Origin of the sequence: Oerskovia sp. NPDC060287, assembly GCF_042726775.1 — a bacterium.
GTDB classification, from domain to species: Bacteria; Actinomycetota; Actinomycetes; order Actinomycetales; family Cellulomonadaceae; genus Oerskovia; species Oerskovia merdavium.
Genome location: NZ_JBHXBO010000006.1, coordinates 1 through 45,715, shown reverse-complemented (window position 1 = coordinate 45,715; position 45,715 = coordinate 1). Strand labels below are relative to the sequence as shown.

42 protein-coding genes and 1 tRNA gene are annotated in these 45,715 nt (G+C 73.4%); 29 read left to right on the top strand and 14 right to left on the bottom strand.

Annotated features, from left to right (window positions below; translation table 11 throughout):
- Positions 1-211: 211 nt before the first annotated feature.
- Entirely contained in the window at positions 212-847 is a 636-nt protein-coding gene (locus ACFWFR_RS01270) for an alpha/beta hydrolase (protein WP_377620674.1), read from the bottom strand.
- A 217-nt stretch (positions 848-1,064) separates the two neighbouring features.
- On the opposite strand from ACFWFR_RS01270, the gene ACFWFR_RS01265 reads away from it, so the two are divergent.
- The 18 genes from ACFWFR_RS01265 (at position 1,065) to ACFWFR_RS01180 (ending at position 22,392) form a co-directional block, all read left to right on the top strand.
- Positions 1,065-2,282, top strand: a complete 1,218-nt coding sequence (locus ACFWFR_RS01265; RefSeq protein ID WP_056648538.1) for a toxic anion resistance protein — start codon at positions 1,065-1,067, stop codon at positions 2,280-2,282.
- A gap of 10 nt (positions 2,283-2,292) precedes the next feature.
- Complete coding sequence (locus ACFWFR_RS01260) at positions 2,293-2,850, top strand: hypothetical protein (RefSeq protein WP_377615848.1); 558 nt, start codon at positions 2,293-2,295, stop codon at positions 2,848-2,850.
- Positions 2,847-4,592: an AAA family ATPase gene (locus tag ACFWFR_RS01255; protein ID WP_377620672.1), complete on the top strand. Its 1,746-nt coding sequence runs from the start codon at positions 2,847-2,849 to the stop codon at positions 4,590-4,592. Before ACFWFR_RS01260 ends, ACFWFR_RS01255 begins: the two co-directional genes overlap by 4 nt.
- Positions 4,589-5,956 carry a hypothetical protein gene (locus tag ACFWFR_RS01250; protein ID WP_377620670.1) on the top strand — a complete coding sequence of 456 codons (1,368 nt, stop codon included), beginning with the start codon at positions 4,589-4,591 and terminating at the stop codon, positions 5,954-5,956. Before ACFWFR_RS01255 ends, ACFWFR_RS01250 begins: the two co-directional genes overlap by 4 nt.
- Positions 5,953-6,951: a glutamate ABC transporter substrate-binding protein gene (locus tag ACFWFR_RS01245; protein ID WP_377620669.1), complete on the top strand. Its 999-nt coding sequence runs from the start codon at positions 5,953-5,955 to the stop codon at positions 6,949-6,951. The genes ACFWFR_RS01250 and ACFWFR_RS01245 overlap by 4 nt, the downstream gene beginning before the upstream one ends.
- A complete protein-coding gene (locus ACFWFR_RS01240; RefSeq protein ID WP_377620667.1) occupies positions 6,948-8,141 on the top strand; it encodes a hypothetical protein in 1,194 nt (397 codons plus the stop codon). Before ACFWFR_RS01245 ends, ACFWFR_RS01240 begins: the two co-directional genes overlap by 4 nt.
- Positions 8,141-10,498, top strand: a complete 2,358-nt coding sequence (locus ACFWFR_RS01235) for a tetratricopeptide repeat protein (RefSeq protein WP_377620665.1) — start codon at positions 8,141-8,143, stop codon at positions 10,496-10,498. The genes ACFWFR_RS01240 and ACFWFR_RS01235 overlap by 1 nt, the downstream gene beginning before the upstream one ends.
- Complete coding sequence (locus ACFWFR_RS01230; protein ID WP_191803030.1) at positions 10,495-11,730, top strand: PP2C family serine/threonine-protein phosphatase; 1,236 nt, start codon at positions 10,495-10,497, stop codon at positions 11,728-11,730. The genes ACFWFR_RS01235 and ACFWFR_RS01230 overlap by 4 nt, the downstream gene beginning before the upstream one ends.
- A gap of 22 nt (positions 11,731-11,752) precedes the next feature.
- Entirely contained in the window at positions 11,753-13,036 is a 1,284-nt protein-coding gene (locus ACFWFR_RS01225) for a VWA domain-containing protein (protein WP_377620663.1), read from the top strand.
- Complete coding sequence (locus tag ACFWFR_RS01220) at positions 13,033-14,031, top strand: FHA domain-containing protein (protein WP_377620662.1); 999 nt, start codon at positions 13,033-13,035, stop codon at positions 14,029-14,031. The genes ACFWFR_RS01225 and ACFWFR_RS01220 overlap by 4 nt, the downstream gene beginning before the upstream one ends.
- A gap of 143 nt (positions 14,032-14,174) precedes the next feature.
- The gene (locus ACFWFR_RS01215; RefSeq protein WP_377620660.1) at positions 14,175-14,888 is read left to right on the top strand and encodes a TetR/AcrR family transcriptional regulator; all 714 of its coding nucleotides are present in this window, start codon (positions 14,175-14,177) and stop codon (positions 14,886-14,888) included.
- An 80-nt stretch (positions 14,889-14,968) separates the two neighbouring features.
- Positions 14,969-16,738: an oleate hydratase gene (locus tag ACFWFR_RS01210; RefSeq protein ID WP_377615858.1), complete on the top strand. Its 1,770-nt coding sequence runs from the start codon at positions 14,969-14,971 to the stop codon at positions 16,736-16,738.
- Between the two features lie 189 nt (positions 16,739-16,927).
- Positions 16,928-17,449, top strand: a complete 522-nt coding sequence (locus ACFWFR_RS01205; RefSeq protein WP_377620658.1) for a hypothetical protein — start codon at positions 16,928-16,930, stop codon at positions 17,447-17,449.
- A 194-nt stretch (positions 17,450-17,643) separates the two neighbouring features.
- A complete protein-coding gene (locus ACFWFR_RS01200) occupies positions 17,644-18,387 on the top strand; it encodes a biotin transporter BioY (RefSeq protein ID WP_377620657.1) in 744 nt (247 codons plus the stop codon).
- Positions 18,388-18,405: 18 nt separating this feature from the next.
- The gene (locus ACFWFR_RS01195; protein WP_377620655.1) at positions 18,406-19,839 is read left to right on the top strand and encodes a class I adenylate-forming enzyme family protein; all 1,434 of its coding nucleotides are present in this window, start codon (positions 18,406-18,408) and stop codon (positions 19,837-19,839) included.
- Positions 19,836-21,023, top strand: a complete 1,188-nt coding sequence (locus tag ACFWFR_RS01190) for a thiolase family protein (RefSeq protein WP_377620653.1) — start codon at positions 19,836-19,838, stop codon at positions 21,021-21,023. The genes ACFWFR_RS01195 and ACFWFR_RS01190 overlap by 4 nt, the downstream gene beginning before the upstream one ends.
- A 65-nt stretch (positions 21,024-21,088) precedes the next feature.
- Positions 21,089-21,781 carry an energy-coupling factor ABC transporter ATP-binding protein gene (locus ACFWFR_RS01185; RefSeq protein ID WP_377620677.1) on the top strand — a complete coding sequence of 231 codons (693 nt, stop codon included), beginning with the start codon at positions 21,089-21,091 and terminating at the stop codon, positions 21,779-21,781.
- Entirely contained in the window at positions 21,778-22,392 is a 615-nt protein-coding gene (locus tag ACFWFR_RS01180; protein WP_377615864.1) for an energy-coupling factor transporter transmembrane component T family protein, read from the top strand. Before ACFWFR_RS01185 ends, ACFWFR_RS01180 begins: the two co-directional genes overlap by 4 nt.
- Before the next feature lie 17 nt (positions 22,393-22,409).
- Here ACFWFR_RS01180 and ACFWFR_RS01175 read toward each other — a convergent pair whose 3' ends face one another.
- The gene (locus ACFWFR_RS01175; protein ID WP_377620651.1) at positions 22,410-23,345 is read right to left on the bottom strand and encodes a phosphotransferase; all 936 of its coding nucleotides are present in this window, start codon (positions 23,343-23,345) and stop codon (positions 22,410-22,412) included.
- Between the two features lie 70 nt (positions 23,346-23,415).
- Positions 23,416-23,961, bottom strand: coding sequence for a hypothetical protein (locus tag ACFWFR_RS01170; protein ID WP_377620650.1), 546 nt, complete (start codon positions 23,959-23,961; stop codon positions 23,416-23,418).
- A gap of 304 nt (positions 23,962-24,265) precedes the next feature.
- On the opposite strand from ACFWFR_RS01170, the gene ACFWFR_RS01165 reads away from it, so the two are divergent.
- Positions 24,266-26,560 carry a choice-of-anchor I family protein gene (locus tag ACFWFR_RS01165; RefSeq protein WP_377620649.1) on the top strand — a complete coding sequence of 765 codons (2,295 nt, stop codon included), beginning with the start codon at positions 24,266-24,268 and terminating at the stop codon, positions 26,558-26,560.
- A gap of 5 nt (positions 26,561-26,565) precedes the next feature.
- A complete protein-coding gene (locus ACFWFR_RS01160; protein ID WP_377620647.1) occupies positions 26,566-27,675 on the top strand; it encodes a WxL protein peptidoglycan domain-containing protein in 1,110 nt (369 codons plus the stop codon).
- A 48-nt stretch (positions 27,676-27,723) separates the two neighbouring features.
- On the opposite strand, the gene ACFWFR_RS01155 is transcribed toward ACFWFR_RS01160, so the two are convergent.
- From ACFWFR_RS01155 to ACFWFR_RS01135, 5 genes are all read right to left on the bottom strand, one after another.
- Positions 27,724-28,980 carry an MFS transporter gene (locus ACFWFR_RS01155; protein WP_377620645.1) on the bottom strand — a complete coding sequence of 419 codons (1,257 nt, stop codon included), beginning with the start codon at positions 28,978-28,980 and terminating at the stop codon, positions 27,724-27,726.
- Positions 28,977-29,711: an ArsR/SmtB family transcription factor gene (locus ACFWFR_RS01150; protein WP_377620644.1), complete on the bottom strand. Its 735-nt coding sequence runs from the start codon at positions 29,709-29,711 to the stop codon at positions 28,977-28,979. Before ACFWFR_RS01150 ends, ACFWFR_RS01155 begins: the two co-directional genes overlap by 4 nt.
- Positions 29,712-29,816: 105 nt before the next feature.
- A complete protein-coding gene (locus tag ACFWFR_RS01145) occupies positions 29,817-30,290 on the bottom strand; it encodes a MarR family winged helix-turn-helix transcriptional regulator (RefSeq protein WP_377620642.1) in 474 nt (157 codons plus the stop codon).
- 132 nt (positions 30,291-30,422) lie between these two features.
- A complete protein-coding gene (locus ACFWFR_RS01140; RefSeq protein ID WP_377620641.1) occupies positions 30,423-31,556 on the bottom strand; it encodes an FAD-dependent monooxygenase in 1,134 nt (377 codons plus the stop codon).
- A gap of 133 nt (positions 31,557-31,689) precedes the next feature.
- Positions 31,690-32,442, bottom strand: a complete 753-nt coding sequence (locus tag ACFWFR_RS01135) for a phosphatase PAP2 family protein (protein ID WP_377620639.1) — start codon at positions 32,440-32,442, stop codon at positions 31,690-31,692.
- Positions 32,443-32,593: 151 nt separating this feature from the next.
- Here ACFWFR_RS01135 and ACFWFR_RS01130 point away from each other — a divergent pair, with 151 nt between their 5' ends.
- The 5 genes from ACFWFR_RS01130 (at position 32,594) to ACFWFR_RS01110 (ending at position 36,558) form a co-directional block, all read left to right on the top strand.
- Complete coding sequence (locus ACFWFR_RS01130; RefSeq protein WP_157257454.1) at positions 32,594-32,743, top strand: hypothetical protein; 150 nt, start codon at positions 32,594-32,596, stop codon at positions 32,741-32,743.
- 224 nt (positions 32,744-32,967) lie between these two features.
- Entirely contained in the window at positions 32,968-33,606 is a 639-nt protein-coding gene (gene orn / locus ACFWFR_RS01125; RefSeq protein ID WP_377620675.1) for an oligoribonuclease, read from the top strand.
- 69 nt (positions 33,607-33,675) lie between these two features.
- Positions 33,676-33,751 (top strand) — tRNA-His (locus ACFWFR_RS01120).
- Positions 33,752-33,880: 129 nt separating this feature from the next.
- Positions 33,881-35,287, top strand: a complete 1,407-nt coding sequence (locus ACFWFR_RS01115) for an FAD-binding oxidoreductase (RefSeq protein ID WP_377620637.1) — start codon at positions 33,881-33,883, stop codon at positions 35,285-35,287.
- A complete protein-coding gene (locus tag ACFWFR_RS01110; RefSeq protein WP_377620636.1) occupies positions 35,284-36,558 on the top strand; it encodes a class I SAM-dependent methyltransferase in 1,275 nt (424 codons plus the stop codon). Before ACFWFR_RS01115 ends, ACFWFR_RS01110 begins: the two co-directional genes overlap by 4 nt.
- A gap of 47 nt (positions 36,559-36,605) precedes the next feature.
- On the opposite strand, the gene ACFWFR_RS01105 is transcribed toward ACFWFR_RS01110, so the two are convergent.
- Complete coding sequence (locus ACFWFR_RS01105; protein WP_377620634.1) at positions 36,606-36,995, bottom strand: nuclear transport factor 2 family protein; 390 nt, start codon at positions 36,993-36,995, stop codon at positions 36,606-36,608.
- A 309-nt stretch (positions 36,996-37,304) separates the two neighbouring features.
- On the opposite strand from ACFWFR_RS01105, the gene ACFWFR_RS01100 reads away from it, so the two are divergent.
- A complete protein-coding gene (locus ACFWFR_RS01100; RefSeq protein ID WP_191803075.1) occupies positions 37,305-37,784 on the top strand; it encodes an aromatic ring-opening dioxygenase LigA in 480 nt (159 codons plus the stop codon).
- Between the two features lie 178 nt (positions 37,785-37,962).
- Here ACFWFR_RS01100 and ACFWFR_RS01095 read toward each other — a convergent pair whose 3' ends face one another.
- Together ACFWFR_RS01095 and ACFWFR_RS01090 are read right to left on the bottom strand one after the other, a co-directional pair.
- Entirely contained in the window at positions 37,963-38,883 is a 921-nt protein-coding gene (locus tag ACFWFR_RS01095; RefSeq protein ID WP_318244483.1) for a hypothetical protein, read from the bottom strand.
- Positions 38,884-38,949: 66 nt separating this feature from the next.
- The gene (locus ACFWFR_RS01090) at positions 38,950-39,996 is read right to left on the bottom strand and encodes an ABC transporter ATP-binding protein (RefSeq protein WP_191803079.1); all 1,047 of its coding nucleotides are present in this window, start codon (positions 39,994-39,996) and stop codon (positions 38,950-38,952) included.
- 68 nt (positions 39,997-40,064) lie between these two features.
- On the opposite strand from ACFWFR_RS01090, the gene ACFWFR_RS01085 reads away from it, so the two are divergent.
- From ACFWFR_RS01085 to ACFWFR_RS01075, 3 genes are all read left to right on the top strand, one after another.
- Positions 40,065-40,820, top strand: coding sequence for an ABC transporter permease (locus ACFWFR_RS01085; protein WP_377620632.1), 756 nt, complete (start codon positions 40,065-40,067; stop codon positions 40,818-40,820).
- A complete protein-coding gene (locus ACFWFR_RS01080; protein WP_191803083.1) occupies positions 40,817-41,497 on the top strand; it encodes an ABC transporter permease in 681 nt (226 codons plus the stop codon). The genes ACFWFR_RS01085 and ACFWFR_RS01080 overlap by 4 nt, the downstream gene beginning before the upstream one ends.
- 84 nt (positions 41,498-41,581) lie before the next feature.
- A complete protein-coding gene (locus ACFWFR_RS01075) occupies positions 41,582-42,598 on the top strand; it encodes a glycine betaine ABC transporter substrate-binding protein (RefSeq protein WP_191803085.1) in 1,017 nt (338 codons plus the stop codon).
- A gap of 28 nt (positions 42,599-42,626) precedes the next feature.
- Here the strand turns inward: ACFWFR_RS01075 and ACFWFR_RS01070 are convergent, their stop codons facing one another.
- The 3 genes from ACFWFR_RS01070 to trmB form a co-directional block, all read right to left on the bottom strand.
- Positions 42,627-44,150 (bottom strand): dihydrolipoyl dehydrogenase family protein, encoded by a 1,524-nt coding sequence (locus tag ACFWFR_RS01070; protein ID WP_377620630.1) that lies wholly within the window; start codon positions 44,148-44,150, stop codon positions 42,627-42,629.
- A gap of 92 nt (positions 44,151-44,242) precedes the next feature.
- Positions 44,243-44,809, bottom strand: a complete 567-nt coding sequence (locus ACFWFR_RS01065; protein ID WP_377620628.1) for an AAA family ATPase — start codon at positions 44,807-44,809, stop codon at positions 44,243-44,245.
- A 102-nt stretch (positions 44,810-44,911) separates the two neighbouring features.
- Positions 44,912-45,649: a tRNA (guanosine(46)-N7)-methyltransferase TrmB gene (trmB, locus tag ACFWFR_RS01060; protein WP_377620626.1), complete on the bottom strand. Its 738-nt coding sequence runs from the start codon at positions 45,647-45,649 to the stop codon at positions 44,912-44,914.
- Positions 45,650-45,715: the final 66 nt, after the last annotated feature.

Here is a 45,715-nt window from a genome sequence, read left to right as displayed (position 1 = left end):
CACCACCATTGTGGTGGCTACACGAAAACACCACCCGCCCCCCTGGCGGCCCAGCCCGGGCATCCGGCCGAGACACCCGGGACGCCCGCTCCGCCGGCGGGCCGGCGGGCCGGCGGGCCGGCGGGCCGGCGGGCCGGCGGGCCGGCGGGCCAAGCGAACAGAACCGGCGAGCTGTTTCCTCGAACGCGACCAGGCCTCGAGCCGCCCGAACCTACCGAGCCTGAGCGGCCGGCAGCACCTTCTCCAGGAACGCCGACACGTCGGCGAGCTCCTCGGCGCTGATCGAGTGCGGCAACCCCGGGTAGACGACCTCGGTCACGTCGGTGAACCGCGGCAGCCAGGTCGACGTCCGCGCGGTCGCGTCGGGCGCGATGACCTGGTCCGCGTCGCCGTGACCGAAGAACGCCGGCGGACGGCGCGCCGCGAGCGCCGAATCGCCGGGCAGCTCCGCGTCGAGCACGAACCCCGAGAGCACGACGCCCGCCGCGAACCGCTCGGGCGCGGCCCGCAGGAGCTGGGTCACCATGAGCCCGCCCTGCGAGAACCCCACGGGCACGACGGCGGTCCCCGGCTCGACGTTCACGTCGAGCCAGGCGAGCACCGCGGCGGTCGCGGCAGCCACAGGCTGCGGGTCGGGCCGCCCCGGCACCCCGAGAGGGAACCACGAGAACCCTCCGTTGCCCGCGGCCAGGGGCGCTCGCAGCGAGGCCCAGTCCCACACCGAGGGCAGGTGCCCGGCGATCGCGGGCAGGTCGTGCTCGTGCGAACCGAACCCGTGGAGCAGCAGCAGGAGCGGTCGCCCCGCCTGGTTGCTGCCGCGGACGTGGACCGTGATGTCAGCGCTCATGCCGAGAATCCTTCCATGGGGAGTTCTCACCCCCCTCAGGGCGTGAAAGAGTAAAGAACCGGCCACCCGTCGCGGATATACTCCCGGGACCGGTCGGTGGACCGGCTTGCCCGGTTCGCCGGGTTTCAGGGGTGGGTCTCGCGCTGACCCCTGCTCCAGGATCGGCGTCCGGTCAGCGCCCCGGCAGCCGACCGGCAGAATCGAGCGAAGGATCACGATGACCGAGGCAGCACCGCTCCAGCCCCCCGCCGCGACCGAGCACCTGGTGCTCTCGGCACCCGAGCCCGTGAAGCCCGTCGCGACCACGCAGGCTCCCGCGATGGCCCCGCGTGTCGACGAGGCAGCGATCCCCGGCCTGGACCAGAAGGTCACGTCCTACCTGGACGCGCTCATGGCCTCCGACGCCCGCTCCCCCGAGTTCGCCGCCAAGGCCAACGACGTGCGCACCATGGGCGACCAGGACATCCGCACCGCTGCCGACTCCTCGAACCGCCTGCTGGCCACTCCCGTGCGCGCCCTCAAGGAGGGCGGGCTGTCCGAGGGCTCCAAGGTGGGCAGCACGCTCCTCGAGCTGCGCCGCACGGTCGAGAACCTCGACCCGTCCGAGGCGAGCATGGGCCGCAAGATCCTCGGCTTCATCCCGTTCGGCGACAAGCTGACGGACTACTTCCGCCGCTACGAGTCGGCCCAGGGCCACCTCAACGCGATCATCCGTGCGCTCTACGACGGCCAGGACGAGCTCCGCAAGGACAACGCGGCCCTCAACCTCGAGAAGCAGCACCTGTGGGACACCATGGCGCGGCTCAACCAGTACATCTACGTGGCCGAGCGCCTCGACGCGCAGCTGTCCGCCAAGACCGCCGAGCTCGACGCGACGGACCCGGAGAAGGCCAAGGCCCTGCGCGAGGACGTCCTGTTCTACGTCCGCCAGAAGCACCAGGACCTCCTGACGCAGCTCGCGGTGTCCATCCAGGGCTACCTCGCGATCGACATCGTCATCAAGAACAACGTCGAGCTCATCAAGGGCGTCGACCGCGCGACCACCACGACCGTCTCCGCGCTGCGCACGGCCGTCATCGTGGCCCAGGCCCTCGCCAACCAGAAGCTCGTCCTGGACCAGATCACGGCGCTCAACACGACCACGTCGAACATGATCGCCTCGACGTCCAAGATGCTCGCGGACCAGTCGGCGTCCATCCAGTCGCAGGCTGCGAGCGCGACCGTCGGGCTCCCCCAGCTCCAGGCCGCGTTCCAGAACATCTACGCGACCATGGACTCGATCTCGACGTTCAAGGTCCAGGCGCTCGACTCGATGGCGCAGACCATCGGCGTCCTGGAGACCGAGACCACCAAGGCCCGCGAGTACCTGGACCGCGTGGCCCAGGGCGACCAGACCGGCGCCGCCACGGGCGCGCTCGACCTCGGAAAGGTCTGATCCGGACGCCATGGGTTGGTTCCAGAACCTGTTCGGCGGCGGGCGCAAGCGTCCGCCGGAGACCCCTGCGCTGCCTCCGGCGCCCACGAGCGCGGACATCCTCGCCTCGGTCGACGCCGTCCAGGCGCAGATCGAGGGCAGGGTCCCGCCCGCGGTGACCGCGCGCGTGAACCGCATCGCCAAGACCGTGGACGACATGGCGCCGCGCCTCGACCGCCTGGGCGGCGGCACGGCCCAGGCGCACACGGTCGTGGCGACCGCGACGAGCTACCTGCCGGAGGCCGTGGGCGGCTACCTGCGCCTGCCGCGCGACTTCGCGGACACGCGCGTCATCAACCGCGGCAAGACGTCGCTCATGATCCTGTGCGACCAGCTCGACCTGCTGGGCGTGACGCTCGACAAGATCTCGGACGCGGTCTCGCGCGCCGACGCCGTGGCGCTCGTCGCGCACGGGCAGTTCCTCGCGGAGAAGTTCCAGACGTCCTCGATCGCCCTGGCCCCCGAGGCCGGGCTCGGCTCGGCCCAGCCGCAGGCGCCGGGTACCCCGGGCGGGCTGGAACGACCATGAGCGCCGCGCGCCAGGGGGCGCTCGCCCACAGCATCGCGGCGCTGACCACGGTGGGTCGCCAGGCGGGCCTCGTGCCCGACGACGTCACGCGCGAGGGCGAGCGTCTCGCCGCCGCGGTGGCCGAGTCGTCCACGGGCGCCGCGCCCGCGTGGCTCGAGGCCGTGGGCCGCGCCCCCGACGACTTCACCGCGTTCTTCGAGGCCGCCCAGCGCGGTCGCCGGTGGCGCTCGGCCCCGACCGACCAGCTCACGACCCTCGTGCTGGCCGGCTCGGAGCACGCCGGCGCCTACGCCGAGGCGCTCGCGAGCGTGATCGACGCGGCCGGCGCCCTGGGCTCCCCCGGGCTCGCGGCGTCGGCCAACGCCGCGTCCACGACGGCCGTGCAGCGGGCCGCGGCCCAGCCCCGCACCACGCCGCAGCCGGCAGGGCCGTCAGTGCCGCAAGCGCCGGCGGGCCCTCCGGCAGCCGGGCCTCACCCGCACGGCACTCCCACCCGCTTCCCCGCGCCCTCGTTCGACCCGACCCTCCCGAGCGGCACGAACCCGTTCGACCTGGGGTCCCTCGTCGGCGCGGGCGGCCTGCGGCCCCCTGCTCAGGACGTCGTCCCCACGGTCGACGCGATCCTCGACGCCCTGGGTGCGCGCACCCCGGGCGACGCGGCCCCCCCGACGCACGCGACGCCGTCGGGCACACCGGCCGTCGGCGGCCCGCAGAGCGCGACCACGGGCGACGCCCCCGCCGAGGAGGATACCGAGGCCGAGCCGCCCCGGTCGCTCGAGGAGCTCCTGGCCGAGCTCGACGCCCTGATCGGGCTCGACCGGGTCAAGCACGAGATCCGTCAGCAGACCGAGCTCCTGCGCATCGAGCAGCTCCGCACGGCCGCAGGCCTGACCCGGCCCACGCTCACGCGCCACCTCGTGTTCCTCGGCAACCCCGGGACGGGCAAGACGACCGTCGCCCGCCTGGTCGCCGGGATCTACCGCGCGCTCGGGCTGCTGAGCACGGGGCACCTGGTCGAGGTCGACCGTTCCGAGCTCGTCGCGGGCTACCTGGGCCAGACGGCCGTCAAGACCTCGGAGGTCGTGGCGACCGCGATCGGCGGCGTCCTGTTCATCGACGAGGCCTACGGCCTCGCGGAGGACCAGTACGGCGCCGAGGCGATCAACACGCTCGTCAAGGACATGGAGGACCACCGCGACGACCTCGTGGTGATCGTCGCCGGGTACCCCGGCCCCATGGCCTCCTTCATCGCGACCAACCCCGGCCTCGAGTCGCGCTTCTCGACGACCATCACGTTCGACGACTACTCGGACGCCGAGCTGCGCGGGATCTTCGAGCGCATGGCCACCTCGGCCGACTTCGAGCCGCTGCCCACGACCCTCGACCGGTTCGAGGAGATGGTCTCGCTCGTCCCGCGCACCGAGGGGTTCGGCAACGGACGCCACGCGCGCAACGTCCTGGACGGGGCCATCGCCCGTCACGCGTGGCGCCTCAAGGACACGCCCGAACCCACGCTCGACGAGCTGCGCCGCCTCCTGCCCGAGGACCTGCTCCCCGCGGGCGAGGCGCCCGAGAGCATCCTGCAGGCGACACCCACCGAGGACACCGCACCCGCGGACGTGCTCGACGAGCCCAGCTCGGCGGACGACGACCTCGACCTCGCCGAACCCGTCGAGGACCACCAGCCCGACGACGACCAGCCCACCGACGCGACCGTCTCCCCTCAGGAGGAGCCTGCATGAGCCAGACCCTGACGCCGCCGCCCGGGTCCGCCCCCGCGCCCGGTCGGGCCGTCCAGCCCGCCCGTCCCGGCCAGCCAGGCGGGCAGGCCGGAACGGCGCCCACGACGCAGGCCCAGGAGCGTGCGGAACGCCGGGCCGGGGTCCGCAGCGCGCTGCGCCGCACCCCGGGCAAGCTGCGGATCGCGCTCGCGGTGTGCGTGCTCGCCTCGATCGTCTTCGGTGCGCTCGGCTTCCAGGCCGCGCGCGTCCAGGGGATCGCGCTCGAGGACGCGCGCTCGGACACGAGCCAGCTCGTGGGCATCCAGGACGTGCGCAACAACCTTGTCGTGGCCGACGCGGCCGCGACCAACGCGTTCCTGGTCGGAGGCCTCGAGCCCGCGGACCAGCGCGAGCGCTACGACGACGCGATCGCGAACGCCTCGATCCGTCTCGCCGAGCTCGCGGGCGCCAACAGCGCCGACGCGACCGAGCTGGGTGTGGTCGCCTCGCAGGTCACGGTCTACACGGGGCTGATCGAGCAGGCGCGAGCGAACAACCGGCAGGGCTTCCCGGTGGGCTCGGCCTACCTCGACCAGGCCTCGACGCTGCTGCGCGACGAGATCCTGCCGACGCTCACGACGCTCGTCGACGACAACGCCGAGCGCGTCGCGTCCGACCTGTCGATGGTGCGCAACGCGATGTGGATCCTCGCGGCGGGCCTGCTGTGCCTCGCGCTGCTGATCGTCACGCAGGTCTGGCTCGCCAAGCGCACGCACCGCGTCCTCAACGTGGGCCTGCTGGTCGCGAGCATCGTGATCCTGGTCGTGGGCGTGGGCGGGGCGGTCCTGCTGAGCCAGACCAACAGCGCCGCCGCCGCGGTCCGCGACGGCCCCTACGCCGCGACGCTCGCGGCCTCGACCGCGTACTCCGAGGCCAACGACGCCAAGGCCATGGAGAGCTTCACGCTCATCAAGCGCGGCTCGGGCCAGACGTACGAGGAGTCGTTCGTCGAGCTGACGGCCGACGCGACGCAGCGACTCGACCAGGCGGGGGCCGACGGGAACCTCGACGGCACGTCCGCCGGGTACCTGGGCGAGTGGATCACCCAGCACCAGGCCATCCGCGCGCTCGACGACGCGGGAGACTGGGACGGGGCGGTCGCGCTCGCGACGAGCTCGGACGAGGGCGGTCCGAACGCCGCGTTCGCCGCGTTCTCGCAGACGGTCACGTCCGACATCGCCGAGAACATCAAGGCCACGCAGGCCGACCTCGCCTCGGCCGGCAACCGCTCGGCCCTCGCGGGCTGGCTCCTGCTGGCAGCGGGTCTCGCCGCGGCGGTCCTCGCCTGGCGCGGCCTGAACGTCCGACTGGAGGAGTACCGGTGATCACCTCGACCTTCCGCAAGAGCGGGCGCCTGGGCGCCCTGGTGGCGCTGGGGCTCTCGGGTGCCCTGGTCCTGGCCGGCTGCGCCACGCCCGACGCCACCCCCTCCTCGGGAGCGCCCGTCGCCTCGGTCGTGGAGACGTCGGGCGGCGCGGCCGGGTCCTCGGTCGCCGCTGCGGCGACGTGCGAGAACCCCGTCGCGTCCTACGCCCCCGACGGGCCGCTGCCAGGACCGGGAGCTCTGCCCGCGGGCAGCACCATGGCCGCGATCCGCGACCGCGGCTCGCTGATCGTCGGCGTCTCGGCCGACACGCTCCAGCTCGGGGCCCGCAACCCGCTCAGCGGGCAGATCGAGGGCTTCGACATCGACGTGCTGCACCAGGTGTCGAACGCGATCTTCGGCGACCCGGACCGGCTGCAGTTCCGCGTCATCACCTCGGGCCAGCGCCTCGAGGTGCTCGAGAACGGCGAGGTCGACGTGGTCGCCCGTGCTTTCACGATCAACTGCGAGCGCTGGGAGACCATCGCGTTCTCCTCGGAGTACTACCACGCGGGCCAGAAGGTCCTCGTGACGCGCGACTCCGAGGCGCAGGGCATCGCAGACCTCGCGGGCCAGCGCGTGTGCGCACCGGACGGCACCACGACGCTCGAGCGCCTCCAGGAGTACCCCGACATCACCGCGGTCCCCGCGACCACGCACACGGGCTGCCTCGCGCTGTTCCAGCAGGGCAAGGTCGACGCGATCACGGGCGACGACACGATCCTCGCGGGCTTCGCGGCCCAGGACCCGTACGCCAAGGTCGTGGGTCAGGCGATCTCGGACGAGCCCTACGGCCTGGGCATCCCGGCCCAGAACGTCGACATGGTCAAGTTCGTCAACGGCGTCCTGGAGCAGATGCGCACCGACGGTACGTGGACGTCGCTGTACGACGAGTGGCTCGGCGTGCTCGGCCCGGCCCCCGCGCCGCCCGTCGCCGTCTACGGCCGCACGCCGTGACCTCTGCCTCGTCCGCCTCGCCTGCTGCCGGTCCGCCCGTCGCCCCCCGGACCCAGCAGGCTCCGAGCGCGCCCGGACGTCTCGGCGAGGCGATCCCCGCGGCCGAGCTCTACGAGTACCTCTCCCGGCTCGAGGAGTGGCTGCGCGCCCGGCGGACCGAGCTCGACCGCCTCGACGCTGCCGCCCAGTCCGCGGCGTCCCCCGAGACGTACACGGCCGACATGCTGCTGGCCATGACCCTCTGGCAGGCGGCCCGCACGCGCGCCGACGAGATGGGCGTCGTGTGGGACTCGGGGCGCGCCGACGCGGTGGGCCGCGAGAAGATCTCCCAGCTCGTCTGGGGCCGGCTCAGCTCGCCCGACGGCTCGTCGCTCGTCTCGCTCGTCGAGGCGACGCGGCTGTGCGACGCGATCGTCTCCGCGCTGCGCACCCGTCTGTCGTTCGACCCGAACGCGGCCGACGAGGTCGCGCGCTTCCGCGGGCTGCGCGCCGAGCTGGCGCGCTGCGACGAGCTCGCGGGGTCCGACACCACGGCTCGCGGACGCGTCGAGAAGCTGCGCGAACGGTGGACGAGGCTGCGCGACAAGGCGTCGAACGGCGCCGACGTCACGGGCCCCCTCACCGAGCTCGAGGCCGAGGTCGCGCGCACCGAGCGGGACCTCATCGTGGGCGCCTCCGAGCGCCGCGAGCTCGCCCGCGACCGCAAGCAGGCGGTCGAGCGCTATGCGGCCCTCGAGGCGCGCGAGCCCTCGCTGCGCGAGCTCGCGGCCCGGTGCCGACGCGAGATCGCTGCTCCCCCGCGCCTCGCGGTGCCCGACGTCTCACGGCTGGGCGAGGTCCCCGCGGACCGCGCCGGGCTCGACGGCTTCCTCACGCGCCTCGCGACCGTCGCGCGCGCGTTCGACACGGTCGAGGCCTCCTACTCCGCGCCGCTGCGCGAGCGCGCCGAGCTCCGCTACCGGCTCGACGCGTACCGCGTGCGGGCCGACTCGAACGGGCGCAGCGCGTCCCCCACGGTCTTGTCGGGACTCGCCGAGGCCCGCGCAGCGGGCGAGGCCGTACCGTGCGACGTCGTCCTCCTGCGCTTCCTCGTCGAGCAGTTCCAGTTCCTGACCCGCGACCTGCCTGCTCACCTCTCGTCTCCCGCCCCTGGATCGTCGCCCGTCCCGGGCCAGGAAGGATCGTCCTGATGACCACATCGACCACGCAGGAGCCGTGCGCCCAGCCGGGCTGCGACGGCTTCATCGAGGACGGCTACTGCAACGTCTGCGGCTCGCCGGGCGGATCGTCCGCGTCGCCCGCGCCCTCCACGGGGGGTGCCACGGGCACGACGGCGTCGCCCGGCGCGGCAGCGTCGCCGTCGGCCATGCTCGGCACGGGGATCGCCCAGGCCGCACCGAACTACGCCGCCGGTCCCGGACCCGAGGGCGAGGCAGTGTCCACGCGCACGGGCCGGACCAGCTCGACCCAGCTCGCGAGCGCCGCGCTGGGATCGGCCCGCTCGGCCGTCACGGGCACCAAGTCCACGCGCCGTGTCGGCACGTCCTCGACGCGTCTGCGCGGGCACCGCCTGGGCGCGGGCCTCACCACCGTCCCCAGCGCCCCCGTCCGCGACCCGCTCCAGGCCATCATGGCCGTGCCCGAGCTCGCCGAGTCCAAGCGCTTCTGCCCCACGTGCGGCGCCAAGGTGGGCCGCTCGCGCGACGGCGTCCCGGGCCGCACCTCGGGATTCTGCCCCCAGTGCCGTACCGCGTTCTCGTTCGACCCGCAGCTCTCGCCCGGCGACGTGGTCGGCGGACAGTACGAGGTCGTGGGCTGCCTCGCGCACGGCGGGCTCGGCTGGATCTACCTGGCGCGCGACCAGAACGTCTCGGGCCGCTGGGTCGTCCTCAAGGGCCTGCTCAACTCGGGAGACCCCGACGCGTTCGCGGCCGCGATCTCCGAGCGCCAGTTCCTGGCCGAGGTCGAGCACCCGCTCATCGTCGAGATCTACAACTTCGTCATGCACGACGGCGCGGGCTACACCGTCATGGAGTACGTGGGCGGCAAGTCGCTCAAGGAGATCCTCAAGGACCGCCGCGACGAGAACGGCGGCGTGGTCGCCCCGCTGCCCGTGGACCAGGCGCTCGCGTTCGTGCTCGAGATCCTGCCGGCGTTCGCCTACCTGCACGACCTGGGCCTGATCTTCTGCGACTTCAAGCCCGACAACATGATCCAGCAGGGCGACGGCGTCAAGCTCATCGACCTGGGCGGCGTGCGGCGCCTCGACGACATGACGTCGGCGATCTTCGGGACCGTGGGCTACCAGGCCCCCGAGGTCGCCGAGGTCGGCACCTCGGTCGCGTCCGACATCTACACGATCGGGCGCACCCTCGCCACGCTCGTGCTCGACTTCCGCGGCAACCAGACGACGTACGTCTCCTCCCTGCCGCCGGTCGCCGAGACGCCCGTCTTCCAGAAGTACGACTCGTTCTACCGGCTGCTCGCCAAGGCGTGCGCGCTCGACCCGTCCGACCGCTTCGCGACGATCGACGAGATGCGCGCCCAGCTCATCGGCGTCCTGCGCGAGGTCGTCGCGACCGACCGGGGCCCGGGCAGCGGGGCGCTGCACTCGGCCGCGTCGATGCTCTTCGAGGCCCCGGTGTCCGACGACGCCGACGCGCCGCTGACCTGGGACGCGCTGCCCGCGCTCAAGGTCGACGAGTCCGACCCCATGGCCAGCTGGCTCGCGGGCGTCAACATCGCCGACCCCGCGGCCCGCATGGCCGCGCTGGCCGCGGCCCCCGAGGGCACGGTCGAGGTCCGCCTCGCCTACGCCCGGGCCGCGATCGAGCACCGTCGCTTCACCGAGGTCGAGAAGACCATCGCCTCGATCCTCGCCGACGACCCGTGGGAGTGGCGGGCCGCGTGGATGGGCGGGCTCGCCGAGCTCGCACGCGGCGAGGCCGCCGCGGCGCGCGCCTCGTTCAACGCGGTCTACGGCCAGGTGCCCGGCGAGCTCGCGCCCAAGCTCGCGCTCGCCGTCTCGTGCGAGGTCAGCGGCGAGCCGGACATCGCCGAGTCCCTCTACGTGATCTGTGCCCGCTCGGACGCCAACTACACGGCCCCCGCGGCGTTCGGGCTCGCCCGGATCCGCCAGGCCCGCGGTGACCTCGACGGCGCGCTGCACGCCCTGGACCTGGTCACCCCGACCCGGAGCTCGTACACCGACGCGCGCATGCGCCGTGCGCGCCTGCTCGCAGGGTCCGGCCGTGGCCTCCCGGCCCTGGCCGAGGCGCTCGCGAGCGTCGAGTCGGTCGCGATCCCCCAGCGGGAGCGGGTCTCGCTCTCGATCGACGTGCTGAGCTCGGCGCTCGCGGAGGTCACGACCGCGTCGACGAAGCAGGTCGGCACCGTGCGCATCGGCGGTGTCGAGCCCAAGGAGCCGCCGCTCCGCGACGCCCTCGAGGGGGCCTACCGCGAGATGGCGACGCTGACCGACGACAAGATCGCGCGCATCGACCTCGTGGACCAGGCCAACGCCGTGCGTCGCTGGACCACGACGTGAGCGCGGAGGACACCGGCGTGCTCGCGCCCTGCGCCACGTGCGGCGAGGTCCCCGCTCCCGGGGCGAGGTTCTGCGAGAACTGCGGCTCCGACGTCGGGCCGGCGGCGGGCGCCGCGGGCGGGCCGCCCGTCCTGGCGCGCCCTCCCGTGCCCGCGCTGCCCGAGCCGCCGGCCGACCTCAAGCCGACCGATCCTCCGGTCGACCCGGCGTCCGACCCCGTGCCCCCGCCCCCTCCCGTCGCCACGCACCGCCCCTGCACGAGCTGCGGCGGGACCGTCGCGGACGACGGCTACTGCGAGCAGTGCGGCGAGAAGGCCCAGGTCGAGCGCGACCACTGGGCCGAGCGACCCGCGCCCTGGGTCGCGGGCGTGTGCGACCGCGGCATCCGCCACGCGCGCAACGAGGACGCCATGGCGCTCGCCGCGTCGGGCGACCCCGCCACGGCCGGGCGCTTCGCGGCGCTCGTGGTGTGCGACGGGGTCTCGGCCGCGCCGGACTCGGACGTCGCGAGCCTCGCGGCCGCGCGTGCGGCCCGGGACGTGCTCGCGTCCGGCGGGCCCGACGGCGCCACCCCCGTCACGGGGGACGTCACCGAGCGCATCCAGGCCTGGCAGGCCCTCATGGTCGCGGCCTCCACGACCGCGAACGACGCCGTGCTGGTCGCGGTGGGCGACAAGGCCGAGCGGGCCGAGCCGCCGTCGTGCACGTTCGTCGCGGCCGTCGTGGACGGCCCGCTGATCGTCGCGGGGTGGGTCGGCGACTCGCGCGCCTACTGGATCCCCGACACCGGCACGGCCCGCCAGCTCAGCGTCGACGACTCGTGGGCCCACGAGCTCATGGCCATGGGCACCCCGCGCCACGTGGCCGAGAACTCTCCCCAGGCGCACGCGATCACGCGCTGGCTCGGCCCCGACTCGACCGACCCGGCCGCGCGGTGCGCCCCGACGGTCCCGGACTCGTCGGGCTGGCTGCTGGTCTGCTCGGACGGCCTGTGGAACTACTGCTCGGCGGCCGACGACCTCGCGGACCTCGTGCGCTCGACCGAGGCCTCGACGGGGCGCGAGCCCCGGGCGCTGGCCACCGAGCTCGTGCGCTGGGCCAACGCCCAGGGCGGCCGCGACAACATCACGGCGACCCTCGCCCGGTTCGAGGCGCTCCCCGCCTCGACCACCTCCGATAACCTGCACACAGACGCTGTCACGGGCGACGAGCCCGCGACGCGCGCCCTCTGATCCACGAAGGAGCCCAGAACCCATGGCCGAGTTCTCCGCCGAGGTCTTCCAGAACGAGTTCCTGTCCGAGGGCGCCACGGATGTGCACGCCATCGTGACGGTGACCGCCCGAGGGGCAGGTCAGGCCGGTGCCGCGGCCTCCGGGGGCGGCGTCGCCGAGATCATCATGGTCGACACGTCCGGCTCGATGTCGGGGCGCAACATGGAGTCCGCCAAGTACGCGGCGCAGGTCGCGGTCGACCAGATCCTCGACGGGACCTGGTTCGCGATCGTCGGCGGCAGCCACGTCGCGCAGCGCGCGTTCCCCTACCCGAACGCGCGCGTCGCGATGGTCCAGATGGAGCCTGCGGCGCGTGAGGAGGCCAAGCGGGCCATCGCGATGATGAGCCCGTCGGGCGGCACCGCGATGAGCACGTGGCTCCAGCTCGCCGCCCAGCTCTTCGACACCGTCCCCCAGGCCGCCCAGCGCCACGCGATCCTGCTGACGGACGGCAAGAACGAGTCCGAGCCGCGCGAGAACCTGTCGCAGGTCGTGCGCAACGTGACCGGGAAGTTCCAGTGCGACGCGCGCGGCGTCGGGTCCCGCTGGCAGGTCGACGAGCTGCGCGAGATCTCGACGGCCCTGCTCGGGACGGTCGACCTGATCGCCGACCCGAGCGAGATCGCGGCCGACTTCTCCTCGCTCATCCAGAAGTCCATGTCGCGTGGCGTGGCCTCCGCGGACCTGCGCGTGTGGGCCCCGCAGGGCGCCCAGGTGCTGTTCGTCCGCCAGGTCGCCCCGACGGTCGAGGACCTCACGACGCGCCGCGCCGTGGTCAACCCGCTCACGGGCTCCTACCCCACGGGGTCGTGGGGCGACGAGTCGCGCGACTACCACGTGGCCGTGCGCGTGGCCTCGAAGCCCGTGGGCTCCGAGCAGCTCGCCGCGCGGGTGCAGCTCGCCGTGAACGGCGAGGTGGTCTCGTCGGGTCTGGTCAAGGCCAAGTGGTCCGACGACGGCGCGCTCACCACGCGCATCAACCCCGAGGTCGCGCACTACACGGGTCAGGCCGAGCTCGCGTCCGCGATCCAGGAGGGCCTCGCGGCCAAGGCGGCGGGCGACGAGGCGACGGCCACGGTCAAGCTCGGCCGCGCGGTCCAGCTCGCGGCCGAGACGGGCAACGACGAGGCGACCTCGCGCCTGCGCAAGGTCGTGGAGATCGAGAGCGAGGAGCAGGGCACGGTGCGCCTCAAGCGCAACACCGACAAGCTCGACGAGATGGCCCTCGACACGGCCTCGACCAAGACCACGCGGGTCAAGCGATGAGCGCGATCTGCCCCAACGGGCACGCGTCCGAGTCGACCGACTACTGCGACGTGTGCGGCGAGCCCATGGGGGCCGCGTCGAGCAGCGCGTCGGGGGCGGTGTCCTCCGGCTCCGCGGGGGCCGGCGCGCCCGCCGCCGGCGAGGGTGCCGGTGGTGGCGAGCCGATCACGTGCCCGCACTGCTCGTTCCCGGCCGCGGCCGGTGCGCTGTTCTGCGAGAACTGCGGCTACGACTTCACGACGGGCTCGCTGCCCGAGCCCGCCGGGGCGCCGTCGGCCGCGACCCCCGCGCCGCTCGCTCCCCCGGCGTCCTCGCTCGACCTGGACCCGATCGCTCCCCCTGCGGGGTCGCCCGCGGCCGCGCCGTCGCCTGACCCCCTGTCGGCTCCGGCGGCCCTCACGCCGCCCGGGGTCGATCCCGGGGCGGGTGGCCCGTCGACTGCCGCGGTCGCCGCCGGTGCCCCGGGGACGGGTCCGCTCGTCGCTCCCGGTGCTCCTGCCGACCCGGCCGAGGGCGAGACGACGTCCGCGCGGACGGGCGCGACGCCGTCGGGCTCCGGGACGCACCTGCCCACCCCGCCCGTGCCGGGCGAGGACCAGTGGGTCGTCGAGGTGTGGATCGATCCCGACTGGTACCAGGCGCAGAAGGCCGAGGACCCGTTGCCCTCGGCCGGGCTGCCGGGGCTCGTGGTGCTGCGCGAGCGCAGCGTGCTCGTGGGACGTCCGTCGGCGTCGCGCAACATCCACCCGCAGATCGACTGCGGCGCCGACTCGGGCGTCTCGCGTCGGCACTGCCAGCTCAACACCGACGGGCAGCGCTGGTGGGTCGAGGACCTCCAGTCGTCCAACGGGACGTACCTGAGCCCAGCGGGCGGCGAGCTGCCGATCGACCCGATCCCCGCCGGCCAGCGCCGCGAGGTCGCCGACGGCGACCGCATCTACCTCGGTGGGTGGACGCGGCTCGTGATCCGCAAGGCCATGCCGGGCGAGGTCTGACCCTCGTGGTGTGACGGGTGGCGCGGTCACCGGCTGAGGCCGGGGCCGCGCCACCGGTCGTTCCGGCCTCGCCGCTCCCCGGTTGCACGCCCCTCCTCGCGGAGTACGCTCAAAAATGAGCACACTCACCAGGAGGTGGTGTCGTGATCGCCACGGCAGCAGCGAACGAGCTCCGCACGACTCCCCCGACCGGGCGCCGCCAGCGTGCGATGCGCGAGAAGGAGAAGCGCATCTTCGAGGCGGCCTCGACGCTGTTCGACCAGCGCGACTTCCAGCACGTCGTGACCCAGGAGATCTCCGAGCGTGCCGACGTCGCGGTCGGGACCCTGTTCCGGTACGCGGCATCCAAGGGCGAGCTGCTGCTCATGGTCTACAACGAGCACCTCCGCGAGGCTGTCGCGGCCGGCGAGAGAGCGTCGGCCGGGATCGACGATCCGGCCGACGCCGTGGTCGCGCTCGTCGCACCGATCCTCGTCGAGAGCTCGAAGCACGCGCAGAACGCGGCGGCCTACCAGCGCGAGCTGTTGTTCGGCTCCCCCGAGGAGAAGTACCGGATCGAGGGACTGGCCCTCGTCGAAGGCCTCGAGGCGCGGATCGCCGAGCGGCTGGTCGCGGCAGCGAGCCCCGCCCCCGGTGCGCCGGGCACCGGTCCCGGCCCAGCGGTGGAGGTGCCCGACGCCGTCGGGCAGGACGCCTCCCGGGCGGCCCGCAGCGTCTTCGCGGTGCTCCACCTGCTGCTCGCCCAGGCCTCGACCGGCGCGCACGCGAGCCGAGACGCCTCGGTCGAGCTCGACGCGCAGGTGCGCCAGATCGTCCGCGGGTTCCTCGCGACCGTCGCCCCCGCCCCCACCCCCTGACGTCCGGGCCGAGGGCGGAGATCCCACCGCGGCCCGTGCTGCACCCACTTCAGAAGATCCGTCGATGAAGGGAATGGCACATGTTCTACAGCAGCGGCAACTACGAGGCGTTCGCGCGACCGCGCAAGCCCGAGGGAGCGGAGAGGAAGTCGGCCTGGTTCGTCGGCGCCGGCCTCGCGTCCCTGTCCGGGGCAGCCTTCATGATCCGTGACGGGCAGGTCCCCGGGAGCCGGATCACGATCCTCGAACGCCTCAAGCTGCCGGGCGGCGCCCTCGACGGCATCCGGGAGCCCAAGAAGGGATTCGTCGTGCGCGGCGGACGCGAGATGGAGGACCACATGGAATGTCTGTGGGACCTCTTCCGGTCGGTGCCGTCGATCGAGATCGACGGGGCGTCGGTCCTCGACGAGTTCTACTGGCTCAACAAGGACGACCCGAACTTCTCCCTGCAGCGCGTGACCGAGAAGCAGGGGCAGGACGCGCACACCGACGGCCTCTTCACCCTCAACGACAAGGCCCAGAAGGATCTCGTCAAGCTCTTCCTCGCGACCCGCGAGGAGATGGAGGGCAAGCGGATCAACGAGGTCCTGGGCAAGGACTTCCTCGCGAGCAACTTCTGGCTCTACTGGCGCACCATGTTCGCGTTCGAGGAGTGGCACAGCGCCCTGGAGATGAAGCTGTACCTGCACCGGTTCGTGCACCACGTCGGCGGCCTGCCCGACTTCAGCGCCCTGAAGTTCACCAAGTACAACCAGTACGAGTCGCTCGTGCTGCCGCTCACCCGCTGGCTCATCGACCAGGGCGTGACGTTCCACTTCCAGACCGAGGTCACGGACATCGACTTCGACATCACGCCCGAGCGCAAGCTCGCGACGCGGATCCACTGGATCAAGGACGGCGAGGAGGGCGGCGTCGACCTGGGCGAGGACGACCTGGTGCTCACCACGATCGGCTCGCTCACCGAGAACTCCGACGACGGTGACCACCACACCGCCGCGAAGCTCGACGAGGGCCCGGCCCCGGCCTGGGACCTGTGGAAGAACATCGCCCGGCGCGACCCGTCGTTCGGGCGCCCCGAGGTGTTCTGCACCAACATCCCCGAGAGCAAGTGGGAGTCGGCCACCGTCACCACGCTCGACGCCCGCATCCCGGAGTACATCCAGAAGATCGCCAAGCGCGACCCGTTCAGCGGCGGCGTCGTGACGGGTGGGATCGTGACCGTGCGCGACTCGGCCTGGCTCATGAGCTGGACGGTCAACCGGCAGCCGCACTTCAAGCAGCAGCCCGAGGACCAGATCGTGGCCTGGGTCTACTCGCTGTTCGTCGACACCCCCGGGGACTTCGTCAAGAAGCCCATGCAGGAGTGCACGGGCGAGGAGATCACGCAGGAGTGGCTCTACCACCTGGGCGTTCCCGTCGAGGAGATCCCCGAGCTCGCGGCGACGGGTGCCATGACGGTGCCCGTCATGATGCCGTACGTGACCTCGTTCTTCCTGCCCCGCCGGGCAGGCGACCGCCCCGACGTCGTCCCCGAGGGGGCCGTGAACTTCGCGTTCATCGGCCAGTTCGCCGAGACCACGCGCGACACGATCTTCACGACCGAGTACTCGGTGCGCACCGGCATGGAGGCGGCCTACCAGCTCCTCGGGATCGAGCGGGGCGTGCCCGAGGTCTTCAACTCGACCTACGACGTGCGCAAGCTGCTCGCCGCGACCACGCGCCTGCGCGACGGCGAGGAGCTGCACATCCCCGGCCCCGGCATCCTGCGCAACCGCCTGCTGCGCAGGATCGACGCGACCGAGATCGGAGAGCTGCTCAGCGAGTTCGGGCTGCTGCACGAGAAGAAGTAGGGCGGGTCGTCGCACCGCGTCCGGCTCCCCGGGGGTGGGGTGCGTGTTCGCGTAGTCGCAACAATCGTGGTGGCTGTGCGAACGACACACCCCACCCCCGGGGCCGTCCCTACCGGGAACGGGGTGCGTCCGGACGACCACGCACATCGACGAGCGCATCCTGCCCCGTCGAGGGGGCAGGATGCCGGTTTGAGCACAGCATCAGCCGGCCCTCTGTCCGGCTACGTTCTCGAGGTGGTGCGCAACGACAGGTCCACGACCCTGTGGTGGGGTGAGGGTGCCGACGGCGGCGACGTCGTCGCGACGCGCAGCGGCAGGGTGCTCACGTGGACGAGTCCCGAGGCCTGCTTCGCCGCGGCGGCCGTCGAGGGCTGGGACGTGGCTCACGACGAGGCGACGCGGACGGACCTGACTCCGGTCCTCGAGTGGCTGGCTCGCCGACGAGCCCTCGATGCGGCGGCGGCTCTGAACGCGTGGAACCTGGCAGGCGACATGGCGCGCAGCACCAGGACACCCTGGGGAGACCGTGGGCGCGTCGCGGATGCCTGTCACGACAAGCTCACCGTGGCGTGCATCCCGTGGCTCGTCGGGCAGGACGACAGCTCGCCCCGTAGGACCGCGACCGAGGAGCGCTACCTGCGCAAGCGGGTCGGTGCGGCGGTCGCACTGTTCGACCAGCAGGTCGCGGGGCGTCGCCACCTCCGCCCCTAGACCCACGCCGGGACGATTCCTCAAGCCGGGACCCCCACGAAGGGATCTGGTTGGAGGTTTCCTCCAACCGGTTGTCGACTTCCGCCAACGCATGCTGCTCTCCCTGATTCGTGGCGCCGACGCACCGGCCCCCTGTCCCCGACAAGAGTGGACACGTGCCACCCGGCACCTCACGCCCTTCCCGAGGAGACCCCGTGGCCCGCGCAGTGCGCACCGACCTGCCCGCAGAACTGCCCGCTGACGTCCCCGCGAGCGAGCACCCCGACGCACCGGTGTCGCACGAGCCGGCACCCCGCAGTGCGGGCTCCGAGACCTCCGCGACCTCCCGCTGGCGCATCACCGCCGCCGACGCAGCCCGCATCGCGACCTTTGCCGCACTGACCGCGGTCCTCGGCATGCCCGGCTCGCTGGCCCTGTTCGGCAACGCGGTCCCGATCACGCTCCAGACCCTGGGCGTCATGCTCGCCGGCGCCCTCCTCGGCGCGTGGCGCGGTGCGCTCGCGATGCTCACCTTCCTCGCCCTGGTCGCGGCGGGCCTCCCGCTCCTGTCGGGCGGCCGCGGCGGCCCCGCGGTCTTCGTGGGCCCGTCGGTCGGCTACCTGATCGGGTTCGTGGCGGGCGCTGCGGTCGTCGGCCTGATCGTCGAGCGCTTCCGCACCCTGACGTTCTGGCGCGTCCTGGTCGCGAGCGTCGTGGGCGGCATGCTCGTCATGTACGCCCTGGGCATCCCGCTCCAGGCGCTCGTCACGGGCTTCCCGCTCCAGACCGTCGCGACCGGGTCGCTCATCTACCTCCCGGGCGACCTCCTCAAGGCCGTGATCGCGGCCTCGGTCACGGTCGGCGTGGTCCGCGCCTACCCTGCGGCCTCGCCGCTGCGCCGCCCCCAGAGCCCCGGACGCTCCACCGAGCAGCGGTCCGCCGCGAGCCCCGCGGCCTGATCGACCTACGATCCCCTCATGCCCGTCGCCCGCACCGTCATCGCGCACGCCCGCAGCTCCGCAGGGGGTCGCTGCGCGCTGCGCTCACCGGAACGCTCCCGCACCTACCGAGCCCTCGCCGCGGACGTCGTGGCGGGCGCGGAGTTCCTGCGGGCGACCGGGACGGTCGTGGGCGATGTCGTCGCGATCTCGCTGCCCGACCCGGTCGACCTCCTCACGGCCCTCCTCGCGGTCGACCTCGCGGGAGCCACTCCCCTGGTCTGCGACCACTCGTGGTCGCGGGCCCAGCGCGCCGAGGTCCTGCGGACCATCGCCCCGGCGGGCTTCGTCGAGGTCCCGCTCCCGCGCGGCAGCGCCACGGACGTGCTCGCCCCGCTCAGCGGCCCGGTCACGAGCAGCCTGCCCGACGACGTCGCTCCCCTCGAGCCCTCGGCTGCGGATCTCGCGTGGGCCGGCTTCTCGTCGGGCAGCACGGGTCGCCCGCGCGCCGTGGTCCGCACGCGCGGCTCGTGGGTCGGGTCGTTCGAGGCGGCGGCCCGCCTCACGGGCACCAAGCCCGAGGACACCGTGCTGGTGCCCGGCCCGCTCGCGTCCTCGCTCTACTGCTTCGCGGCCGTGCACGCGCTCGCGACCGGGGCGTGCGTCCAGCTCGCCAAGGGGGACGCTGCGATCACGACGGCCCTGGCGACCTCCGAGGTCGTGCACCTCGTCCCTTCGGCGCTCGAACCGATCCTCGACGCGATCGAGGCGGGGGCCCCGAGCCGTCTGCGGACCGCCGTGGTCGGCGGTGCCTCGCTGCCCACGGACGTGCGCGAGCGCGCGGCGCGCGCCGGGGTCGCCGTCGTGACCTACTACGGGGCCGTCGAGCTGTCGTTCGTGGCGATCGACACCGACGGCACGGGTCTGCACCCGTTCCCGGGCGTCGAGGTCGAGGTGCGCGAGCTGCCCGGTGCGACGCTGGGCGAGGTCTGGGTGCGGTCACCCTGGGTCGCGCAGGGGTACCTCGCCCGCGCGACCGGCCCGTTCCGCCGCGAGGGCGAGTGGTCGACCGTGGGCGACCTCGCGGAGCTGCCCGCCCCCGGGGACGCGGACGCTGCCCTGGTCCTGCGCGGGCGCGGCGACGGCGCGATCCTCACGGGCGGCGCGACCGTGGTCCCCGAGGACGTCGAGGTCGTCCTGCGCGCGATCCCGGGCGTCGAGGACGTCGTGGTCGTCGGCACCCCGCACCGGCGCCTGGGCGCGGTCGTGACGGCCGTGGTGCAGTGCGCCGACCGCCCAGGCCTGCGCGCCCACCTCGAACGGGTCGCCCGCGCCTCGCTCTCGGTCGCCCAGCGCCCGCGCCGCTGGTACGGCGTGCGCGAGCTGCCGCGGACGCCGTCGGGCAAGGCGGCGCGCGGCGCGATCAGCGAGGCTCTCCTGTCCGGCGGCCCCGCGTACGAGGCCCTGCGGTGAGCGCCTCCCCCGACTCCCCCGTGATCGTCGCCGCGCGGCGTACCTGGATCGGCACGGCGGGGCACGGGCACGCAGACCTGTCGGCGACCGACCTCGCCGCCCCCGTCCTCGGAGCGGTGCTCGCCGACCTCCCGGCAGGCCACGGCCTGGGCGTCGAGGACGTCGTGCTCGGGAACTGCACGGGACCGGGCGGGAACCTCGCGCGCGTCGCGGTCCTCGCCGCCGCCCTGCGCGACCCGGCAGGACCGCTGTCCGAGCGCGTCCCCGGCCTCACGATCGACCGGCAGTGCGGCAGCGGGCTGGCCGCGGTCCTGCTCGCGGCCCAGGGTGTCCGCGCCGGCGACGGCGACCTGGTGCTGGCCGGTGGTGCGGAGAGCGCCTCGACCGCCCCGCTGCGCGCCCACCGCCCGCCCCGCGGGTCGGGTGCCCAGCCGGTCCCCTACGACCGCGCCCCCTTCACACCCTCCGCGCTCGGCGACCCCGGCATGGGCGCCGCGGCAGACGCCCTCGCTCGCGAGCACGGCATCGACCGCGAGCGCCAGGACGCCTACGCCGCCCGTTCGCACGCCCGCGCCCTCGCGGCGCACGCGGCGGGCCGCTTCGGCGCGGAGGTCGTCCCGGTGGATGGCCTCGCCCGTGACGAGCGCGCCCGCAGGCTCGACCCCGCGCTGCTCGCGCGCCTCCCGTCCGCCTTCACGCCGGGCGGCGACGGGACCGCGGGCAACGCGAGCCCGGTCAGCGACGGGGCCGCTGTGGTCGCGGTCGTCCCCGAGCGGGTCCGGGCAGGGCTGGGCCTGCCGGGCCTGCGGCTCGTGGGCGGCCTGACGCGCGGCTGTGACCCGCGCCTGCCCGGGTGGGGCCCGGTCCCGGCGGTGCGCGAGCTGCTGGACCGCACGGGCCGCACCACGGGCGACCTCGCGGCGCTCGAGCTCGTCGAGGCCTTCGCGGCGCAGGTCCTGGCGTTCACGGGAGCGTTCTCCCTGCCCGACGACGACGCACGCCTCTGCGCGGACGGCGGCGCCCTGGCCCTGGGGCACCCGTGGGGCGCGAGCGGAGCGGTGTCGGTCGTGCGGCTGTTCAGCCGCCTCGTGCGCTCGGGCGCTCCGGCGGGTTCGCTCGGGCTCGCGGCCGCAGCGGTGGGCGGGGGCCTGGGCGTGGCCGGGCTGTTCGAGGTGGTCCGGTGAGAGGGACGAACGTGCGGAGAGCGGCTGCGACAGAAGCACCGCGCCATGCGACCGAGCCGCCCGAGGTGGGCTGCGTCGTCGGGCTCGAGGACGTGCACGTGCGCCTGGGCGAGCGCGACGTCCTGCGCGGGATCACCGCGGAGCTGCACGAGCGGCGCATCGGGATCGTGGGGGCCAACGGCTCGGGCAAGAGCACCCTGGCCCGGCTGCTCGACGGGCTCGTCCTGCCCACGCGCGGGACCGTCCGCGTCGACGGCCTGGACACCCGCCGCTCAGGTGCCCAGGTCCGCCGGCGCGTGGGCTTCGTGTTCTCCGACCCCGACGCCCAGATCGTCATGCCGACCGTTGCCGAGGACGTCGCCTACTCGCTGCGCCGCAGCGAGCACGACCGTGCCGCGCGCGACCGGCTCGTCGCCGACTGGCTCGCGCGCCACGGCCTCGACGGGCACGCCGACCACCCCGCGCACCTGCTCTCGGGCGGCCAGAAGCAGCTCCTCGCGCTCACGTCGGTGCTCGTGACCGCCCCGCGACTCGTCGTCGCCGACGAACCCACGACCCTGCTCGACCTGCGCAACACGCGCCGCGTCGCGGCGCTGCTGGCCGAGCTCCCGCAGCAGGTCGTGCTCGTCTCGCACGACCTCGACCTCATGGCGGGCTACGACCGCGTCCTCGTGGTCGACGAGGGCCAGGTCGTGGCCGACGACGAACCCGCCCCGGCGATCGCGTACTACCGCCGGCTCCTGGACGAGCGGCCGTGAGCGGGACGAGCGCAGCGGCCGGGGCCTACGTCTTCGGGCGCTCGCTGCTGCACCGCGCGCCCGCCGGACCCAAGCTCGCCGCGCTCATGCTCTGCTCGCTCGCCCTGCTGCTGGTCCGCTCCCCCCTGGGCGTCGCGCTCGCGGCACTCGTGGTCGCAGGCCTCTACGCTCTCGCAGGCGTCGGCGGTCGCGCCGCATGGGGGCAGGTGCGCCCCCTGCGCGTGTTCGTGCCCGTGCTCTTCGCGCTCCAGTGGTGGCTCATGGACCTCACCTCCGCAGCCGTGCTCAGCACGCGGCTCGTGGTCCTCGTGGCGCTCGCGGGACTCGTCACGTGCACCACGCGGGTCGCCGACCTGCTCGGGGCGATCGAGCGCGGGCTCGCACCCCTGGGGCGCGTGGGCGTGGACGTCGAGCGCATCGCGCTCGTGCTCGCCCTCGCGCTGCGCAGCGTGCCCGTGATCGCGGACCTCGCGGGACGGGTCCGCGACGCGCAGCGGGCGCGCGGGCACGAGCGCGACGTCAGGGCGTTCGCCGTGCCGCTCGTCGTGGGCGCGATGCGCCAGGCCGACGCCCTGGGTGAGGCCCTGAGGGCGCGCGGGTTCGACGACTGAGGTCGTCGTCCCCCGCCTCAGGCCCGGCGCCGTGCCAACCAGTCGATCGCGACGAACCCCTGACGTCGCTGGAACGCGCGCAGGGTCGGCATGTTCTGCGGTGCGGGGTGCCGGGCGGCGTCGAAGAAGTAGCCCGCGAGCCCCGCGAGGAAGGCGTCGACGTGCTCGCGCGTGGCCCCGCGGAAGAGCGGGTGCGACGACGCGATCGCGTCGACGTCGACCGTGCTGTCGTTGACGCGCGCGTCGAGCAGCAGGGTCAGGGCGTCGATCCAGCGCGCACCCGTGGCGGCCCACGGCCAGTCGACGACCCACACGCGCGAGGACTGGTCGACCAGCACGTTGTCGAAGCGGAGGTCGAGGTGGACGAGGCGGTCGCCGTGCGCGGCCTGCGCGGCCGTCGCCGCGAGCGCCTCGAGCTCGTCGAGGTGCTCGACCGCCCAGGCAGGAAGACCCACCAGGTGACCGTCGGCGCGCAGCCGGGACCAGCCCTCGAACGTGGGGGCGAGCTCGGTCCGCGCGTCGGCGAACGGTGAGACGCCGGACGCGTCCCGGACCACGGGGAGCTCGAGGAGTGCGCCGAGCACCGCGATGAGCTCGCGGCGCTCGGGCGGCAGGTCGGGGTGGCGGCCCTCGATGTCCTCGACGACGAGCGCGACCCACTCCTCGCTCTCGTGCGCGCCCAGGAGCCGGGGCGCGGGGGCCGCGTCGGGCAGGCGGCGCAGCACCTCGAGCTCACGGCGGTGGATGTCGTACGCGTCGGGGTTGCGCGAACGGCTCACGGCTTTGACGAACGCACGGGCCCCCGACGCGGTGCGCACGCGGTCGGCGCTGCCCGGCGAGTAGCCCTGGACCTGGCTCGCGGCGAAGACCACCGGCCCGCCCAGGATCTTCTCGACGTCCGTGCGCACCTGCGGTGCGAGCTCCTGCCAGGTCGTGCGCCGCGTCGAGTCCACCCGGCGAGACTAGTGCGCGGGCGCGGCGTGCACGGACAGCGCGCGCCCGCGAGTCTGCGGAGCGCGCCGCCTACGTGCCCGCGGGCGTCGGCTGCTTCTCGATCTCGACCCTCGTCATCTCGGGCGTGAACGCGTAGACGTCCTCGCCCTCCGCCGAGATCCACCACTTGCCGCACATCACGGTGCTCCTGGCCTCCTGGCCCTCCGGCCACCAGCTCGCGAGCAGGGTGGAGTCGGTGCGGTAGTCGTCGGCCACCAGGTCGCCGCGCTCGGGCCTGGCGACCAGCGGGTCGTCGGCCGAGACGGCCGTGCAGTCGGCAGGCAGGCCGTCGAGCGACCCCTGGAACGTCACCAGGCGCTCGTCGCCCGTGGTGCGGAAGATCCCCCGGACCTTCGCGGCGTCGTCGGGCACCCAGGTCGGGACGACCTTCTCGTCCTTGCCCTCCTTGCCGGTCTCGAACGCGAAGGTCTTGGTGTGGCCGGCGTCGCGTTCCTCGAGCCCCTCGGCGATCGAGCCGCACGCGCTGAGCGTGAGGGCCGCGAGGCCTCCGAGGGCGACGACGAGGAGCGTGCGGGGGCGGCGGGACATGGACGGGGACGTGGTGTTCGTGGTCATGGCACCGACGCTACGGACGCGTCCCGGGGCACCGCGTCGGGTCCTGGTCGGGTCCTGCGGGCTCGTGGCTGCACCGCTCGCCGGACTCTCCTGCCGACCGGCTCCACCCCTCGGTGCAGACCGGGGGCAGGTGTCCCAGGGTCATCCCCTAGGCGGCCCGGCGTCCGGTTCGTCCCGTCCGCCCCACTGGTCACCCGTCGGCCCCCACCCCGTCGGGCACCGTTCACCGACCGGACACCCGCCGCGCCTAGGTTCCGAGCGTCTGCCCTGCACCCTGCGGGGCCATCGGAACGAGGAGCACGGAATGCGCGTGGTTCACCAGTCCCGCCGGCACGGGAAGGCGGCCGGGATCGTGGCCGCCGGCCTCACGGTCGCCGTCGCCGCCGGGACGTTCGGGGTCGTCGGCACCGCCGTCGCCGCCCCCGACCCGTCCGTCCCCCCTGCCGTCACCCTCTCGCCGCTCGGCACGTACTCCACGGGCCAGCTCGACGAGTCCGCAGCGGAGATCGTCGCGTTCCACGCGGCCTCGAAGCGCCTGTTCGTCGTCAACGCCCAGTCCGGGAAGGTCGACGTCCTCGACGCCCAGGACCCCACGGCACCGACCCGCCTGTTCGAGCTCGCGGTCGGCGGCACGGCCTCCGCGGACGGCTCGGTCGTGGCGGCCGACGCCGTCGTGAACTCCGTCGCGATCCGTCCCGACGGTCTCGCCGTCGCCGCGGTCGAGTCCAGCACCAAGACCGACGAGGGCTGGGTCGTCTTCTTCGACGCCGCCGCCCCCGTGACCACCCCGGGCACCGCGCCCGCAGCAGCGGTCCTCGGCGCTGTGCGCGTGGGCGCGCTGCCCGACATGGTCACGTTCTCGCCCGACGGCACGCGCATCGCGGTCGCCAACGAGGGCGAGCCCGCAGACGACTACAGCATCGACCCCGAAGGCTCGATCTCGATCGTCACAGCACCCGCGGGCCTCGCGAGCGCCGCCCAGAGCGACGTCCGCACCGCGACGTTCCACGCGTTCGAGGCGGGTGGACCCAGAACGCTGCCCGCGGGCGTCCGGGTGTTCGGCGGCCGGGAGGCCGCGGGCACGGGCGTCCCCGAGCGTCCCGTCTCGGAGAGCCTCGAGCCCGAGTACATCGCGTGGGACGCGACCGGCACTGTCGCCTACGCGAGCGTGCAGGAGGCGAACGCGCTCGCGGTCGTCGACGTCGCGAGCGCGACCGTGACCGACCTGCTGCCGCTCGGGACGCAGGACCACCTGGCAGCCGGCAAGGGCCTCGACGCGTCCGACAAGGACGGGAAGATCAACATCCGCTCCTGGCCCGTCAAGGGCCTCTACGAGCCCGACACGATCGCCTCCTACCAGGCGGGCGGCGCGACCTACCTCGTGACCGCGAACGAGGGCGACTCGCGCGACTGGAAGGGCTGGTCCGAGGTCGCGCGCGTCAAGGACCTCGGCAAGAAGGGCGTGCCCGGCTTGTGCGCCGACGCATTCTCGTCGTTCGTCGGCGCGCCCGGCAACCCCGCGACGCTCGCCGAGCTCACGGCCGACGCCAACCTGGGCCGCCTCAACATCAGCACCGCGAGCGGCCTGCGCGCCGACGGCTCGTGCTACGAGGAGCTGTACTCCTACGGGTCGCGGTCGTTCTCGATCTGGTCGACCGACGGCCGACAGGTCTTCGACTCAGGCGACGCGTTCGAGCAGCTCGTCGCCTCGGTCAACCCCGACTTCTTCAACTCGAACCACACCGAGTCCGGGTTCGACGGGCGCAGCGACGACAAGGGCCCCGAGCCCGAGGGGCTCACGCTGGGTGAGGTCGGCGGGCGCACCTATGCGTTCATCGGCTTCGAGCGCGTGGGCGGGATCGCGGTCTTCGACGTCACGGACCCCGCGCACGCGACCTACGTCTCCTACGTCAACAACCGCGACTTCTCGGTGAGCGCCGAGGCGACGCCCGAGAAGCTCGCCGAGGCCGGCGACCTGGGTCCTGAGGGCCTTACGTTCGTCGCGGCGAGCGACTCGCCCACGGGCTCGCCGCTCCTCGCGGTCGGGAACGAGATCTCGGGCACCACGACGTTCTACGGCGTCGTGGTCCCGGGGGCCGAGCCCGGCGACGGCCAGATCGACCTGACGGTCACCATCCCGGCCGCTCCCGTCGAGCCGGGCGAGTTCGTCTGGACGGTCGACGGCGGCACGCGCGTGGTCGACCTCGGCACGGCCCGGCTCGCGGGCGACCACCTCGCCGCGGCCGGACGCCTGGGCGCCGTGACGGTGACGGACACCCGAGCGACCGCCCCCGCGTGGTCCGTCTCGGCGCAGGTCGGGGACTTCACCACGACCGCCGGGGCGCGCACCCTCCCCGGCAAGCACCTCGGCTGGACGCCCGCCCTGGTCACGGCCGGCGGCGGGACGCTCGCGGGCGCCCCGGTGGCGTCGGGCCTGTTGAGCGGGAACGGCCTGGCCGACTCCGCCCTGCTCGGGTCCGCAGCGGCGGGGCACGAGCTGGGCAGCGCGGTCCTCGGCGCCGACCTCGACCTGCGCCTCCCGGTCGACGCGGCCGCCGGTACCTACACGGCCACGCTGACCCTCACCGCGATCGGCTGACCGACATGACCCGTCGCCACGTGAACGGTGGCAGCCGGTCCAGCCGGTCCCGCGTCGCGACGGCGCTCCTGGTCGGGGCGGTGGCAGCGCTGCTGTCCGCCGCCCCGGCCGGAGCGGGCCCCCGGCAGGGCGTCGCCGCACCGTCGCCGGCCGCGGCACGGTCGACCGTCGACGAGACCACGAACCAGCCCGACGCTCAGCCGGTGACCTGGGGCGTCGCCCCTGCCGCGGCCCCGACCTTCGACTTCGCCCTGGAACCCGGGGCAACCCTCACGGACCAGCTCGTCGTGACCAACCACGGCGACGTCCCGCTCGACCTCGCGGTCTACGCCGCCGACGCCTTCACCTCGCCCACGGGAGCGCTCGACGTCCTGCCGGCAGGCACACCGTCCGAGGACCTGGGTGCCTGGATCTCGACCGACGTCCCGCAGGTCCTGGTCGCCCCCGGTGAGCGCGTGGCGGTCCCCTTCACCCTCACGGTCCCGGCCGACGCCACACCGGGCGACCACACGGCCGCGGTCGTGACCTCGCTCGTGACGGGTGCGGGCGAGGGCGGGGTCGCGGTCGACCGGCGCCTCGGCACGCGCGTCCTGGTCCGGGTCGCGGGCGACCTCGCGCCGTCGGCGACCGTCACGGACGTCGACGCCGACTACACCGGGTCGTGGAACCCGGCCGGGACGGGCGACGCGCACCTCACGTTCACCGTGACCAACACGGGCAACGTCCGCCTCGCAGGTCCCCTCGCGGCCACGGTCGCGGGCCCCATGGGCGTCGGTGCCGTCTCGGTCCCGCTGGGCGACCTGCCCGAGCTCCTGCCGGGCGACGCGATCACCCTCACGGGGACCGCGACGGGGGTCGCGCCGCTCGGGCGCCTGGCGGCGTCGGTCGCGCTCGCGCCCGTGGTCGCCACGACGGCGACCACGACCCTGCCCGACGACGCCGCCTCCCACTCGCTCGACCCCGCCACGGGCGAGGCGCACCTGTGGGCGGTCCCGTGGTCCGCGTTCGCCCTGGCCGTGCTCCTCGTGGGTGCGGTGCTCGCGTGGCGGACGCTGCGCCGTCGGGCACGCGTGCGCTTCGAGGCCGCGGTCCGGGACGCCCTCGCGGCCGCCTGACGCCGCGTGCACGGGTCGCCCGCGACCCACCGAGCGCCCGCGGCCGGGTCATGCAGCCGGCGAGCTGCTGCCCTCCACCGCCGCATCCTCGGCGGCCGACGCACGCGACCCCTTGAGCGAGAGCAGCATCGAGACCGCGAGACCTGCGGCGGTCAGCCCGACCAGCACGCGGTAGTCGACGACCCCGACGACGGCCGCCGCGACCACGGTCATGGCGAGCTGCGGCACGTTGAGCAGCATGTTCGTCGCGGCCGAGGTGCGTCCCTGGAGCGTGGGCGGCGTCTTGAGCTGGCGCTCGGTCACGAACCCGACGATCGCCCAGGTGACCCCCAGGCCGATCGCGCCCATCCCGGCGATGATCGCGACGAGGTCGGTGCCCAGGGCGGGCAGGATGCCGAGCGTCACGATCCCGAGCGCGAGCGCGACCAGACGCTGCGAGCCGATCCGCTTGATCATGCGCGCGGCCGTGAGCCCCGCGACGATCGCCGTGACGCCCTGGACGCTCGAGATGGGTCCGAGCATCTCCGGCCCCAGCCCCAGGCCGCTCTCGATGACCGCGAAGCTCACCGCGTTGAGCACGCCCACGGCCCCGAACCCGACCGCGAGCGCGACCGTCAGGACACCGAGCGGCGCGGTGCGGAACAGGTGACGGAACCCTGCGGTGACCTCGGCGAGGAACGGCTCGCGCTCGTCCTGCGGGGTCGGCGGGGTCTCCGCGAGCACGATCCGTGACACGAAGAACGCCGCGACCACGAACGCGACCACGGCCGAGACCACGAGGGGCAGGGGCCCGACCGCGACGTACACCCCCGCGCCGATGACGGGCATGACGAGGCGGAACGTCTGGTCGATCGTCGTGAGCCGGCCGTTGGCGGCGCCCAGGGCCTCGTCGGGCAGGAGGTCGCGGATGAGCCCCGACTGGGCCGCGGCCGTCGCGAACCCGATCCCCGAGTACAGGACCGTGACCACGAAGATCAGCCAGACCTGGCCGGGACCGCGGACCGCGAACAGCGAGAGCAGCGAGACCGCGCCGACGAGGTAGGCCACGATCATCAGGCGGCGGCGCGAGACGCGGTCGGCGACCTGGCCGAGCAGCGGGGACACAAGCGCCGGGAGGCCCAGGGCTGCGAAGACCAGACCCGCGGTGCCGTTCGAGCCCGTGAGGTCCTTGACCCACACCGCGAAGATGATCGCGAGGACCGAGTCCGCGAAGTTGGTGAAGCCCCAGGCGACCGTGAGGAGACGGAAGGGCCGGGTGCGCAGCGCCTGCTTGACGAGGGTCGCCTCGTCGGTGGTCGCGCTCATGCGCGGGGCTCCTCGCCGGTCGGCAGCCCGACCGTGACCGGGCCGTCGGCGGGCGCGTCCAGGGCCCGGGACGCGGGGCCCCCGGCGTCCGCCGGCGCGTCGGGGTCGAACGGGTCCGCGTTGACGACGCCGAAGAACCGCGCGGGCCGCGACCCCTCGGGGCGCAGCTCGGGACGCGTCCAGCGTCCTGCGAAGCGGTCGGTGATCGCCTGCAGCTCGCGCGAGAGCTCGGTCAGCTCCTCGGGCGTCGCCCAGAACGAGCTCTTGGTCATGACCGAGGCGAGGAGCCACTCGTGGGGCTGGCGGGGCGCGGTGTCGATCCAGTGCCTGACCCGGGCCGCCTCCTGGTCGACCACGATCCGCGCGAGCTCGCCCGCGGCCCGCAGCGACTCGGGCTGCTCGGGGTCGTAGCGGCTCGTGCGCCCGGTGCCCACGGGCTTCCATGGCTTCTCGCGCCCTACCCGCTCGGCGGGCTCGACGAACCCGTACTTGGCGAGCATGCGCAGGTGGAACGAGCAGCTCGCGACCGACTCGCCCGTGACCTCGGCGCAGCGCGTGGCCGTGGCCTGCCCCTCGTCGTCGAGCAGGTCGAGGATCGCGAGGCGCAGCGGGTGGGCCAGGGCCCGGATCCGCTCGGGGTCGGACGTCGTGATGTCCTCGTCGCGCTGCGCCGGGGCCGGGACCTGTGCGGGCGGGTGCGTGACGTCGTCGGGCGGGGTGCTCTGTGGCATGCGGCCACCCTACGACTCTAAAGAAGTCTTGCGCAAGGGTTCTTTAGAATGAGGTTCTGGGGTGGACACGGAGGGAGCGGACCGTCCCGCCCGGTCGCCGGCAGCTCAGAGCGAGGCGTCGCGGATCGCGCGCTGGAGGGCGCGGAGCGCAGGAGCAGCGCGGCGAAGCGCTGCGCGGTCGGCCACGTCCATACGAGCCAGCGCGCGGTCGAGGGACCCGGCCCAGGCCTCGAGGATCGCGCTGCGCTCGGCCTCGGCCGCCGCCGTCGGGACGATCCGCACCACGCGGCGATCGTCCGGGCTCGGCTCGCGGACGACGAGACCGCGCTGGACGAGCGAACGCACGGCGGCGCTCGTGTTGGGCTGCAACAGCCCGAGCGCCTCGCTCAGCTCGCCGACGGTCGCGCCCGGCGACTCGAGGACCTGCTTGACGACACCGGCCTCGGTGATCGGCAGCCTGTTGACCCCCGCACGCTCGGGGGCTCGTCGATGGATGGTCCAGGCGAGGCCGTGGAGCGCCTCGGCGAGCTCGGCGTCGGTGGCGGCCGAGGCGTCGCTCTCTTCGACAAGGTCGGGCACGTCACTGCTCCCTGGCTCTCGGGCCCCCTCGACGGGCGCCGCGTCGCGACATGCTAGCAACCGGCGTCGCGCGTCCCGTGCCGGACCAGCGGTCCGGCACCGGACGGGACGGCACGGGACGCGCGAGCACTCTCAGAGCGGCAGAGCCATGGTCGCGAGCACGTGGTTCGTGGCCGTGACGTTGTCGAACTCCGACAGCCTGCCCATCTCCCACTCGCCGATCGCCAGGGAGGTCTCGACGATGAGCTTGCAGCGTTCGTAGCGACGCTCGGTGTACGCGACGAAGGCCGACTCGAGGTCCTCGTGCGACGCCATGACCTCGGCGAGCACCACGCCGTCCTCGATGGCCTGGGCAGCGCCCTGACCGAGGTGCGGAGTGATCGCGTGCACGGCGTCGCCGATGAGCACGACCCGGCCCGCGTGCCACGGCGCGGGCGAGATCAAGGCCTCCTCGGGGCGCAGCACGACCTGGCTCGAACCGTCGAGGTACGTGTCGCGCACGCGACCCGTGAGCCCGCCGAAGGGCGCGAGGTGCTCGCGGAGAAGCTCGAGAGTCTCCTCGTCGCTCATCCGCCCGGGGCGGTCCATCTGCGCGTTGTAGAACAGGTAGGCGAGGTCGGGGCCGATCGGGACGAAGCCCGCCATGCCCTCGGGCCCCTCCTGCAGGATGATCCGGTCGATCTCCGGCTCGCGCGGGATGTTGATCCGGAAGGCCGACTGACCGATGTAGACGGGCTGGAGCTCCTCGGCGAGCACGTGGCGACGCACCGCCGAGCGGACGCCGTCCGCCCCGACGACGACGTCGTACCGACCGGACGAACCGTCGGCGAAGGACACGTCGACCCCCGCGTCGTCGGCACCGAGGTCGGCGAACTCGGTCGAGTAACGGATGACCGCGCCGACCTCGTTCGCGCGGGCCGTGAGAATCGCGTGGAGCGCCGGCCGGGTCAGCCCGTTGAGGGGCGGCAGGTCCGATCCGGGGATGCGCGCACCGGGCATGTCCCGGACGAAGCTCCCGCCGACGTCGTACATCGCACCCCAGGCCGTCGCCGGGTACCCGACCGACATGCAGGCGTCGGCGCAGCCGATCGCGTCGAGTGCGCGCAGCGCGTTGATGGGCTGGATGATGCCGACCCCGTAGACCGAGGAGTGGAGGTCGGGCGAGCGTTCGACCACCTCGACGGTGTACCCGACCTGACGGAGCGCGATCGCGGTGGACAGGCCACCGATCCCGCCACCGATGACGAGGACAGTTCCTCGACTCATGTGCTTCACCTACATCGTTGTGAGTGTGTCCTACGGGCTTCGTCGCCCGCGGGGAGTGCATCCGTGGACGACGGTAGCACAAACATATGCGCACATATGTATCCCCTGGCACCCTTCCGCTCGACGCCCCGGTTCAGCCCTGTCGTCGCGGCAGGTCGTGCAGCCTGTCGATCACCACCACGCCCCCGAGGACCGCGACCGCGAGGCTCGCCCCCGCGAGCACGTCGGTCACGAAGTGGTAGCCGAGGTACAGGCGGCTGCCCCCGACGACCGCGATCACCACCACGCTCACGACGACCCAGGCCACGAGCACGAGCCTGCGCTGCCGTCCCTCCTGCCACTGCCGCCACACCAGGTAGCCGCCGACCAGCACGAGCGTCGCGGCACCGATCGTGTGCCCCGACGGGAACGAGAAGCTGCGCTCGACGCCCGGGACGACCATGGCGGCGTCGTCGGGCCGCGGCCTGGCCACGAGCGCCTTGAGCAGCGTCGAGACGATCGTCGACGTGATCATGGCCCCGGCCAGCAGGCCCGGTTCCCACCAGCGCCGGGTCGCGAGCCCCCACCACAGGCACCCCACCCCGACCAGGATCGGCAGGACCACGGGGCCGAACAGGTTCGTGACGACCGTCAGGACCGCCGTCGCGGCGGCGGTCCGGTGCGCGACCATCCACGCCAGCACGGCGTCGTCGGTGAACCAGAGGTCGTCGCGCTCGCGCACGGAGTCGTAGACGACCAGGAAACCCAGCACGCCGATCATGACCAGGACCAGGCCGGGCAGCGCGGCGACGAGCCGCGCGCGCCACACGCCCACCGTGCCCGACGACGTCCCCTCCCCCGCGCTCACGTCGCCCCGTGCGTCACTCGGCCCACCGTCTGCTCCCATCCCGAGAGCCTAAGGAGAAAAAGGCGTGCACCGCCCGGCGAGGAGGTGGTTGTGTTGCACCTATCACCGCGGTGGCGTCCGTCCGGTCAGTACCGGGCGGTGGAGGACCCGGCCAGGTCCACGAATCCGACGTCACGAAAGACGAACCACCATGCATCCCCAGCTCATGCACGACGTCGCCGACCTCGGTCGGCGCGAACAGCTCCAGGAGCAGACGCTGCGCCGCAGCAGCCTGCGACGGACGACGACCCGCATCCCGGCGCGCACCCGGCAGGCCCGCCTGCCGCGTCGTACCGCATGACGGCGCCCGGCCGCTCGGCGATCTCCCGCCGACCGGGCACCCACCACCGAAGGCCCTGATCTCCTCGTCACAGGAGTCAGGGCCTTCGTGCTGCCGGCCCCGCCACGAGGCCTCCAGGAAGCGCGCCCGGAGCGCCGCGGGCGTGCCCGCCCCGACCCACGGCCTAGGCTGTGGGCGTGAGCCCTGTGAACACCAATGACCGCATCGTGTGGATCGACTGCGAGATGACCGGTCTCGATCTGGGCGCCGACGCGCTCATCGAGGTCGCCGCCGTCGTCACCGACTCCGAGCTGAACGTCCTGGGCGACGGGGTCGACGTCCTCATCGCCCCGCCCGCCGAGGCGCTCGAGCAGATGGGCGACTTCGTCCGCGAGATGCACACCACGTCCGGGCTCCTCGAGGAGCTGCCGGGCGGCACGACCATGGCCGACGCGCAGGCCCGCGTGCTCGAGTACATCCGCACCTGGGTCCCCGAGCCGGGCAAGGCCCCGCTCGCGGGGAACTCGGTCGGGACCGACAAGACGTTCCTCGAGCGCGACATGCCGGAGCTGGTCGGCCACCTGCACTACCGGATCGTCGACGTCTCCTCGATCAAGGAGCTCGCGCGCCGCTGGTACCCGCGCGTGTACTTCGCGTCCCCCGCCAAGACGGGCGGCCACCGTGCGCTGGGCGACATCCTCGACAGCATCGACGAGCTGCGCTACTACCGCGAGGCACTGTTCGTGCCGCAGCCCGGCACCGACTCCAGGACCGCGAAGGCGATCGCCGAGCGCATCAAGGAGACCTCGGTCGCCTTGTCGATCGGGACGCCGGGGACGGACGCCGAGACCGGGACCGAGACCGACGCCGCACCCCTGTCCTGAGACCCCTCAGAAACCAGGTACACTTTTCGACGGCTGCTAAAGAGTTCTTCGGAGCTCGTGCAGGCCGTGGTGGGTATAGCTCAGCTGGTAGAGCACCTGGTTGTGGTCCAGGGGGTCGCGGGTTCAAGTCCCGTTACTCACCCCACGGAGAGAGGCCCCTCGCGTTCGCGCGAGGGGCCTCTTCTCGTTCCGGTCAGCCCCTCGGACCGCGGTACCCAGGGTGTGATTCCGCTCACCGGTGGCGACCGCGCCAGCCCGACCTACAGTGGGTGAGGTGTCAGCCCCCGCGAGCGTTGCCGTCCGTGGTGAGCACCAGCACGCCGAAGCCGTGGCCACGCTGGTCCGCTCCGCCGCCGCCGTCGAGTCCGGCCACCCGTTGCGCCTGGCCAAGCGGACCACCAACCTCTTCCGTCCCAGACGCCCGTCGGACGGGCCGGGCCTGGACGCGTCGGGACTGACGGGTGTCGTCTCGATCGACCCCGCGGCCGGCACCGCGGACGTCCAGGGCATGTGCACCTACGAGGACCTGGTCGCGGCCACGCTCCCGCACGGCCTCGTGCCGACGGTCGTCCCTCAGCTGCGCACGATCACGGTCGGTGGCGCGCTGGCGGGCCTGGGCATCGAGTCGAGCTCGCTGCGCAACGGCCTGCCCCACGAGGCGGTCCTCGAGCTCGACGTCCTGACACCCGCGGGCGAGGTCGTCACGGCGGCGCCCACGGGCGCGCATGCCGACCTCTTCCGCGCGTTCCCCAACTCCTACGGCACGCTCGGATATGCGACACGGGTGCGGCTCCGCCTGGACCGGACCGAGCCGTTCGTCGCGGTCCGCAACGTGCGCCTCCACTCGGTCGCCGAGGTCGCGGCCGCGATCGGCAAGATCGCGGCGGACGGGTCGTGGGACGGCGAGCAGGTCGACTTCTGCGACGGCGTGCTGTTCGACCCGGGCGAGCTGTACCTGTGCCTGGGCCGGTTCGCGTCGCGCGACGAGGCACGGGCGCTCGCGCCTGCACCGAGCGACTACACGGGCCAGGAGATCTACTACCTGTCGCTGCGCGAGAAGTCGCTCGACGTCCTGCGCACGCAGGACTACCTGTGGCGCTGGGACACCGACTGGTTCTGGTGCTCGCGCGCGTTCGGGGTCCAGAACCCGCTCGTGCGCAGGCTGTGGCCGCGGCGGTGGCGACGTTCCGACGTCTATCGCCGGATCGTGGGTCTCGACGAGCGCCTGGACCTCACGGGTCGGCTCGCCGACCTCCGCCGTCGGCCCCGCAACGAGCGGGTGGTCCAGGACGTCGAGGTCCCGCTCGACCAGGTCGAGAGCTTCATGGCGTGGTTCACGAGCCACGTGCCCATGACGCCGGTGTGGCTGTGCCCGCTGCGCCTCGCGTCGCCCGAGCCCTGGCCGCTGTACCCCCTCGAACCTCACCGGGTGTACGTCAACGTGGGGTTCTGGGGCGGCGTGCCGATCGCCGAGGGCGCGCACGACGGCGACGTGAACCGCCAGATCGAGATGGCCGTCGCCGTCCGCCACGGCCACAAGTCGCTCTACTCGACCTCGACGTACGGCCGCGAGACGTTCGACACCCTCTACGGCGGCCTCGACTACGCGGCGGTCAAGGACCGCTACGACCCCGCGGGGCGCACGCCCACGCTCTACGAGAAGGCGGTACAGGGAGCATGACGCAGATCGCAGTGGCCGACGTCCTCGACCAGCTGGCCGACGGCCCGCTCCCGTTCGGGTTCACCGCGTACGACGGGTCGAGCGCGGGGCCCGCCGATGCCGCGTTCCACGTCCACCTCGCGAACGAGCGCGGCCTGCGCTACGTCGCGACGGCCCCGGGCGGGCTGGGACTGGGACGCGCGTACGTCGCGGGCGACCTCCAGGTCGACGGGGTCCCCGGAGGGGACCCGTACCCCCTGCTCAAGGCCGCCGCGGACGGGTTGCGGCTGCGCCGGCCGAGCGCAGCGGAGGCCGCGCGGATCGCCCGGGGCCTGGGGCTGGGCTTGCTGCGCCCGCCCGAGCCTCCGCCCGAGGAGCACCTGTCGAGGCTGCGCCGGCTCACCGAGGGGCTGCGGCACTCGCGCCGGCGCGACGCCGAGGCCATCAGCCACCACTACGACGTCTCGAACGCGTTCTACCGCCACGTCCTGGGCCCGTCCATGACGTACACGTGCGCGTGCTTCCCGACCCCGCAGTCGACGCTCGAGGAGGCGCAGGAGCACAAGTACGCGCTCGTCGCGGGCAAGCTCGGCCTGCACCCCGGCATGCGCCTGCTCGACGTGGGCTGCGGATGGGGAGGCATGGTCCGGCACGCGGCCCGCTCGGGCATCCGCGCGCTCGGGGTCACGCTGTCGCGCCAGCAGGCCGAGTGGGCGCAGGACCGGATCGAGCGCGAGGGCCTCGCCGACCTCGCCGAGGTCCGGTACGCGGACTACCGGGACGTCACGGAGGGCGGGTTCGACGCCGTGAGCTCGATCGGGCTCACCGAGCACATCGGGGTCGCCAACTACCGCGCGTACTTCACGTTCCTCCAGGGGCGGCTGCGGGACGGCGGGCGCCTGCTCAACCACTCGATCACGCGCCCGACCAACACCGCCCGCCCCCGTGCGGGCGGCTTCATCGACCGGTACGTCTTCCCGGACGGGGAGCTCACGGGGTCGGGCCGGATCATCTCGACCATGCAGGACGTGGGCCTCGAGGTGCGTCACGCGGAGAACCTGCGCGAGCACTACGCGATGACGCTGCGCGAGTGGGGTGCGAACCTCACTCGGCACTGGGACGAGTGCGTGGCCGACGTCGGGATCGGCACGGCCCGCGTGTGGGGCGTGTACATGGCGGGGTCGCGGCTCGCGTTCGAGCGCAACGAGATCCAGCTGCACCAGGTCCTCGCGGTGCGTCCGGAGCCGGGCGGGGCGGCGGACTTCCCGCTGCGCCCGGACTGGACCCCGTAGGCCCGACGGCGGCGCTCGCCGGGCGGTCGCGTGCGGCGTCCGAGGAGTCAGGGCTCGTCGCGCGCGGTCGTGAGGTGGGTGTGCGCGCACCGCCAGCCGTCGGCTCCTCGGACGAACACGTCGGTGATCCACTCGTCGGAGGCGAACGCCTGCCCCCGGTAGTGCCCGCTGTTGGCACCGCGCCCGGTGAAGACGGCGACGTCCCCCAGGTCGCGCACGCTGCCCGTGATCTTGCTCATCGTCTCGTGCGTGAGCTCCCCCGAGCGGACGAGGTCCAGGAAGGTCTCGCGGGACGTGATGCCGTCCTCGCCGACGATCTGCCAGTCGTCGGTCGTGAAGCGGCCGATCGCATCGGCGTCGTTGTCGACGATCGCCCTTCCCCAGGCGGCCTCGACCGCCTCGAGCTCACTCGTCAGGTCGTGCTCCTCGTCGGTCATCCGTCGATCTCCCGTCGGTTCCCGGTGGGGCCTGGGAAGGCCCGCGGAGAGGGTCGTCAGGACCTTGGTCCCGCCCCTCCGAACCCTTCGGCACTACGCCCCGGCGAGGCCTGTCGGATCACGCCTCCCACCGTTGACAATCTGTCATCTCCGCGTGACAGAGGCCACATTCTCACGCTTGTGAAGGCATTCACAAGCAGGTTAGGGTCGACACATCGAAGCGCTCCCAGCCCCGGGTTCGCAACGAAGATCGGCCCTTTCCGTTCTTTCACCGCAGGTCGTCCGACCTCTTCCTCTGGGAGTCACACCATGAGCACCAGCACCGCTGGTCCCGCCCGCTCCGTCCGTCTCATCGGCCTCGTCACGATGATCGCAGGCCTCGTGCTGCTGCTCGCCGGCGCAGCCACCTGGGCCACCATCTCCTCGCAGCTCGCCGCCGAGAAGATCACCGTCTCGGAGGACGCCTCGATGTTCGGTGGCTCGCAGGTCCGCGGCCCGTTCACCGCCTACGCGCAGGCAGAGGTCATCAACAAGCACGCGCTCGCCGCCTCGGAGGGCAAGACCTACGCCGAGCTCGACAAGGAGGACCCGGCCCGTGCGACCGTCATGAACGGCTCGTTCCTCCGCGCCTCGCTCTTCACCTCGGTCGTCTCCTACGGCGTCAGCGCACTGGTCATGGGCCTCGGTGTCCTGTTCGGCCTCCTCGGCTACGCACTGCGCCGCATCGGAGCAGCTCCCGCCCTGGTCGCCGGTCCCTCGACGCCCACGCCTGAGGTCGCCAAGGTCTGATCTCGGACCGGCTCCACCGCACGACCCGCACGACCCGCACGGCAGATCACCCGGCAGATTCTCCCGGCATGGTGAAGGGCCGACGAGCACCAGCTCGTCGGCCCTTCATCACGTCCGGGCCCGGCCGGCAGCCCGTGTGCCCGCCGAGCAGGACACAGACCGTCGGGGACGGAGAGCGTCAGGCCGTGGGCGCCGCGACCAGGCGCTGCGCCACCGCGTCGGCGAACCGGTCGAGCGACCCCTTGCCGAGCGAGAAGAAGAGCGAGGGCTCGGTGAGCTCGACCTCGATGACCATGGGCGCGCCGTCGTCCCCGCCCACCAGGTCGACGCGCGCGTAGAGGTTCGGTTCCTGCCCCGGGACGGCCTTCGCTGCGACCTCGAGCGCCTGCTGCGCGACCGCGAGCTGCTCGGGGCTGGCCTCGAAGCGGCTCATCTCCTCCTGCTTGTACAGCCCCTGGGTGGGACGGTGCGGCCCGGTGAGGAGCGCGTTCTTGCGCACCGCGTGCGAGAACTCGCCGTCGATGAAGACCAGGCCGGTCTCGCCGGCCGTATCGACGCTGCGGACGTAGGGCTGCACCATGACCTGGCGGCCCGAGACGAGCAGGTTCTTGGCGTGCTGGATGGCGAGGCCGCGCGAGTGGGCCTCGCCCGACTGGTAGCGCCCGGTGTCCTTGGCCCCAGCGCTCACGACGGGCTTGATGACGAAGTCGCCCTGCGCGGGCAGGCGCGTGTGGATGGCGCGCGACGACAGGTTCTGGCTCGGGTCGAGCCAGAGCGTCGGGATGACCGGGACGCCCTGCTCCTCGAGCTCGCGCAGGTAGCGCTTGTCGGTGTTCCAGCTGATGACCGCTGCGGGGTTCAGCACCCGCCCGGCGCGCTCGGCCCACTCGACGAACTCGTCGCGGCGCGGCGCGTAGTCCCAGGCGGAGCGCACGACGACCGCGTCGAACGAGGTCCAGTCGACCGTCTCGTCGTCCCACACCGAGGGCACTGCCTCGATCCCCCGCGCGGCGAGGGCCCCGACGAGCGGTGCGTCGTCGGGGTCGAGGTGCGGCAGGACGGAGCAGGTGGCGACGGCGATGCGCGAGGTGGTGGTCACGCACAAGAGCCTAGACGCCCTGGGCGCGCTGAACACGTGGGATCGGGTGAGATCTCCGTCGCGCCGCTAGACCGCAGCGGCGTCGGCCGTGCGGCGCAGGGCGGCGAGGATGCCGTCCGCGGTGAAGGAGCCGACGACGTCGCCCACCTCGTCCGCGACGGGCACCCTGCCCATGGCGGACCCGGGCAGGGCCGCGATCGCCTCGAACGCCTCGGTCAGCGGCGCGCCGAGCCGGATGGGCTCGGGGGCCGGGGCGGAGATCAGCTCGGCCCCGTCGAGGTCTCCCCGCTGCACCGTGGCCAGGCCGAGCATCCGGACCGGCGCTCCCTCACCGATGAACTCGCGGACCGCGTCGCTCGCGGGGTGCGCCAGGACGGTCAGCGGCTCGGCGAGCTGTTCGAGGTGCCCGCCGAAGCTGAAGACCGCGATCCGGTCGGCGAGGCGGACCGCCTCGTCGATGTCGTGGGTCACGAACAGGACCGTGGTCCCGAGCTCGCGCTGGATGCGCCGGAACTCGGTCTGGAGCCGGCGGCGTCCGGCAGGGTCGACCGCGCCGAACGGCTCGTCCATGAGCAGGACGGGCGGGTCGGTCGCGAGCGCCCTGGCCACTCCCACCCGCTGTCGCTCGCCCCCGGACAGCTCGTGCGGGTAGCGCTCGGCGTAGGTGCCGGGGGCCAGCCCGACGAGCTCGAGCAGCTCACCGACCCGCGCCCTGGTGCGTGCCCTGTCCCACCCGAGCAGCCCGGGCACGGTCGCGACGTTCTGGGCCACGGTCCGGTGCGGGAACAGGCCCACGTTCTGGATGACGTAGCCGATCCTGCGGCGCAGCGCCACGGGGTCGCCCTGCGTGATGTCCTCGCCGCGCAGCAGGATGCGCCCGGCCGAGGGTTCGACGAGCCGGTTCGTCATGCGCAGCGTCGTGGACTTCCCGCAGCCCGACGGCCCGACGAGCGCGAGCATCTCGTGCTCGCGGACGCTCAACGAGAGGTCGCCCACCGCGACCGTGCCGTTGGGGTACTCCTTGCGGACGCCGTCGAACACGATGGCCGACTCGTCGGTGATGCTCGGGAACGCTGCGGTCGCCTCGCTGGTGCCTGTCGTGGAGCTCGCCATGCCCCGACGCTACCGGGCGCCGCACGTCGTCGCGCGAGCGGTGGGCGGCTCGGGATAGGTTCGACGGCATGCCACCCAACCCGTGGTTCTCGTGGAGCTACGTCCAGAACAACTGGGGAGAGATCTCCCAGGCGCTCGTCGAGCACACGACGATCACCCTCGAGGCCGTGCTCATCGCGCTCGTGATCGCCCTGCCCCTCGCGGCCCTCGCGCACCGTGTGCGCTGGCTGGCCGTGCCCGTGCTCGGCATGACGGGCGTCATGTACACCATCCCGTCGCTCGCACTGTTCTCGATCCTCGTCCCGTTCACGGGGATCGGGCGGACACCCGTGCTCATCGGTCTGGTCATGTACGCCCTGCTGATCCTGGTCCGCAACATCCTCGTCGGTCTCCAGGGCGTGGACCCGGACGTCCGCGACGCCGCCCGGGGCCTGGGCTACGGCTCGACCCGGCTCCTGGCGTCGGTCGAGATGCCCAACGCGCTCCCGAGCATCATGACGGGCGTGCGCCTCGCGACGGTCTCGACCGTCGCCCTCGTAACCGTGGGGTTCGTCGCAGGCTACGGCGGGCTGGGCACGCTCATGTTCCGTGGCTTCCGCTCGAGCTACAACGCGCAGATCATGACCGCGACGCTCCTGTGCCTGCTCCTGGCGGTCGTGCTCGACCTCCTGCTGCTGCTCCTGGGGCGGGCGCTGACACCCTGGTCACGCACGCGCGGCGCCTCGTCGAGGACGGGGGCCCGGGCTGCGGCCGTCGCCACCGGCGCGGCCACAGCGCCCGAGCCGCAGGAGCCGCAGGACCGGACGGCGGTGCGGGACGCATGAACGTCGTCGAGCAGGCCCTGACGTGGCTCAACGACCCGCTCAACTGGACCGGACCGGACGGGCTCCTGGTCCGCACGGGCGAGCACCTCGAGATGACGGCCGTCGCGGTCCTTCTCGCGGCGCTCGTCGCGCTGCCCGTCGGCATCTGGCTCGGGCACTCCGGGCGCGGGGCCGGGCCGACCATCGTGGTCGTCAACACCTCGCGCGCGCTGCCGACGTTCGGGATCCTGCTCATCCTCGCCGCGGGCGGGCTCTTCGGGAACCGTGCGGCGGTCATCTCGGCCGTGATCTTCGCGATCCCGCTGATCCTCGCGAACGCCTACACGGGCGTCGCCGAGGTCGACCCCGACGTCAAGGACGCCGCGCGCGGCATGGGCATGTCGTCGCAGCGCTCGTTGTGGCTCGTCGAGGTGCCGCTCGCCGTGCCGTTGGTCGCGGCGGGTCTGCGCACCGCGATCGTGCAGGTCATCGCGGTGCTGACCCTCGCGGCGTTCGTGGGGGGCGGGGGGCTCGGGGTCCCGCTGCGGGTCGGCTTCTCCAACCAGCGGTACGGGCAGGTGCTCGCCGTGGGCGTCGTGATCGCGGTCCTGTGCCTGGTCGTGGACGCGGTCCTCGCCCTGGTCCAGCGAGCCGTGACCCCCGCACCGCTGCGAGTCCGGGCCGGGACCTTGCGCTGAGGTGTCGCTCGGGTTGCCGGTCTGCGGCCCCGGGGGTGGAATGGGTTGTCCGTGCGAGCCGACGATCGAGAGGCCCCGACACACATGTCACGGCGATCCACCACCCTTCGCACCCTGTCCGCTTCCGCCCTCCTCGTCCTGGCCCTCGCGGCGTGCGGCGAGGCCGGCTCCTCCGGTACCGGAGGGAACACCTCCGGCGGTTCGACGTCCACAGCGAGCGGCGCCGCGTGCGAACCGGTCGCCGGTGACGCGCTCGTCGTCCTCGAGGACGACAAGCACCTCCAGACGGTCGACAACATCATCCCCGCGGCCAACGCCGCCGCGGTGGCGAACCAGCCCGCGGTCCTCGAGCTCCTCGACACCGTGTCCGCGGCGCTGACGACCGACAAGCTCATCGCGCTCAACAAGGCCGTCGACGTCGAGCGGCAGACCTCCTCACAGGTGGCCCAGAAGTTCGTCGAGGACGAGGGCCTCGCAGCCCAGGACACCCCGGGGACGGGCACGTCGCTGGTCGTGGGTGCGGCGAACTTCTCGGAGAGCACGACGCTCGCGGAGATCTACGCGGCCGTGCTGCGCTCGGGCGGGTACGACGTCACCGTGCAGACCGTCGACGCGCGCGAGACGTACCTGCCCGCGCTCGAGTCGGGCCAGCTCAGCGTCTTCCCCGAGTACGTGGGCACGCTCACCGAGTTCCTCAACAAGGAGATCAACGGCCCCGACGCGGAGCCCCTCGCGAGCGGAGACCTGGACACCACGGTCGCGGCGCTGCGCGAGCTCGGTGCCGAGAAGGGCCTGACGTTCGGCGAGCCGTCGTCGGCCCAGGACCAGAACGCGTTCGCGGTCACCACGGCCTTCGCCGAGGAGCACGACGTCTCGACCCTCTCCGAGCTCGCCGAGGCCTGCCCGGGCGGCATCACGCTGGGCGCCGGTCCCGAGTGCCCCGAGCGCGCGTTCTGCGAACCCGGGCTCGAGGAGAAGTACGGCCTGAACATCACCAACTTCGTGAACCTGGACGTGGGCGGCCCGCTGACCAAGGCCGCCCTCCTGCAGGGCGAGATCGTGCTCGGCCTCGTGTTCTCCTCGGACGGCCAGCTCGGCTGACGAGTAGGCGGCCGCTCGGGGCAGACGGTCACAAGCCGTAGGTCTCGAGCAGCCGTAGCCAGACCTCGCTGATCGTCGGGTAGGCGGGCACAGCGTGCCACAAGCGTGCAAGCGGCACCTGCCCGACGATCGCGATGGTCGCGGCGTGCAGCATCTCCGCCGCGTCCGGGCCCACGAACGTCGCGCCCACGATCACCTGGCGCTCGGTGTCGACCACGATCTGCGCGGTCCCCTCGTAGCCCTCGGCCACGAGCACGGCCCCGGACACGGACCCGAGCTTGTACGACACCGCACGGACCGGCAGGCCCGCCTTCTTCGCCTCGGCCTCGGTCGACCCCACCGACGCGACCTCAGGACGCGTGAACACGACCTGGGTCCTGGCCCCGTGGTCCGCGGTCGCGGCGTAGCGGCTCCAGGGTTCGGGGACCTCGCGCGCCGCCCCGCCCGCCCCGGCGGCCCGCGCCTCCTCGGGTCGGACCTTCCCGAACCGTGCCGCGACCACGTCGCCGACGACCCTGCCCTCGTACTTGCCCTGGTGCGTGGTCGCGACCCGTCCCGTCACGTCACCGCACGCGAACAGCCACCCGCCCTCGACCCCCTGGACCTCGAGCTGGTCGTCGACCGCGAGCGCCTTCCCGGGCTCGAGCCCGACCACCTCGACCCCCAGGTCCCCCGTGCGCGGCACCCGACCGGTCGCGACGAGCACCTGTGCGCCGGCGACCCACCCCTTGCCCTGCGGGCCGTCGTACGCGAGGCGCGCTCCGCCGTCGGGCAGGGAGGTCGCCCCCGTGACGCTCACCCCCAGCCGGACGTCCACCCCGATCGACCGCAGGCCCGTCGCGACGGCCTCGCTCGCGAACGGCTCGGAGCGCCCGAGCAGGCGACCGCGCGAGAGCAGCGTGGCCTTCGACCCGAGGTCGGTGAAGGCCGTGGCCATCTCGACCCCCACCACTCCCCCGCCGACGACCACCAGCGACGCCGGGACGTCCTGCACGCTCGTCGCCTCGCGGCTGCTCCACGGGTCGGTCTCGGCGAGGCCGGGCGTGTCGGGCAGCACGGGCACGCTGCCCGTCGCGACGATCACGGCGTGCCGCGCCGCGATCAGGCGGGTCGCGGGGAGGTCGTCGACGTCGGCGTCGGGGTCCTCGGGGCTGACCTCGACGAGCCTCGGCCCGACCAGACGTCCGAGACCACGCACGAGCGAGATCCCGACGCCGTCGAGCCACTGGACCTGGCCCGAGTCGTCCCAGTGCGAGACCATCTCGTCGCGGCGCGCCAGGATCGGGGCCGGGTCGAGCGTCGGGCTCGCCTCGACCCCCGGGACCGCGCGAGCGGCCGCGAGCGCCGCCCCGGGGCGCAGCAGCGCCTTGGACGGCATGCACGCCCAGTAGGAGCACTCGCCGCCGACGAGCTCGGCCTCGACCACGGCCACGCTCAGGCCTGTGCGGCTCGCGCGGTCGGCCGCGTTCTCGCCGACCGGTCCACCGCCGATCACGATCACGTCGAAGGTCTCGTCGGGGGTGGCCTGGGTCCGGGGGTCGCTGCTGCTCATGCCTCCCATCGTGGCCCGGAGGACGCGGGGCTGCGCGCCGGGCGGTCGGCTCGCCGAGCGACGGGGTGGCCCGCTCGGCCGCCGGCCGCGGCTCAGGCGACGCGCGCCTCGTCGAGACGGTCGAGGATCTGCGCGACCGTCTCGGCGACGGTCCACCCCGTCGTGTCGAGAACCAGCCCGCCGGGGGTCTCGCGAGCGGCCTCGGCGAACTCCTCGGGGGTCCAGGCGCCGTAGGCCTGCTTGTGCCGGGCGGCGTCGCGCGCCGCGAGGGTCGCGGCGTCGGGCGTCAGCACGACGGCGTAGCGCGGGCGGGTGCGCAGGCTCGCCGTGAAGCGGGCCAGGTCCGGCCCCAGCAGGATGTCCTGGACCACTGCGGTGATGCCCGCCGCCGCGTACGTGTCCGCGGCGTGGGCCGCGAGGGACTGCCGCAGGTCGAGCTGAGCCCGCGCAGCGGGTGAGAGCGGCGGGTCCATCGAGGCCTGGCCGCTCACGACGAACCGCCGGAACATGTCGCCGCGCACGTGCGCCGCGAGCGGGAAGGTGCGAGCCAGGGCCTCGGCGACGGTCGACTTCCCGGAGGCCATGGCCCCCGTGACGACCAGGACGGGAGCCGACGGACCGGGGTGAGCGGCGCCGTCGGGCGGGGAGGTCGAGGACATGTCCGGAGCCTAGGTCGCACGGCCCTCGCCGCGAAGCGAATTACCGCCGCTGATCCGCACCTCTCGGCGAGAGCCGGCCCTGCGGGACCGAAGCCCGGGGCCTCAGACCCGGCGGAACTCCAGGTCCGTGATGGACCGGCCCGCGGCGTGGCCCTTGCCCTCGAAGCTCGTGCGCACGCGCCCCTCGAAGCGCGGCGCGACCGCCCCGACCCCGTGGACGTTGACGAACGACGGGTTCGCTCCGATGACCTCGAGCATCTGGTCGGCGTACTCGGCCCAGTCGGTCGCGAGCCGCCACGTGCCGCCGGGGCGGATCGCGCGCGCCGCGAGCTCGGCGAGCGAGGGCGTGACGAGGCGACGCTTGTGGTGGCGGGCCTTGTGCCACGGGTCGGGGAAGAAGACCCACAGCTCGTCGACGGACCCCTCGGGGAGCGTCGTCGTGAGGACCTCGGCGGCGTTGGCCTGCAGCAGGCGCACGTTCGTCAGCCCGCGCTGCGTCGCGCGCAGCACGGTCTGCGCGAGCCCGGGCGTGTAGACCTCGACGGCCAGGAAGTCGCGCTCCGGGGCCGTCTCGGCCGCGTGGACAACGGCCTCGCCCAGGCCTGACCCGACCTCGACCACGAGCGGAGCCTGGCGACCGAACGTCGCGGCGACGTCGAGCACGTAGGCCGGGTCCACCGAGGTGCGGGCCTCGGCGCGCGGGACGTCGACGACGAGCCGCGCCGCGTGCTCGTCCCACGCGCGCTGCTGGCGGGGGTTGAGGCGACCGCTACGACGGACGAAGGACACGATGTCGGTACGGAAGCCCTGCTCGCGGGCTTCGTCGAGGGTCTCGGGCATCCGACAAGTCTAGGCGGGCCCCGAGGCGGCCCCGGGCTGCGTGAGGCGGACCTCCAGGAGGTCCGC

Excerpts from the sequence above, each read along its gene's own strand:
- ACFWFR_RS01270 (WP_377620674.1), bottom strand. The coding sequence starts at position 847 with ATGAGCGCTGACATCACGGTCCACGTCCGCGGCAGCAACCAGGCGGGG.
- ACFWFR_RS01265 (WP_056648538.1), top strand. The coding sequence starts at position 1,065 with ATGACCGAGGCAGCACCGCTCCAGCCCCCCGCCGCGACCGAGCACCTG.
- ACFWFR_RS01260 (WP_377615848.1), top strand. The coding sequence starts at position 2,293 with ATGGGTTGGTTCCAGAACCTGTTCGGCGGCGGGCGCAAGCGTCCGCCG.
- ACFWFR_RS01255 (WP_377620672.1), top strand. The coding sequence starts at position 2,847 with ATGAGCGCCGCGCGCCAGGGGGCGCTCGCCCACAGCATCGCGGCGCTG.
- ACFWFR_RS01250 (WP_377620670.1), top strand. The coding sequence starts at position 4,589 with ATGAGCCAGACCCTGACGCCGCCGCCCGGGTCCGCCCCCGCGCCCGGT.
- ACFWFR_RS01235 (WP_377620665.1), top strand. The coding sequence starts at position 8,141 with ATGACCACATCGACCACGCAGGAGCCGTGCGCCCAGCCGGGCTGCGAC.
- ACFWFR_RS01225 (WP_377620663.1), top strand. The coding sequence starts at position 11,753 with ATGGCCGAGTTCTCCGCCGAGGTCTTCCAGAACGAGTTCCTGTCCGAG.
- ACFWFR_RS01220 (WP_377620662.1), top strand. The coding sequence starts at position 13,033 with ATGAGCGCGATCTGCCCCAACGGGCACGCGTCCGAGTCGACCGACTAC.
- ACFWFR_RS01210 (WP_377615858.1), top strand. The coding sequence starts at position 14,969 with ATGTTCTACAGCAGCGGCAACTACGAGGCGTTCGCGCGACCGCGCAAG.
- ACFWFR_RS01195 (WP_377620655.1), top strand. The coding sequence starts at position 18,406 with ATGCCCGTCGCCCGCACCGTCATCGCGCACGCCCGCAGCTCCGCAGGG.
- ACFWFR_RS01170 (WP_377620650.1), bottom strand. The coding sequence starts at position 23,961 with ATGACCACGAACACCACGTCCCCGTCCATGTCCCGCCGCCCCCGCACG.
- ACFWFR_RS01165 (WP_377620649.1), top strand. The coding sequence starts at position 24,266 with ATGCGCGTGGTTCACCAGTCCCGCCGGCACGGGAAGGCGGCCGGGATC.
- ACFWFR_RS01160 (WP_377620647.1), top strand. The coding sequence starts at position 26,566 with ATGACCCGTCGCCACGTGAACGGTGGCAGCCGGTCCAGCCGGTCCCGC.
- ACFWFR_RS01155 (WP_377620645.1), bottom strand. The coding sequence starts at position 28,980 with ATGAGCGCGACCACCGACGAGGCGACCCTCGTCAAGCAGGCGCTGCGC.
- ACFWFR_RS01150 (WP_377620644.1), bottom strand. The coding sequence starts at position 29,711 with ATGCCACAGAGCACCCCGCCCGACGACGTCACGCACCCGCCCGCACAG.
- ACFWFR_RS01140 (WP_377620641.1), bottom strand. The coding sequence starts at position 31,556 with ATGAGTCGAGGAACTGTCCTCGTCATCGGTGGCGGGATCGGTGGCCTG.
- ACFWFR_RS01135 (WP_377620639.1), bottom strand. The coding sequence starts at position 32,442 with ATGGGAGCAGACGGTGGGCCGAGTGACGCACGGGGCGACGTGAGCGCG.
- ACFWFR_RS01130 (WP_157257454.1), top strand. The coding sequence starts at position 32,594 with ATGCATCCCCAGCTCATGCACGACGTCGCCGACCTCGGTCGGCGCGAA.
- orn (WP_377620675.1), top strand. The coding sequence starts at position 32,968 with ATGACCGGTCTCGATCTGGGCGCCGACGCGCTCATCGAGGTCGCCGCC.
- ACFWFR_RS01110 (WP_377620636.1), top strand. The coding sequence starts at position 35,284 with ATGACGCAGATCGCAGTGGCCGACGTCCTCGACCAGCTGGCCGACGGC.
- ACFWFR_RS01105 (WP_377620634.1), bottom strand. The coding sequence starts at position 36,995 with ATGACCGACGAGGAGCACGACCTGACGAGTGAGCTCGAGGCGGTCGAG.
- ACFWFR_RS01100 (WP_191803075.1), top strand. The coding sequence starts at position 37,305 with ATGAGCACCAGCACCGCTGGTCCCGCCCGCTCCGTCCGTCTCATCGGC.
- ACFWFR_RS01090 (WP_191803079.1), bottom strand. The coding sequence starts at position 39,996 with ATGGCGAGCTCCACGACAGGCACCAGCGAGGCGACCGCAGCGTTCCCG.
- ACFWFR_RS01085 (WP_377620632.1), top strand. The coding sequence starts at position 40,065 with ATGCCACCCAACCCGTGGTTCTCGTGGAGCTACGTCCAGAACAACTGG.
- ACFWFR_RS01080 (WP_191803083.1), top strand. The coding sequence starts at position 40,817 with ATGAACGTCGTCGAGCAGGCCCTGACGTGGCTCAACGACCCGCTCAAC.
- ACFWFR_RS01075 (WP_191803085.1), top strand. The coding sequence starts at position 41,582 with ATGTCACGGCGATCCACCACCCTTCGCACCCTGTCCGCTTCCGCCCTC.
- ACFWFR_RS01070 (WP_377620630.1), bottom strand. The coding sequence starts at position 44,150 with ATGAGCAGCAGCGACCCCCGGACCCAGGCCACCCCCGACGAGACCTTC.
- ACFWFR_RS01065 (WP_377620628.1), bottom strand. The coding sequence starts at position 44,809 with ATGTCCTCGACCTCCCCGCCCGACGGCGCCGCTCACCCCGGTCCGTCG.
- trmB (WP_377620626.1), bottom strand. The coding sequence starts at position 45,649 with ATGCCCGAGACCCTCGACGAAGCCCGCGAGCAGGGCTTCCGTACCGAC.